Below are 57,671 nucleotides of genomic sequence, written 5' to 3' on the forward strand. Positions count from 1 at the left end.
GCAACCAATTTTACAGCAAATAAAACTGACGGTAAAGGCGGCGCTATTTACGCTTCATCTTCGGTAATAACATTTAGCAATACTTCAGTTTCGTCATTTATCGGAAATAGTTCAGATAAAAGTAATGGCGGCGCGCTGTATTTGAATTCAGCGGTAACTAATTTCAACGGCGATGCTTATTTTGCCAATAACAGCGTAGGCAACGTAAATATAAGCACAACGTATATAGACGGTGTTCTTGATTGGATATCGTATGGCTCTGATGAAACTTATTATTACAAGAGTCTTAGTGAGCACGGTGATGGCGGAGCTATATATTTAAACAGTAATTCTGCTTTGAATTTCAACAGTCAAAGCACGGAGTTTGTCGGCAACGGCGGAGAGTATAAATCAATTAATACTTATTTAGATACTTATCATTCTATCTCCGGCACAGGTGGAACTCAATATGGCGGAGCCATATATCAAGCAACAGGCTCTTCTATAAATTTTAACAACGGTTTAGTAAAGTTTGTAGGAAATACGGCGGGCACCGGCGGAGCGGTGTATTCAAATTCCGGAAGTTTGCTTAGTTTTAATAATTCAACGGTGATATTTGAAGGAAATACTGCAACATCGGAATATAGTCCGCCGGCATATTACTATAGAGGCGGAGCTATGGTGTTATACGGCTTAACCAAATTTGATAATGTAAAAGGCGTTTTTAGTAACAACTATTCTCCGGTCGGCGCGGGCGCAATAGCTGTTGGAGATCAAGGCTATACGGGCACATACGGAATTCCTAATAATATAGATTTTAATGCATATAGAAATAATTTAAAAATATCTAATTCAACAATATCATTTCATTCCAATTCTTCAGTTTATTCTGAAAAATCTTCTTACCCTTCAGGTTTTGGCGGAGCGTGGGGCATTGGCGACAATGCAATTGTCCGCGTAGATTTTAGCAATATTAATTTTACAAGTAATACGGCGCAGAGCGGCGGAGCCATACAAGCATATTCCTCAAAAATTATTTTTAACGACGGAGAAACAAATTTTGTCGGCAATGAAGCTAAAGGATCTACCGGCGGAGCTATTGAGGCGCTCGGATCAAGTATTGATTTTATAAACGGCATAGTAAATTTTAGCTTGAACAAATCTTCCGCAGCAGGCGGCGCCATAAATACTAGAACAAACGGCGGAGGCGGTTATCATTATCAAAGCATGACATCTTGGGTGCGTCTGGCAGCCTCTTCTATTTCATTTGTTAATGAACAAGCTGCATTTACAAATAATATTGCAGGCACATCCGGCGGTGCAATATATTTTGCTTCAGGCGATGATCTTGACGATGTTTTTGTGGATGGTCGTTTAGTAACGAGTTATAAAGGTAAATTGTTGTTTGACAGCAGCACAGCGACATTTAAAAACAACGTCGCAGGCGAATACGGCGGCGCGCTGTATTTGGCGCCTAACGGCATAACTGTTTTCAACAATACTTATGCTCAGTTTTTAGGAAACACCGCTCTTGGCGGCGGCGCAATAACCGTTTCAAGTGCGTCATTGAAGTTTGTAAATTCTAACGTTGAATTTTCTTCTAATGCGTCTATGTTTCAAGCTGCAGTTCCTTTTTATCGCGGAGGCGGCGCTTTGGAAATAAAAGACGGATCAAATGTAAGTTTTGAAAGCTCCACAATAAAATTTAACAACAATGTTTCTATTGCGTATGGAGGAGCAATAGGCGTAGGCTCTATGGGTGATTATCCTCCGCAAGAAACAAGAAGCTTTTTGAGTTTCAAAAATTCTACAGTTGAATTTACAAATAACGGAGCAATAGGCAGCTATTTGTCAACCACTCAAGGCGGAGCTTTATATAGCGGCAATTCCGATGTAACTTTTGAAAATAGTAAAACGTTGTTTGCAAATAATACCGCTGTGTTCTATTACCCCGGACCTATGTATGATTCCGAAGGCAATCTTATTACTATCGGCGGCAGCGGTAGGGGCGGCGCAGCAAATGTAATATGGAGTAAGTTGAATTTCACAAAAACAACAGGGTTTACGGAAAGCAATGCTGTTAAGTTTAGCAGTAATACGGCTACTTTGGCGGGAGCGCTTTACATAGCCGGTTCAACTGTAAATATTAAATCTGACAATGTAGAATTTTCCGGAAACGTTGCCCGTTCTACCGGCGGTGCGGTTTATATAGCCGGATATGGCTACTTATCCTATAGCATAGGTCTTTTAAATTACAGCAACGCATACTTAAATATAGTTGCGGATACAATTTCCTTTGTAGGCAATTCGGCTGCTAAAGACGGCGGCGCAATATATGCAAACGCCGGCAGCAGCATAACTTTATCCGGCGGCAATATTTTATTTACCGGAAATACCGCAAACGGTAAACCTAATGATATCTACGCTGAAAACTCATATTTCAACTTTAACCTTGCATCCGGACAATACGCAAGACTTGAAGGCGGAATTGTTGCAACCGGCGCAGATAATACCATTGTAAAAACCGGAGCAGGAGATTTAACTTTAAGCGGAATAAGCCGTTTAAACGGAACTTTTAATATTCTTGCGGGAACTTTTTCTTTAGATCGCGCATCTTTTACGTTTGAAACCGGAACGTTCAACCTTGCAACGCAAAACAGAACCATAGTTACAAATAATTCAGTTGTAACAATTGCCGACAGCGTAAATTCCGACGGTTCTAAATTGAATTTTTCAAATAAGAGCACAACTGATAACGGCGGCGCGTTGTATAACACTTACTCTAATATTTATATAGGCGCTCCTGTTGAATTTGCAAATAACAGCGCTAATTTTTACGGCGGCGCGTTGTTTGTTCTTGGCGGCATTACAACATTTAATAATGATGTTGCTTTTAAAAACAATACGGCAAGAGCGGCAGGCGGCGCGTTAATTTCAGATTTGAATTCAACTGTAAATTTTTACGGCGACAATGTATTATTTATAAACAATGGAACCACTGACGGAAACGGTCAATCTTACCAGGGCGGCGGAGCTATTTACGCAAATAGAGCCGGCGGAATTGTAAATTTCTACGGCGGAAATGTTTTGTTTTCAACAAACTCTACCGGACGTGACGGCGGCGCAATTTACGCCAACAATTACGGAAGCGTCAATTTCTCTTCAAGTAATGTAAGTTTTATAAATAACCAAGCTCAATACGGCGGCGCCATAAGCGTTAGAAGCGGCAACATTTCTCTTAACGGCGCGGCAGGCTTTATAAATAACAAAGCGTCAACATACGGCGGCGCAATATTTATGTCCGGCGGAGTTGTTACTCTTGCAGCTACAACAGGCGATATTCTATTTGCGTCAAACACCGCAAACGGAGCCGCAAACGATATATTCCTTGGCGGAAGCAACTTAACAATAAACTTTGGCGGAGCTAACAATATAGTATTAAACGGCGGCATAAAAACTGATGTCAACTCAAGTAATGTTACCATAAACAAAACAGGCGCGGGACAGCTTTACTTAACCGGCAGTAACTATATAAAAGGAAACTCTAACATAACCGGCGGCGCATTGGTAATAGCAAATTCCAATTTTGAATACGACGGCGGTAATCTCAATGTAAACGGAACTTCCGGATATAGACCATATGATAGCGATATTATTAATGCCGGTGTAAGAATATTCAATTCGCAAGCTTCGTTTAATAATGTTGATATGAATATATCCGGTAATTCTTCTTCTGTAGTAATGTCGTCTGTCCCTTTTTATATGAATCCAACGTATAGATTTGAGGCGGCTTACGGCGGAGCTATGTCGGTGCATAACAGTACTGTTGTTTTCGGCGGCGCAGCTCAATTCACAAATAACTCTATTGTAGGCGGAGGTTATAATAATTCGGTTTATAACAATTCGCACGGCGGCGCATTGGGAATTTTGCAAAGCAATGTTGATTTTAACGGCGATGTTTTGTTTGCGGAAAATACCGCGGGCGTGGGTTTAGATAGACATGGCAATGCAGGGGCGGTATATATAGGTTCAAGCACGGTCAACTTCAATGCTAAAACTGCGTTTGTAAACAATACTGCAGGCAGAGGAGCGTATGCGGCTCCGGGTAACGGAAGCGGAATATACGCAGAAAATTCTCGAATCTATTTTAATGGTATTTCTTCGTTTACGGGAAACGCAGGGCAAAATGCTACTGCAGGCGCCGGAATTTACCTTGCACAAAGCACTCTCGCGTTTACAGCTGACGCATATTTTGCCAACAGCGCAGGCAGCGGCGGTGGAATTTATGCGCGGGGCTCATATATAAATTTTGCAAATAGTAATATAAGTTTTATAAATAACGGCGGCGGCTATGGTTCACTGAACGGCTCTTATGCTTTGAGCATTGAAGGGTCTTCTCTTGTTGAATTTGATAATGCTCGCGCATATTTTATAGGCAACATGGGCGGGTTGGGCGTAGCTGCCTCAACGGTTGTGTTTAATGGCGGGTCTGCGTTATTTCAAAACAACAAAATAGATGTAGCGGGCGCAGCTATAAACCTTAGAAGCGGGGTTATAGATTTTAACTACGCAACTGTTGAATTTACGGGTAATAAATATCAAAGCGGAGACTCAATGGCGCCGGAAGAATACCGAGGCTTGGGCGGCGCAATATATGCAACTGCCGGATTAATTAATTTTACAGATTCGCAAGTATATTTCACAAGCAATACAGCGCGCAACGGAAGCGTAATTTATGCGATACGCGGCAGCACGGTAAATTTTGTAGGCGGCAACGTAACGTTTGCATATAACGTTTCTACCGACAGCGGAGCTGCAAATATTTATGTTGATGAAACTTCTACGGTAACGTTTGTAAATACCGGAAGAGCGTATTTCTCTAACGCGTCGGCGCGAAGCGGCGGGGCGGTGGCATTGCATGCGGCGGCTCTTTCTCACGACGCAGCGGCAAATTACGTGGCTAACCGCGCAGAAGAAAACGGCGGAGCGATAGCGGCATTTGAAGGCTCAACGGTATCGTTTAAAAATATATCCGCAAATTTCAGCGACAATTTGTCAAGCGTAGGCGGAGCAATTTACGCTTATAAAGCTAACGTAACGTTCGGCGAAGAAAGCGCGTCGCCAAGCCCGTTAAGAGCTCCGGCTTTTGCGCCTCAAAAAGTTGTTTTGAATAATCCTACAATAACATTTGCAAACAACGTCGCGCTTTCAAGCGGCGGGGCGTCGGCATATGTTGAAGCAATTCTTGAAGCGAAAAATGCAACGATGTTATTTATAAACAACAGAGCGCAGTATTCCGGCGGAGCAATATATTCCGAAAAATCAACAATAACAATTTCAGGAAAAGGCGAATACATTAACAACCAAGCCGGCACGCAGGGCGGAGCGATATACTTAACGGGCAGCACAATAATATTGTCGGCAGCGACAGGGGAAATATTGTTTAAAGGCAACACAGCCAACGGCGTAGCAAACGACATATACCTTGATAATGATTCGCTGTTAAATTTCAACGCTGCAGGCGCAAACAAAATAATACTTGAAGGCGGCATCAACAGCAGCGCCTCGGGCGCAAATATAAACGTAACTAAAACCGGCAGCGGCATATTGCAACTTGGCGGAGCAAACGAAGTTTACGGAACGTTTAGCATAACCGACGGCGAAACAGCGTTTATAAAATCGGCAAGCTATAAAGGAACAACGCTTTCGGCAACAGGAAGCGGCGTGCTGAACGCAGCCAACGCAAAAGCAAATATAATAGAAGTAACAAACTTTGAAAGTACAAACGAATTGAAGCTGGATATATTTGCAAACGGAGCAAGCGATAAAATATACGCAAACAACGCAACGCTCGGCGGTAACTTGTATGTAAGAGCAGGTGTAGGCGTGTATGAAAATGAAGTATTTAATTTCATATCAGCCAGCAATACGGTAACGGGAACGTTTGCAACAAACATCATAACAGGAAGCGGTTTAACAACAAACTACGACTACGCAACGCCGGGCTTGGTGAAAGTAACGGTAAGCGGCGTAAATCAAAGCAACTTCAGAAATTTCACAGGATTAAGCTATAACGCGCAGGAAACCGCAAAAGCGTTGGATAAAATATCAATAACAAGAAGCGGCGCAATAATAGATATAATAAATGAAGCGGTCTTTGCCGGCGAAGCCGAGCAAAAAGCGTTGCTGACAGCGACAAGCGGATATTTTATAGCCAACGTAATAAGAGGGGCAGGACAGTCGGACAAAGAAGAAGTGTATAACAGAATAAACAACGACCAGAAACAATCGGCGTGGGCGCAGGGCGGGTTAAGCAGCGCAAAATACGGCGAAGACGCGAATTCAGTAGGGGAAGTGAAAGTAAAAAATAACGCATTTGCCGCAGGTTACGACGCATTCGCCGGCGAGAAAACGCTGATAGGCGTTTACGGTAAATACAATGCGGGAAGCGTAGAACAAGCAGGCAACAAAGCGGACGTGTCAAACGTAGGCTTGGGCGTTTACGGCGGCTACGTAGCCGATAAGTATGAATTCAAAGCGTTGATAAGCGGAAGCTACGACAGTTATGATACAACAAGATACATAGCAGGCGACATAGCCAAAGGCGATTTTGGAGGGTTTAGCGTAGGAGCGGACGTAGAAGCGGCGTTCAAAGAAGAAGTGGTGGCAAACATAAACTTAAGACCATACGTAGGAATAGAAGCCAAGAATATAAACTACGGAAGTTTTAAAGAAGAAACGGCAAGCGCGTTAGGATTAGAAGTGGAAAGCGGCAACTATTTCAGAAGCGCGGCAAGAGCAGGTTTGGGAGTAAGTTACGACAACAAGATAGTAAACGTATTTATCAACGGCGAAGCGAAATACTTAATAGCGGGCAAAGACAGCGAAATAGAAGCAAGCGTAGCCGACACAAAATTTAACAGCAAAAGCTACGAAGAAAACGGTTTGTTGTACGGAGCGTCAATAGGAGCGGAAGTAAAAGTGTATAAAGAGTTGAAAGTATTCATAAACGGCAACTACCTAACGGCCGACAACTACGAAAACATAACAGGAAAAGCAGGAATAAGTTTTAACGTGAAATAAAAACAAAACTCAACAAAAAAGCCCGCTGATTTTTCGGCGGGCTTTTTCTATTTGAAGTCATTGAATAAATTGATATAATAAATAACTAAATTTATATTATATTTTAAAGGAAAAATTATGTTGAAGAAATTATTAAACGCTATTTTCGGCTCGCAAAACGAAAGAGACATTAAAGATATAATGCCTATCGTAGATAAAATCAACGCTTTAGAGCCTTCTGTAAAGCGGCTTTCCGACGATGAACTTAAAAATAAAACCGTAGAGTTTAGAGAAAGGCTGTCAAAAGGCGAAACGCTTGACGACATTCTTCCCGAAGCTTTTGCGTGCGTTCGCGAAGCGTCTATACGCACGATAGGGCTTAGACATTTTGACGTGCAGCTTATCGGCGGAGTTATACTTCATCAGGGAAAAATTGCCGAAATGCGCACCGGAGAAGGCAAAACTTTAGTGGCAACGCTTGCGGCTTACTTAAACGCGCTGCCGGCTAAAGGCGTGCATATTGTTACCGTAAACGATTATCTTGCAAAAAGAGATAAAGAGTGGATGGGCGTTGTATATGAAAAACTCGGTCTTACCGTAGGAAACGTTTTGCACGACATTGCTCACGAAGAAAAAGTCGCTGCTTATAACTGCGACATAACTTACGTTACAAATAACGAAATCGGTTTTGATTATTTGCGCGATAATATGGTTATTGATAAATCGGCAAGAGTGCTCCGCCCGTTAAATTACGCAATTATAGACGAAGTGGATTCAATTTTAATTGACGAAGCCAGAACGCCTCTTATTATTTCCGGCGCTACCGATGAAAAAACGGATAAATATTATATTTCAGACAGAATAGTGCCTATGCTTAAAGGTAAAAAAATTACCGAAAGCGAAGAAATTCAGGCTAAATACGACGGAGTTGATTTGTCAAAAGGTTACGACTATTTGGTTGACGAAAAACATCATTCCGTAGTGCTTACCGAGCAGGGCGTTTTAAAAGCCGAAAAAATTCTGGGAATAAAAAATATTTACGACGATCTTCAGTCCGAATGGGTTCACCATATAACGCAGGCTATAAAAGCGCACGAATTGTTTCGCCGCGACGTTGAATACGTTATTAAAGACGGCGAAGTTATGATTGTTGACGAGTTTACCGGAAGACTTATGCCCGGCAGAAGATGGTCTGACGGTTTGCATCAGGCGGTAGAAGCAAAAGAAAATGTAAAAATAGCAAACGAAAACCAAACGCTTGCCACAATAACTTTCCAGAATTTTTTCAGAATGTATAATAAAATTTCAGGCATGACGGGAACGGCATCCACGGAATCGGCGGAGTTTTGGGAAATTTATAAACTCGGCGTAGTTGAAATTCCTACAAACAACGCAATGATAAGAGCCGATAACGCCGACGTAATTTATAGAACCGAAAAAGAAAAAGACAACGCCATCGTCAACGAAATAGACCAGTCGTGGAGAAAAGGACAGCCGGTTTTGGTGGGCACAAGGTCTATAGAAAAATCGGAAAAACTTTCTTCAATGCTTCGCAAAAAAGGCATTCCTCATCAAGTACTTAACGCAAAATATCACGAGCTTGAGGCAAATATTATTGCAAACGCCGGCACAAAAAGCGCCGTAACTATTGCCACAAACATGGCTGGTCGCGGAACCGATATTGTGCTTGGCGCAAAAGACGAAGCGCAAAATAAAGAAGTAAAAGAGCTTGGCGGACTTCACATAATAGGAACGGAAAGGCACGAATCCCGCCGTATAGACAATCAGCTTCGCGGACGCGCCGGCAGGCAGGGCGATCCGGGTTCGTCAAAATTTTTCCTTTCTATGGAAGACGAGCTTATGAGACTTTTCGGCTCCGACAGAATGTCTTCAATTATGCAGCGTTTAGGCATTAAAGAGGGCGAAGATATACAACACCCGTGGATTTCCCGCGCGGTTGAAGGCGCGCAGAAAAAAGTTGAAGGAATGAACTTTGACATAAGAAAACAGCTTATAGATTACGACAACGTAATGAATAAGCAGAGAGAAGCTATTTACAGAATCCGAAATCAAGTTTTAGAAGGCGAAGACGTAACGGTTACAATTGAAGAAATGCTTGACGAATCCGTTGAAGAAAAAATAGAAATGTGGGCGTGCGAAAAATACGCCGAACAGTGGGACTGGACAAGCATAGAAGCGTGGCTTTTAAGAACGTTCGGCATTAAATACGAACTTGCAAATAAAGACGAAATAAATTATCTTACGCCGGAAGCTTTGAAAGAAGATGTAATGCAGAAAGTTTTAGAAGCTTACGAAAAAAGAAAGCAAGAGCTTGCAGGCGAACCTGAAATACAAAGAATGATTTTATTGCACATGATAGACTCGTCGTGGAGAGACCATCTTTACGAGTTAGACCACCTTAAACACGCAATAGGTTTTAGAGCTTACGCGCAAAAAGATCCGAAAATAGAATATCAGAAAGAGTCGTATGCCCTTTTTGAATCTATGATGAAAAGAATAAGAGAAAACACCGTAGAGTATATTTTTAAAGTGCAGGTTGTTGCGCGCCCTCAGCCTGTTTTTAACGTTGGCTCTGAAAACGCAGGCGACGTTACAAAAAATAATCCCGCGTCTGTTTCGCGCAAAGAAACTAAAAAAGTTACCGCCGCAGATTTAAATAAAATAGGACGCAACGACCCCTGCCCCTGCGGCAGCGGCAAAAAATACAAAAAATGCTGCGGACAATAAAAAAAGACAAAGTTTAAAGTGAAAAGTGACACGAAGTGTCATCCCAGAGTGTCTTAATCCGGGATCCATGGCTGCTAAATATTGGATGTGTTTCCATATATCTTTTAAAGTGTAAAGTTCAAATAAGGGCAATTGATAATTGAGAATTTAACGCCAAACAACACAATCCGCCTTCGGCGTTTCGCTTCTGCTGCGCGATATAAATTAAATATTGCGTTGTAATGTAGCGAAGACGAACAAGTTCAGCTTCACATAATCTGTTATTGCGCGTCTGCAACTATATGCATATGAAATATATTAACAAATATAAAAACATTCTTTTGTCCGTATTAACGGGTTTATTGGCGGTGGCTGCGTTTCCGAAAATAGACCTGTTTTTTTTGGCTTGGATAGCGTTTGTTCCGCTTATTAGCGTTGCGTTAAATTCCGGTGTGAAAAAAAGTTTTTTTTACGGTTTTCTTTCCGGATTTATTTTTAACGCCGCGGGGCTTTACTGGCTTGTGCCGATGCTTGAATTTAATACGGGTTCTTACGTTCAGGCGTTTGTCGCCGCCGGCGCATTGTGGATTTATCTTGCGCTGTATTGGGCTGTTTGGGCGCTTTTAGTTAATGTGGCGCAAAAACACTCGCCTAAAAAATATTTCCAGTGGATTGCCGTGCTTGCGCCGCCTTTAATTTGGGTTTTGCTTGAATACGCCAGAACTTATTTCTTAACGGGCTTTCCGTGGATGCTTTTAGGATATTCGCAATATAAATTTACGGAAGCTATCCAAATTGCGGAATACGCGGGCGTTTACGGAGTTTCTTTTATTATTGTTCTTTGCAACTTTTTATTTTATTTTTGGGTATTTAAAAAAGAAAAAAAATATCTTTACGCGGCAATAGCCGTTTTGGCCGCGGTTTGCATTTTCGGCGCTTTTAAAGTTGATAAATTTAAATACTACGGCGACAAAATTTTTAGAGCAGTTGTTATTCAGCCAAATATTGACCAGTATAAAAAATGGGACGAAAGTTACAAAAAAGAAATTCTTTCGGACTTGAAAAAATTTTCACAGGAAGCCGCAAGTTTTCACGCGGATTTAATTGTATGGCCGGAAACGGTTCTTCCGGCTTTTGACAAAGAATCTTTGGACGCCGTTGAAGCTTCCCAAAATTCAGGCGGGCTCAATATTTTAAGCGCGGTTTACTTGGAACCGCGCGGCATGTTAAGCTCATGGCTTGACGCTTATAACGTTGTTTTTGTAACCGATAAAAATAAAGCAATTCTTGAAATGCACAAAAAAAATCACCTTGTGCCGTTTGGAGAATTTATTCCGTTTAGAAAACAGCTGTCAAAGTTTTTCGGAGTGTTAAATTCCTTCGGCGATATTTCGCGCGGAACGGACGCAGCTGTATTTACCGACGGGGAACTTGCCGCGGGCGCTTTGATATGTTCGGAAAATTTCTTTCCCGATATTGCGGCAAAACTTGTGTTAAACGGCGCGCGCGTTTTAACAAACCACACAAACGACGCGTGGTTTTTTGATACCGCTGCCCCGCACCAGCATTTTATTATGAACGTTTTTAGAGCGGTTGAAACGCGTAAAACCGTCATTGTTTGCGCAAATTCCGGAGTGTCCGCAATTGTGGAAGCGTCGGGAAAAGTAACTAAAAAAACTCCTGTTTCAAAATCTTTAATATTTTCGGAAGAGTTTTTACAAAACGGATACAAATCTTTCTACACCCGCCGCGGCGATGCGTTTGTGTTTTTCTGCGGCTTGCTTTTTTTAGCGATAATTATTTTTGAAGGAGCGCATAAATGCTTGAAAAACAAAAAGAGAGAATAATTATTTTGAGGGGGTCTCTTTGATATAGACTCAATTTTAAAAAAAATCAAAGAACTTGAAACGGAAATTTCAAGTGCCGATTTTTGGAACAATCAAAACAACGCAAAAAAAATAATGTCGGAGCTTGACGGATTAAAAAGCTCTTACAATCTTTGGCAAAGTTTGCAGGCGCAGGTTGAAAGTTTGATAGAGCTTAAAGAGCTTGCCGAAGCCGCAAACGACGAAACTTTGCTTAAAGAAATTGAAGAAGGTTCAAAGAAACTTGAAAAAGAGCTTGCCGCTTTTGAAACTAAAACAAAACTCGGCGGCATTCACGATAAAAATAACGCAATAGTCGCAATACACGCCGGAGCCGGCGGAACCGAAAGCTGCGACTGGGCGCAGATGCTTGTGCGCATGTATTCCCGCTGGGCGGAAGATAAAGGTTTTGAAACGGAAGTTGTGGACAGTCTTGACGGCGACGAAGCCGGAATAAAAAGTTTAACAATGATAATAAAAGGCGAATACGCATACGGGTTTTTGCAGTCGGAAATAGGCGTTCACCGTTTGGTTAGAATTTCTCCTTTTGACTCAAATAAAAGAAGACACACGTCTTTTGCGTCGGTGGACGTTATTCCTGAAGTTGAAGATACTATAAATATAATTGTTGAAGAAAAAGATATTAGAATTGACACTTACCGCGCGTCGGGAGCGGGCGGTCAGCACATAAACAAAACGGATTCCGCCGTGCGCATTACGCATATTCCGACCGGCATAATAGTTCAGTCGCAAAACGACCGTTCGCAAATAAAAAACAGAGCTACGGCTATGAAACTTCTTAAAGCCAAACTCTACGAATTTGAACGCGAAAAACAGCGCGCTTCTTTTGAAAAACACTACAGCGAAAAAGGCGCCATAGAGTGGGGCAGCCAAATACGCTCTTACGTTTTCATGCCCTACCAGCTTGTAAAAGACGCCCGCACAGGTTACGAAACCTCGCAAGTAGCCTCAGTTATGGACGGCGACATAGACGGCTTCATAAGCGCATACTTAAACTACAAAGTGAAAAGTGACACGAAGTGTCATCCCGGAATGTCTTAATCCGGGATCCACGTTTGCTAAATATTATACGTGTTCATTATGTAACGGTGAAGTGAAAAGTGGAATTAACAACGCTGCTCCTTGGGGGATTTCACACTTCGTGTCACTTTTCGCTTTGTCTTTTCTTGACTTTGCCTGTAGTTTTTTATATCATTTACGCCAATAGGATTTACCAAATAGATATAATCTTATCAATAAAATCAAACACAGGAGGCAGTAATTATGGCAGTTAAAGTTGCTATTAATGGTTTCGGACGTATCGGAAGACTTGCATTTAGACAGATGTTCGGCGCGAAAGGTTATGATGTTGTAGCTATCAACGATTTGACCAACCCTAAAATGTTGGCTCACTTGTTGAAGTATGATACGGCTCAGGGCACTTACGCTTTGGCAGACAAAGTTCAGTCTACCGAAAACTCAATTATAGTTGACGGCAAAGAAATTAAAATTTACGCAGAAAAAGACGCAAAAAATCTTCCTTGGGGAAAAATCGGCGTTGACGTAGTTCTTGAATGCACCGGTTTTTACACATCAAAAGCAAAAGCTCAGGCTCACATAGACGCAGGCGCAAAGAAAGTTGTTATTTCAGCTCCCGCGGGCGACGATCTTCCTACAATTGTGTTTAACGTAAACCACAAAATTTTGACGGCAAAAGACAACATAATATCTGCGGCTTCTTGCACAACAAATTGCTTGGCTCCTATGGCAAAAGCGCTTAACGATTTTGCTCCTATACAGAGCGGTATTATGACAACTGTTCACGCTTACACAGGCGACCAGATGACTCTTGACGGTCCTCACCCGAAAGGCGATTTGAGAAGAGCAAGAGCGGCGGCGGCAAACATAGTTCCTAATTCAACCGGAGCTGCAAAAGCTATCGGTCTTGTTATTCCTGAACTTAACAAAAAACTTATCGGTTCAGCTCAGAGAGTTCCTGTTGTAACAGGTTCAAGCACCATTTTGGTTGCGGTTGTAAAAGGTAAAGATTTAACAAAAGAAGCAATCAACGCGGCAGTTAAAAAGACTGCTGACGAATCTTTCGGATATACCGAAGAAGAATTGGTTTCTTCCGACGTTATCGGAATTAAATTCGGTTCATTGTTTGACGCAACTCAGACAAGCGTAATAAAAATTAACGACGATACCTATCAGGTTCAGGTTGTTTCATGGTACGACAATGAAAACAGCTACACAAGCCAGATGGTAAGAACAATAAAATTCTTCGCAGAATTGGCATAATTGCCGCTTTGCGCAAATGCGGTCGTGTCGTAAGGGCAAATGCCCGAAGACGCATTGGCATCAATACTTCATATTGAGTAAAGCTGTTCAAGTAAAAACGGTTTGCCATTGCGAGGAGCGAAGCGACGTGGCAATCCGGAAATTCTAAAAATCAAATGTCGCTCCGAGTGTAATTTCGGAGCGACATTTTTTTATTTTATCGGGAGGTTTTAAATGAAAAAAACTTTAAAAGACATTGACGTAAAAGGTAAAAAAGTTATAGTTCGCGTAGATTACAATGTGCCTCTTGACGCGGGTTTAAATATTACCAACGACAAAAGAATAGTTGCAACTTTGCCTACAATAAATTATTTGTTGCAACAAAATGCGGCGGTAATTCTTATTGCCCATCTTGGACGTCCGAAAGGAAAAGCCGTTGATTCAATGAGCTTAAAACCGGTAGCTCCGAAACTTGCCGAGCTTCTCGGAAAACCCGTAAAATTTGTAGGTAAAGATGTAATAAGCGCAGAAGCTAAAAAAGCCGCCGCAGATTTAAAGTCCGGCGAAATTTTGCTGCTTGAAAATTTAAGATTTCACCCCGAAGAAGAAGGCAAAAACGCGGCGGGCGAAAAAGATAAAGCCGCTCTTGACGCTTTTGCAAAAGAACTCGCGTCTCTTGGCGAAGTTTTTGTTCAAGACGCTTTCGGTACCGTGCACAGAGCTCATGCTTCCACCGCGGGAATTGTTAAATACGTTAAAGACGCGGCCGCGGGTTTCCTTGTAGAAAAAGAATTAAAATTTTTGGGCGAAGCTTTGGACAAACCGGTTAAGCCTTTTGTGGCAATTTTGGGCGGAGCAAAAGTAAGCGATAAAATTAACGTTATTGAAAATTTATTAAATAAAGTGGACGCAATTATTATCGGCGGCGCAATGGCTTACACGTTTTTAAAATCGCAAGGCATCGGCACGGGCACTTCTCTTGTTGAAGACGATAAATTAGACCTTGCAAAAGAATTGCTTAAAAAAGCGGCGGATAAAAAAGTTAACTTTTTGCTTCCCGTTGACCACGTTGTTGCGGATAAAGTTGATTTCGTAAATAAAGCCGTTCCCGCCGGAGCAAAAGTTGAAATTACCTCCGATGCGTCTATACCCGCAGGTTTTATGGGGGTTGACGCCGGTCCTAAATCCATAGAAAAATTCGGCGAAGTCGTTAAGTCTGCAAAAACAATAGTTTGGAACGGACCTTTGGGAATTTTTGAAATTCCGGAATTTGCAAAAGGCACCGTAGAAATTGCAAAACTTGCGGCCGAAGCCACCGACAAAGGCGCAATTTCCGTCGTAGGCGGAGGCGATTCCGTATCTGCCGTAAAAAAAGCCGGCGTAGATAAAAGAATCACTCACATTTCAACCGGCGGCGGCGCAAGTTTAGAATTCTTAGAAGGAAAAGAACTTCCCGGAATAGCGGCGTTGCCTGAAAAATAATAATAATCCGGCGGAGTTTAATTTTAAACTCCGCCGGTTTGATTTTAAATCTAATTTTTAGTATAATTTTTCGCATATGAATATTCTATATACTTTTGTTGAAATCGTTCACTACATAGTTTGTATAAGCCTTATTTTAATTGTTCTTTTCCAAGCGGGAAAGAGCGGCGGAATGGCAGGCATTTTCGGCGGCGGCAGTTCGGATCAAATATTTAACGCTCCGTCCGGAATGGCGTTTATTAAAAAAGTTACCGTAGTTATGGCTTGCGTTTTTGTTGTTACCTCAATAACGTTAACAAAGCTTTCTACGGACAACAGCTTCAAATCGGTTATAGGCAGTTCCCCTGTAGCAGCGGCGCCTTCGCAGCCTCAGTAACTATTTGTTTAATGTTCTTTATAAATTTTTGCGGGTGTAGTTCAGCGGTAGAACGTCTCGTTGCCAACGAGAAGGTCGTGGGTTCAAGTCCCATCGCCCGCTTTTTTTGCTTCGTCTTTTGAGTTTATACTGCGTTGCGCTCATCCTCACGTGCCTTTGCACGCTTCGTCGGAGCGCGCTTTGTTTAAACTCAAAATACTTCGCAAAAATTTGATTATTGTAATTAAGTAGTTAAAAGCTGGGGTGGCGGAACTGGCATACGCGCACGTTTGAGGGGCGTGTCCTTAACCGGATGCGGGTTCAAATCCCGCCCTCAGCATAATAATTAACAAAAAAGTTGTTTATATAGAAAAAGGTTTGTTTGTAGCGCCATTGTCATTGTTTGTCAAAAAATATGATAACATCTTTTGTTAGATTACCATTTTTTACTACAAACACAACTGAGAAAATCAGGACGTCTTTCGCTTTCAAAAAGACAGACAGACAGACAGACAGACAGACAGACAGACAGACAGACAGACAGACAGACAGACAGACAGACAACCACTACCTGCAATAAACAGATACAGGTTACAAACAATATATTATTTTTCTTAATCACATCTCTTTTTAATTTAGAGATGTGATTTTTTTTATTTTTATAATTGAGGGATAAATGAAAAAAATCATTACGCGGTTAAACGGTTTTATTTTTGCGTTGGCGTTAATTTGCGCATTATTAACTGTTGTTTGCAAACTTTCGTTTGCGGGCATAGCAGAGAAAGCGCAGGAAAGTAAGCTTCAGTCTGTAAAGATTGCGCAGTTGTCGTCGGGCAAGCCTCATATTAAACCATTTAACGCCGGACTTATGCATTTTGATACCCGCAAATATAACATATCGCCGCAAACGCAGGCAGAGTTAAAAATTCTTGTTAAAGAAATAAATCAGTTTGAGTATGATGAAATTATAGTTGAAGGTCATACGGATTTTGAAGGAAGCGGTTCCGGTAATATTGAGCTTTCTAAAAACCGCGCAAAAGCCGTTTACGGTGAGCTTTTGAAACTTGGCGTTCCGCCGGCAAAAATAAAATATTACGGTTCGTCGTCATATAAACCTAAAGCGGAAAATTATACAACTCAAGGAAAAGCCGCAAACCGCAGAGTTGAGATATTTGTAAAATAAAAAATTCATATAATTTTTATCGGAGAGAAACCCAAATGCCAGAACAAGAAAAAAACACGTCGCAAAATATAAATCAGGAAAAAACGGCGCAAGACGCGCCCAAACATATGGGCGTAGCAGGGCAAAACGTATTTTTTGCGCCGCCGCAAATAGTTACGGCGTCAGCCGTACCGCAAGGGGCGGACGCGCCAAATGTTGCGCTGAAAGATCCGTTTTTTGCGCCGCCGCCGGCAGTTCCAACGCAAGAAGGACCGCTTGGAATAAAGTTTGACTTTAACGACGGCTGCCGAGTACTTTTACCCAAAGGGCAGTGGCACGTGCAAATAGAAGACGCCGAATCGGGCAATATAATTTTCATATGCGATGTTGACGAAGGGTGGGTTGTAAGCACAAAAAAATATTATATTCCGTTTGTAATAAAAGTATGGAAACGAGGCGAGCCCAACCCTGTGTTTATGCACGAATTAAATTTAACGGGCAAAGAAGTTGTATTAAAGTTTCCGGTGGGCACAGTGGGCGATACGGTCGGCTGGCTGCCATACGCGGAAAAGTTTTACTTAAAACACAAATGCGCAACAGAACTTACAATGGGCAAAGATATGGTAGATATATTTGCGGCGCAGTATCCCAACATACAGTTTAGCGCAATGCCCGGAAAAGTCCGTTACGAAAAACCGTATGCCACATATAAAATGGGATTGTTTTTCAGAGGGGATAAAAATAACCAGCCGATAGATTTCAGACAAGTGGGTTTGCACAGAACGGCAGGATATATATTGGGAGTAGATCCAACGGAAGAGCCGCCGAAAGTGAATTTGAGTTACGAAAGAAAAATAAAAGAGCCGTATGTTGTAATAGCCACAAAAGCGTCAAGCTTGCCGAAAATGTGGAACAACGGGCACGGGTGGGACATAGTCTGCAAGTATTTGAAGTTTTTAGGATACAGGGTTTTAGCAATAGACAGGGAGTATATTTTCGGACAGAACTTCACATATCAGCAAGTTCCAAGGGACGCGGAAGATTTTACGGGCAACAAGCCGCTTGCGGAAAGAATAGAGTTATTGCAGCACGCGGATTTTTTTGTTGGATTGTCGTCGGGTTTAAGCTGGCTGGCGTGGGCAAGCAAAATTCCGGTAGTAATGATAAGCGGTTTTACGCTGCCGATATGCGAGTGGAATAACCCGTACAGAGTATTTAACAGCCACGGCTGCAACGGTTGCTGGGACGACGTGAATGAGAATTTTGATCACAAAGATTTTTTCTGGTGCCCCAAACACAAAGGAACAGACAGACAATTTGAGTGCACGCGCTTAATAACAGGAAAACAAGTAGTAGGGCATATAGACAGATTGATGAAAGATAAAAACATAGCAGCGCCAAAAGACAGAAAGTAAAGGCAACCCCTAACCCCTTGCGGGAGAGGGACTTGCAAAGCAAGAGGGAAGTTAATTCCCCTTTTATAAAAAAGGGGTGTCAGGCAAAGCCTGACGGGGTATTTGCCGTTTAGGCTGTTGCCTCTGGTTGCGAAAAAGAAGGGAAGCACAGAAAGCGAATTGTTTCAAGATTTGTCGTTGCAGTAAAAATTTGAAAATAAAAAGCAGCCTCTGAAACAAGGGGCATTGCCCCAAGTTCAGGGTGGCAATAATTAATATAAAAATAAATGGCATGCGGTTATAGTTTGTTTGCAACAGTAACATAAAAAAATATAAGTTGAATTCATAGCGCCACGTGCGCAAGGAGCAACACAATGAGTATAAAAAAAGAGAAATTATTTGGGACTAAACAGCCTCAAGAATTTTCGCCTTTAGAAAACTATCCGGTATCATCGTCCGCCTATTTGGCGTCCGACGAATATGTATCTTCGTCGTTTAGCTCGGCGTGCAGAGGACCGGTTATTACCAGATTTTTTAACGGCGGCAAAAAGATTGTGCAAACCGTAGCTCTTACGGCAATGCTCGCCCAAAATTTTGCCCCTTACGCCCACGGCGCTTTCACTTCAAATGTAAATAGCGGCGATGTTGTATCAGGAGAAGCAGTATTAAGCGGTACCCAAAACGTTTATAACGGCGGAGTAACGGTTGATATTTTAATTAAAAATTACGGCAATCAGTATGTTTACTCCGGTGGAATCGCTTCTAACACATATGTGGGCAGCACCGGAACTCAATACGTTTCCGGCGGCACGACGCTTAACATAATAGCATTGAACTATGCTCTGTTATATTTACAGTCCGGCGGATACGCTTCGGGCGTAAGTTTTAAGAATGGCGGCGCTATGTATATCTCGTCGGCAAGCGCTGACAACACTTCTTTTGTAAGCGGCGTGCAGTATGTTTCTTCCGGAGGTGTAGCAAGCAACAACACGTTTGACGTTTACGGTTCTCAAGGCGTTGACGGCGGCAGCGCATATAATAATAGTTTTTATAACTCTTATATCAATCAAAGCGTATATTCCGGTATTGCTTCGGGAAATTATTTTTTCTATTCAAGAGAGAACGGCGGACAAGGGCAAACTGTGCAATACGCTTCTGTGCTCAATAATTCTTTTTACGGGCAATACGCTTCGCAGTCTATCTATTCCAGCGGTTATGCTTCAGGCAACTATTATACAAATTTTGGATATCAACAAGTTTCCAACTATGCAAGCGCGTTAGATACTTATTTCGGCGCTTCTGCAACCCAAACTCTTTACTCTTCCGCATACGCTTCTAAAACTGTTTTCAACGCGGGAGGGTATCAAAATGTGTCCGCATATGCTTCGGCGGTTGACAATGTTTTGCAAGGCGGTATGTATTCAAGCGCTTACTATCAAAGTTATGTAAGCGCGTATCAAAGCGTATATTCCGGCGGGCAAGTTTACAGCACGGTTCTTAATGCCGGCGCGTATAGTTATCTTGCAAGCTTTGCGTTTGCGCAGTCAACTACAATAAACGCAAGCGCAAGCCAGTATGTGGCAAGTTATGCGTCTTCTTTCGATACAATTATTAGCGGACAAAGCGCCGGCCAAACTTTGGCAAACTATGCTGTGGCGTCTAATACTTTAATTAATGATTTAGCCTTGCAAGTTGTCAGTTCCGCCGCAAGCGCCTATTCAACTACAATAAACAGCGGAGGAATGCTTGCTGTCTTGTCTGGCGCAAGAGCTTATAATGTAAACCAATCCTCAGGAGGTTTAATAAGCACAATAGTTGACAGATACGGATATGGCACTTATATTTCAGGAAGTAACGCTTCCGGAGTTTTTTGGCTTTCGGGAAGTTCGACGTATAATTTTGATCTTTACGGAGGCGTATATACTTCGGTATCCTCCGGTTCCGTATATTCATATATAAAACAAGGGCAGCTTACCGTATTATCCGGCGGTACGGCTAACAGCACTACAGTTAATAATTTTGGAGGGTTGTATGTTTACTCGTCAGGGTCGGCTATAAATACCGTGCAAAATTCCGGCGGGAATATTTATGTAAGCGTTCAGGCAGGACTGGCGGATTATGTTTCCGGAGTGAATGCTTCCGGACAAGCTTTCTGGCTTTCAGGCGGCACGGCAAGCAACTTTATACTTTATTCCGGCGGAAGTCAGTATGTGGGGCGTTACGGTTCTACCGTAAACGCAACGATAAACAGCGGCGGACTTTTATATGTGGCTCCTGACGGTTCGGCAATAGGCGTAACGCAATCTTCCGGCGGGGATTTAATTTTTACATTGAGCAACAATAATTCAAATTATATTTCAGGAACAAATCAAGACGGCGCAACAATGTATTTGTCGGGAAGTTCGGCGTCAGGTTTTATATTTAACTCCGGCGGCTTTGCAGCCGTGAACACGGGCGGAACGATTACCGATACAACAGTAAATTCCGGCGGCAGGCTTGATGTTTCCGGCGGCACTTCTCTTGTTACGGCATCTAATATAATTCAAAGTTCCGGCGGTAATATTAATGTAAACATTGTGTCTAACAACGGATATAATTCTCTGTTTGTTTCCGGCTCAAATGACAACGGAACGTTTTACGCTTCCGACGGTTATGCGTCCGGTTTTGTATTGTATAGCGGCGGCTTTTTAGGAGTTTCTTCCGGCGGTATTATGGAGAACACAATACTTAGCGGCGGCTCTATTGCTCTTTCCGGCGGTTCGCTTTTAAATGTAAGCCAGTTAGCCGGCAATATCAGCGTTTATTTCTCAAGCGGCGACAGTTCAACTTATATTTCCGGAGTAAATCAGTATGGCAATTTATTGTATTACTCCGGCGGCACGGGCAGCGGTTTTACGTTTAACTCGGGTATTTGGATGTACGCATCGGGTAGCGGAGTTTCTCTTTATGACGTTACCGTTAACTCTTCGGCATATTTCAGCGCCTATTCGGGCGCGTCGGTTGTAGGCATTAAAGTTAACTCCGGCGGAAATTTTATGGTTTCTGAAGTTGTCGGTTATGACAGCTCTACATATGTTTCCGGCGAAAATCAGTTTGGCAGCAAACTGTATTATGCAAGCGGAGTAGGCAGCGGGTTTGTGCTTAGCGCAGGTAACAGTTTATATGTTTCTTCCGGCGGGAAAATTTATGATACTTTAATTGAAGGCAAATATGACAGCGATTACGGATATATTTCATCAGCATATGTTTCAATGTATAGCGGCAGCGCAATAAATACGGTAATTAACGCCTATGCCTCAATGGGATTTTACAGCGCATATTTATCTAATACAATAGTTAATTCCGGCGGAGTAATTTCCGGCGGAACCGCTAATTTGTATAACACAAAAATTAACGGCGGATACGTTTCAGTGGGTTCCGCAAATATGAAAAACACCGAAGTTAACGGCGGATGGTTTTATGTTAGCAGCGGAAATTATTACGATACTGTTCTTAACGGAAGTTCTTTGTTAAGCTATTATTCCGCAAATGTAATAGACTTGCAGGTAAATTCCGGAGCGCTTGTCATAGGCGGGTCGGGAAATGTTGTAAACGCTCAGATAAATTCCGGCGGTTCTGTTGAGGCTAGCGCCGGAACCTACACCGGAACTAAAATTGCATACGGCGGATACCAATATTTAAACTATGCAATTGTTGATTTTTCGGGAACGGTTAACGGAATTCAGCTTTTAAATTCTGCCACAATAGGAATAAGTACAACGGTTAACTCCGGCGGTTCTCAAATTTTAAATTACTCCGCCAGCGCAATAGACGTTACTCTTAACGGCGGATATCAGTATGTAGGCGGTGGGGCTACAGCGGCAAATGCTACAGTCAATTCCGGCGGCGTGCAATATGTAGAAGTAGAAGGCACAGCAATGCGTACAACCGTAAATGCCGGAGGAGTTCAATCGGTTAATATATTTGCGACTGCGGAAGATACCACTGTTAACGCAGGCGGACGCATGCAAATTAAAAAAGGCAGTTTTATAACTGAAAAAACTAAAATTAACGCCGGCGGAACTCTTGACGGATATTCTTTTGACATAGAAGACGTAACTCTTAACGGCGGAAAATGGATTAACGCCGGACAAGCTACCGTTAGAGATTTAACCATAAACGGCGGCGTGTTGGATATGCGTAAACAATCTTTCGCGCCGGAATTTACAAATTTCAAAGTTGCCAATTTGTCTGCAAATAACGGCATAATAGACATGAGCGTTACTCTCAATTCCGACGGGTCTCCGGCGGATTTGCTTATTATTGACGATTCGTTTGCCGGCAAGGCTTTGATAAGAGTCCATAATACCGGCGGCGCAGGCGACGAAACTTTTGCCGACGGAATACAGCTTGTTGACGGCGGAGCAATATTAGCCGGCGACGGAACTTTCGGGCTTGTCGGCGGAAAATACGATGTCGGCGGATGGGAATATAAACTTTACAGAGGCGGGCTTGACGGAATTTCTAACCCTAACGCTTGGTTCCTTCGTTCCGGAGTTATGCCAAATTACACGGATATGTTTAGAACGATTGCCAACGTGCCTATTATAAACGTTGTGCTTGCAAAAACAGGAATGAACTCGCTTGAAAAACGTTTGGGAGATTTGCGCGCGGCAAATAACGGCGACAATACTCAAGGCGTATGGGTAAGAACGTACGGCAAACAAGCGCAGGTTAACGATTTAATAAAAACAGATTTAACGCTCTTTGGCGCGGAAGCGGGCTATGATTATCTTATATCTTCCGACGGGTTTAACAAATTATATTTAGGAGTTATGGCAGGCTACATGCTTGCCGACAGTATTAAAACAAAACAGGCAACCGGCTCTTACAGCAAGGGAAACGGAGAATCTCCAAGCGCCGGAGCTTATTTGTCTTACGTAGCCGGCAACGGCTGGTTTGTTGACGCAACGGCAAGAAATTTCTGGACAAAGCTGGATATGACAAATATCGCTTCAGACGGCACGGAGCTTATGTTTAAACCGGAAAGAAATATTTTTGCCGCAAGCGTTGAAGTAGGCAAAACGTTTACTTCCAAACTGTCCGACAATTCTTACTTAAGAATAGAGCCTAAAGCCGAACTTCAGTATTATAAAGCAAACGGCAATCAAACAGACGTTTCAAACGGCGTAGGCAGCATAGTTTACGACGATGCGGATTACTTCAACGGAAAACTTGCGCTACTTTTAGGGCTTACAAAAATTAAAACAAACGGACTTATTTTTGAACCGTATGTTGAAGTTGCTTATAACAACGAATTTGCCGGCAAGGGCGATATCAGTTACGGCGGCGCGGACTATAAGTCTGACTTGTCCGGCGGAAACTTTGAAGGTTCTTTGGGTTTAAACGTAAATCTTGCAAAAGGAACTTACATTTACGCGCAAGCAACTTATGAAAACGGACAAAAGGTAGATGCTATAGGCGCAAATTTGGGCATACGTTACGGCTTCGGCTCAACTGCTGCGGCAGAAAAACAACAGCCGGCAAAAAAAATTCAGACTGATGTTAATAATGTTAACGCGGCAGCCGTTGGCGTAGAAGAATCCGGAACCGAAAAAATAACGGCTGTTCAAAAAACCGTAAACTCTCAAGGCAAAACCTATTCAAGAGATTTCTATTTTGCCACTATAAACTTTGATCACGGCAAGTCCGACATCAATCATAAATCTGCGGACATTGTCAGATCTGCCGCTGAGAAAATAAGACAGTTGCAGTATAATTACGTTGTAATTGAAGGTCATACCGATTCAACCGGCGATTTTAAACATAAGCAGGAACTTTCAAGAACGCGCGCAAAAGCCGTTCGCGATATGTTAATAGGCGCGGGAATTCCGGTAGGTAAAATAGTAACTATCGGCTACGGCGACAGCCAGTTGAAAAACGTTGATTCTCAAGGCGAAGCGCAAAACAGAAAAGTTGATATTACAATAAGATAGCGGCAAGACGTTTCAAAGGTAGTAAAAAGCGGCGCGTGGCAATTGCTACGCGCCGCTTTTTTTGGTAAAATTAGCTCAATTATTAAATATTTTTAGGATTTTAAAAATGAATAAACCGTCTGCAAAAATTAGAGCTGAATTTTTAGATTTTTTTAAAGAACAAGGCTGCAAAACAGTTCCGTCGGATTCGTTAATTCCGTCTGGCGATAAAACTTTGTTGTTTACTTCCGCCGGAATGGTGCAATTTAAACAGCACTTTTTAGGACAAAGCAACGATACTTTTACCCGCGCGGCAAGCTGCCAGAAATGTTTTAGAACTTCGGATATAGAAAACGTAGGCATAACTTCAAGACATTTAACTTTTTTTGAAATGCTCGGCAATTTCAGTTTCGGAGATTATTTCAAAAAAGAAGCTATAGCGTGGGCTTATGAATTTTTAACAAAAAATATGTCGCTTCCGAAAGATAAACTTTATTTTACGGTGTATAAAGACGACGACGAAGCCGCGGAAATTTGGAAGAAACTTGTTCCTTTCGACAGAATTATAAAAATGGGCGAAGATACAAATTTTTGGAATATGGGCGACACCGGCCCTTGCGGACCGTGTTCTGAAATTTTAATTGATCTCGGCGAAGATATGAGCTGCGGAAAGCCGGACTGCGGGCCTGCATGCAGCTGCGACAGACATCTTGAAATTTGGAATTTGGTGTTTACTCAATTTGATAAACAACCGGACGGTTCTTTGAAACCGTTGCCCAGAAAAAATATTGATACCGGAATGGGTTTGGAAAGAATAGTTGCGGCGGCAAACGGCAAAAAAAGTATTTTTGAAACAGATTTGTTCATGCCTATAATAGAAAACGCGGCGGACATTTTAAAAATTAAAGCCGAAGGCAAAAATATTTCAAAATTAAGAATGATTGCAGACCACTCGCGCGCCGTAACGTTTTTAATTTCCGACGGAGTTTTGCCGTCTAATGAAGGGCGCGGTTATGTTTTGAGAAGAATTTTAAGAAGAGCTTTAAGAGCCGGAAAACTTTTCGGTTACAATAAACCTTTTATATCCGATTTGTCGGATTCCGTTTTTAAAATTATGGAACCGGCTTATCCGGAGCTCTCTTCCAAACTTGCAAACATAAAATCCATAATAAAAATAGAAGAAGAGAAATTTTTGGAAACGCTTGAATCCGGGTCTAACGTTTTAAATAATATTATAAATGCGTATCAAGCTAAAAAAGCTTCGCAGTTAAGCGGCGAGGATGTTTTTAAACTTTACGACACTTACGGTTTTCCTTACGATTTAACAAAAGAAATAGCGGCTGAAAGCGGTTTAACGGTGGACGAGAAAGGTTTTAAACGGCAGCAAAAAGCGGCTCAAGAAAAATCTCGCGCGGCGTGGGGCGGAAGCGGCGAGAAAGACGTAACTTTCTATTCCATACTTCATAAAAAAACCGGCGACACGGAATTTACGGGCTATAATCATTACACGTCGTTATCCAAAGTTTTGGCCGTCATAAAAGATTCAAAAGAAGTTTCTGAAATTGCATCCGGCGATACGGCCGAGGTTGTTTTTGATAAAACTCCTTTTTATGCGCTTTCCGGCGGACAAAGCTCGGATAAAGGCTTTATTTTAAACGATAATTTTAAAGCTGAAGTTATTGACGTAGTTAAGCCTATAGGAAATTTATTTGTTCATAAAATAAAAGTTTTAGACGGCGTTTTAAAAACCGGCGATAAGGTTAATGCCGATATAAACATAGAGCGCAGAAAACAAATTGCGCGTCATCATACCGCTACGCATTTGCTTCACAAAGCGCTTCGCGAAGCTTTCGGCGAGCACATAACGCAGGCCGGTTCTCTTGTGGCGCCGGATTATTTACGTTTTGACTTCACGCATTTTGCGCCGGTAAAAAAAGAAGATTTAATAAAAATTGAAAACAGAATAAACGCGGTAATTCGCGCAAATATGCCCGTAAATATAGAAAGTATGGATATAAACAAAGCCAGAAAACACGGAGCAATGGCGCTTTTCGGAGAAAAATACGGCGAAGTAGTTAGAACCGTTACAGTTGTTGATAACGACGCAAATTGTAATTTCTCCATGGAGCTTTGCGGCGGAACTCATATAGAGCGCACCGGCGACATAGGGTTTTTTAAAATAGTTTCGGAATCTTCCGTGGCGGCGGGCGTAAGAAGAATAGAAGCCGTTGCCGGTTTTGCGGCTGAAAATTACGTTTTAAACGAAGAAAATAATATTTTAAAAACCGCAGAACTTCTCTCTGTTTCCAAAGATGAAATTTTAAATAAGACGCAAAAAATTCTTGCGGATTATAAAAAGCTTGAGCAGGAATTAAATACTTTTAAAAGCAGTTTAATATCTGCGGATATTGACAATTACGTCAAAGAAGCAAAAGATGTTAACGGAATAAAATTTTTAACCGTCCGCGTTGCGGACGTTGACGTGAAATCTTTAAGAGACATGTCGGATAAACTAAAAGAAAAACTTAAAAGCGCGGTTATTTTAATAGTTTCAAAAAGCGCCGATAAAGCCTCTTTTATAGTTTCAGTAACGGCTGACAACGTTGACAAGGGGTTTAATGCCGGCAAAATTGCAAAATCTTTTGCCGCAGAAATAGGCGGCTCCGGCGGCGGAAAACCGGACTTTGCCCAAGGCGGAGCAAAAGATTTGTCAAAAATAGACGTCGCGATAAAAAACGTTGAAAAGTATTTGAAATAAAGTAGCAAGTAGGAAGGAGTAGGGAGCAAGTAAAAAATAATAGGTAAAAGGTAACAAATAGCAGGGGCGGTTATATCAATAAAATTATCTTTTAATATCCAAAAGAGGAATATTATGTCTAAATACGTTTCTTTAACTGCAATCGGTAAAGATAAACCGGGAATTGTCGGCGCAATAACAAAAGTTTTATACGAGCTTAATTGTAATATTGAAGATTCCACAATGACAATTCTTTACGGGCAGTTTGCAATGATTCTCATTATAAAACTTCCCGCAAAGTTTTCTCAAAAAACTTTGTCTTCAAAACTGGCAAAACTTAGCGGACTTTCTTTTTCCTATTCAAAACTTTCTTCCGTTACGGATAAAAAAACAAAAAAACAAAACGCGTTTGTAATTTCGGTTTACGGAGCCGATAAGCCCGGCATAGTTTATAAAGTAAGCGAATTTTTAGCGGGTAAAAAAATTAACATAACGGACGTCCAGACTATGGCGTCTAAAAAAACTTACATAATGCTTATAGAGGCTCAATTCCCAAACGCTCTTTCCGAATTGAAAGTTTCAAAAGAACTCTCCGCTTTGGCCGCAAGTCTTGGCGTAACGGTATCGTTAAATAAAGCAGAGCTTTCCCGGATATGAGCGTTTTGCCGATTATAACCATTCCCAACCCTTTGCTGAAACAAAAATCTCTTCCGGTTGAAAATATAACGGAAGAAGTTAAAGAGCTTGTTGAGAATATGCGCGAGACAATGCTTTTTCATAAATCTTGCGTAGGCATTGCAGCCGTGCAGGTTGCGGCATTATCAAGAATAATCATTGTAGATGTTTCTCTTGCGCAGACGCCTCACAGAAGCTCGGGGCTTCTTGTTATGATTAATCCCGTTATCGCTTATTCGTCGGGAAAATCAAGTTCTCGGGAGGGGTGTTTAAGCGTTCCTGATTTTATCGGTTCGGTAACAAGAAAAAAGAAAATTGAAGTTGAATATTTGGATATCAACGGGCAAAAACAGCGTTTAAAAACAGAAGGCTTTGAAGCGGTCTGCATTCAGCACGAAATAGATCATCTTGACGGATACGTTTTTTTAGACAGAGTTACTTCGGTAAAAACCGACGTATTTAGAAGATAAATAAAAAATGCGCTCATAGTCCAATGGATAGGACATCGGTTTCCGGAACCGACGATTCCGGTTCAAGTCCGGATGGGCGCTTGCGATAAATATGAATTTTGAAAAAAATATAGAAACTTTGTTTTCAATGCAGGACGCCTGCGTTATTTGTCCTAAAAAGTGTAAAGCTAAAAGAAACGCCGGACAAAAAGGTCTTTGCAAAACTGCCGATAAAATATTTATAGCAAGCGCAAACGTTCACACGGGTGAGGAGCCGCCTATTTCCGGCAGCCGCGGTTCGGGCACAATATTTTTTTCAAACTGCACGCTTTCTTGCGTTTTCTGCCAGAATTATCCGATAAGCAGTCTTGGCAACGGCAATGAATTTTCGCTTGAAGAGCTTGTAGATAAAATGTTGCTGCTGCAGGATAAAGGCGTTCATAATATTAATTTTGTAACGCCTACTCATTATAGCGCGCATGTTGCAAAAGCAGTTTATCTGGCAAAAAAGAAAGGTTTGACAATTCCGATTCTTTCAAACAACAGCGGTTATGAAAGCGTTGAAACTTTAAAGCTTCTGGAAGGACTTATAGATATTTATCTGCCCGATATAAAATATGCCGATAACGAAATTGCGTTAAAATATTCCGGCGTTAAAGATTATGTTGAAGTAAATCGCGCGGCATTAAAAGAAATGCAAAGACAAGTCGGAAATTTAGAATTTGACGAAAACGGCATAGCAAAAAGCGGACTTTTAATAAGACATATGGTAATGCCGGAAAATTTAGAAAATACGCGCGCTTCTTTAGAGTTTATATCGCTGCGGCTTTCGCCGCAAACTTATGTAAGCCTTATGGCGCAGTATCATCCGGCAAATAAATCTTACAATTTTAAAGAACTTTCAAGAGGACTTACAAAAGAAGAATACGATAAAGCTGCAGAATATTTAAAGCTTTACGGTTTGGAAAACGGCTGGATGCAGGAATTGGAGAATTAATAATGTGGCGATATTTTTTAGCTGTAATTCTTACTTTGTTTTTCGGGCCCGGCGTTCCCGGCGTTGGGCATTTGGTTATAAGACAATATAAAAAAGCAATTATTTTAATTTTGCTTTCCATAGCGGTTGTTTTTATAATGTCGGCGTATTTGGTTTCATTTGCAGATTTAACTCCTCTGGAAACGGGAGTTTTAAATTTTTCATCCATGATGGAATTTTCAAAAAAACTTCTTGCCGATAATTCCGACAAGATGTTTTATTCTAACATAGCTCTTGCCGCAATTTGGGCATACGCTTTAGCGGACATAATTTGGAATGCGGTTATCGCTTTTAGGAGTCAACGAAATGAAAAGTAAAATTTTATTTATCGCGGCTTGTTTTTTGTTTGCCAGCGGCTGCGCTTCAAAAGGAGCGGAAACAGTGAAATACGATAACGGGCTTACGGCTGTTTTTTTATACAATCAGGAAAGTTTAGCGGCTTCGGTAAACGTTTTTGTTCGCGCCGGAGCAATAGACGAAAAACCGTCTCAGGCGGGGCTTTCGCATTTTTTAGAGCATTTAATGTTTAAAGGAAGTAAAAATTATCCGGGCGACGCTTTAAGCAGAAATACTGAAAATCTCGGCGGATACATAAACGCCATGACTTCTAAAGATTTTACAAGGTATTACATTAACATACAAAAAGACGGCGTGCCCGAAACAATAAAAATGCTTGCCGACGCAATGCAAAACCCGTTATTTCCGCAGGAAGAAATAGACAAAGAAAGCAAGGTTGTTATTGAAGAAATAAAAATACATTTAGATAATCCCGTTTCCGTTCTTTACGATAAATTTTGCGATATGATTTACGAAAAAAGCGCTATGAAAAACAGCGTTATAGGAAGAGCCGAAGTTATAGCAAACGTAAGCCGCGATGAAATTTATGAGTATTATTCTTCGCATTATGTTCCCGAGAAAATGCTTGTTATAATAGCCGGAAATTTTGACGTTAAAAAGGCGCAAAAACTTGTGGCGCAAACTTTCGGTAAATTTGAAAAAAAGGCGCCGCCTGCGGAACCTAATCTTATAGAGCCGGTTCATCCGTCTAAAAATTACGTTAAAAAAAGCGATGTTGAAGTTTCGTATATGGTAAACGCATTTTTAGGTCCGGACGATTCTTCCGACGATATGTTTGCGGGCGATATAGCTTCCATAATTTTGGGCGGCTCAAAATCTTCGCGTCTTAACATGGTTTTAAAAGAAGAAAAACAGCTGGTTTATTCTATAGGTTCGGCGTCTGTTTCTTCAAAAGGGACGGGAGTGTTTTATATTTACAGCGTCTTTGACGCAAAAAATATGGACGCTATAAAAACGGAAGTCAGAAAACAAATTGAAAAAATTATTGCGGACGGCGTTACCGACGAAGAACTTAACAGAGCAAAAATTGCGGTAAAAACAGGCTGGAGTTTTTCTCAGGAAAAACCGTCGGATATTGCTCACGAAAGAGGATACTGGGCGGTTATAGGAAAGCCCGATTATCCGGATGTTTATCTTTCCAAAATAGAATCCGTTACTTCGGACGACGTTAAAAACTTTTTTACTAAATATTATTTGCCCGACGCAGTTACAAATACCGCGCTTATACCGGAGAAAACAAAATGAAAAAAATATTGACGGCTGTTATTTTTTTGCAAATTTTGTTTGTGTCCGCAGCGTTTGGAGGAGAAATGGAAACGTTTAAATTAACAAACGATATAAAAGTTATATTTGATAAAACAAACGGACCTAAAGTAGTTTCGGTTAGAGTTTTTACGCCTGTTTCAGCAGTTTGCGAGAATAGTAAAAATTCCGGAGTCTCTGCTTTAACGTCAAGGCTTATGACAAAATCAACGCTCAACCGTTCTAATGAAGTTTTGGCAAACGATACGGATAATATAGGCTCTGATATTTATTGCGACATAGATTATGACTACGCAAATATAGGGCTTAACGTATTGGCTGAATACTTTGATAAAGGCGCCGAACTTTTGGCTGATGTCGTTATAAATCCGGCGTTTAACGATAAAGAGCTTGAGTTTGAAATAAAAGACGCCGTTGCGGGGCTGAATTCAAGAAAAGACAGCATTAACGCCGTAGCGACGGATAATTTTACAAAATTGTTTTACGGCGGGCTTCCGTATTCTTTGCCTGTTGCCGGCAGCGTTTCTTCAATAAAAAAAATAACTTCTCAAGATTTAAAGCAATGGCATAAGTATTCTTATAACGCTTCAAATATTTTTATTGTTGTTGCGGGCAATATTGATAAAAAAACCGTTAAAGAAAATTTGGAAAAATATTTTTCTGATATAGAAAAAGGCGAGAAATTTCAGAAACCTGTTTTTGAAATAGAAAAACCTTCTAAATCCGTCCGCAGGATTAAAGGGAAATTTAATCAGGCTTATATTTATAAAGGTTTTCTTGCTCCGTCGGTGTCGGATAAAGAGTTTTTGTCTCTTAAGGCTGCGGGAGCCGTGCTTGGCGGTAAAATGTCCAGCAGGCTTTTTGTTGAGCTTAGAGAGAAACTCGGTCTTGCTTACAATGTAAGCGTGGCGTATCCTACAAGAGTTGAAGACAGCTATTTTGCAATATACATAGGTCTTGATAAAAAAAATATCAATTTAACCCTTCAAAAAATTGACGAGATATTAAAAGATTTTTGCGAAAACGAAGTAGGCGCGCAGGAATTGAAAGATACAAAAACTTATGTTGCCGGCATTTACGCCTTGGACAGGCAAACCGTTAACAATCTTACTTATTACTACGGCATTCGCGAAATTTGGGGGCAGGGGTATAAGTACGATGAAAAGTATATAAAAGATTTTAATAAAGTAAGTTCAAAAGATATAAACGCCGTCGCAAATTTAATTTTCAAAAGGCAGCCTCTTACGGTTGTAATTGATTAATTTTACAGGCGCCAGCCGTTAACATAATAATGTAATGAAAAAAATATCGGTTTTAATTTTATTTTTTCTTTTAGCTTGCTCGCCAAAGGATTTTGAAAACTCCGCTTCGGAAAATTCTTCCGAAACTCCTTCTTACGGCGACGTTTATGTTATGGCAAATTTAAGCGATGCGTCTTATTTAAATCCTGTTCTTGCAGCCGACACTTCATCCGGAGTTGTGTTGGAGAAAATTTTTAACGGACTTATAAAATACGATAAAGATTTAAAAATAACCGGAGATTTGGCGCAAAGTTTTGAAGTGTCCCAAGACGGGCTTGAGATAACTTTCCATTTAAGAAAAAATGTCAAATGGCACGACGGAAAACGCTTTAGCGCCCGCGATGTGTTTTTTACTTATAAGACTTTGACGGATCCGAATACAAAAACCCCATACTCTTCCAATTTCACTATGATTAAAGAATTTAAAATCATAGACGATTACACAATTAAAGTTGTCTATCACGAACCTTTCGCCCCCAACCTTGAAAGCTGGGGAATGTATATAATTGCGGAACATGTTTTTAAAGGACAAGATATAAACACCGCGCCGGCAAATAGAAAACCTATAGGAACCGGCCCCTATAAATTTAAATCGTGGGAAACGGATCAAAAAATAGTTTTGGAAGCAAATCCGGATTATTACGAGGGAAAACCTTACATAAACGGATTTGTAGTAAGAGTTGTTCCTGATCAGTCAGTGCAGTTTTTAGAGTTAAGAAGCCAATCTTTAGATTCCGTTTCTTTAACGCCTGACCAGTGGAACGCATACGATTCTTTTTTCAAACATTACAATAAATACAGAGAATCGGTTTTTGCGTTTACATACCTTGGTTTTAACATGAAACGCAAACCTTTTGACGATAAAAAATTCAGGCAAGCCGTTCAATACGCGATAAATAAAAAAGATATTATTCAAGGCGTTCTTCTTGGAACGGGAAAAGAAGCCACAGGCCCTTATCCGCCGCAAAGCTGGGCTTATAACAATAAAATAAAACCGTCCGAATACAACCCTCAAAAAGCCGTTGAAATTTTGAAATCGCTTGGTTTTGACGACGTAAACGGCGACGGATATCTTGATTATAAAGGCAAATCTTTTGAATTTACAATAACTACAAATCAGGGAAACAGGCAGAGAGAACTTTCCGCGCAAATTATTCAGGAAAATCTGAAAAAAATAGGCTTGAAAGTAAATATAAGAGTAATAGAATTTTCTGCATTTTTAAATCAGTACATAGCAAAAAGAGATTTTGACGCCGTAATTATGGGCTGGAGTCTTACTCTTGATCCGGACCAATACGCTTTATGGCATTCCGCGCAAACGGCGCCGAGAGAATATAATTTTATGTCTTATAATAATCCGGAAGCGGATAAACTTTTTGAAGAAGGCAGAACAACTTTTAGCCAAGACGAGCGAAAAAAGAAATATTTTAGAATACAGGAAATTATGGCTGAAGACATTCCGTGCGTTTTTTTGTATTACCCTGAAAATCTTACCGCTTTGCACAAAAGATTTCACGGAGTCAAAGAAGCGCCGATAGGCATAGGCTACAACTTCATAAAGTGGTGGGTGCCGAAAAATCAAATAAAATATTCGTTTCAGGAATAGAAATGTATAAATACATATTAAAAAGACTTCTTTATTCAATACCCATAATTGTCGGGATAACGGTTATAACTTTTGCCGTTATGTTTTTTACTCCCGGTAAACCTACCGATGCAATTACCGATTTTAATACAAAAATTACGTCGGAATCCAAAGAGCGTTTATATCAACTTTACGGTTTGGACAAACCTGTTTACGAGCAATACTGGAACTGGTTTAAAAGAGTAATAGTTTTTGATTTCGGACAATCGTTTAAAGACGGTCAGCCTGCGTCTGAAAAAATAATTCAAAGACTTCCCGCTACAATATTGTTAAACGTTTTATCAATGCTGCTTATGTTAATTGTGGCTGTTCCCGCAGGCGTGTATTCCGCGGTTAAAAAATATACCGCAGGCGACAGAGTTCTTACGTCGTTTATGTTTATATGTTTTTCCGTGCCTGCGTTTTGGGTAGCGTTAATGCTTATGATAGTTTTCGGGCTATGGCTTGGCTGGCTGCCTATATCGGGAATAGTTTCATTTAATTTTGATCGGCTTTCTCTTTTGGGGAAAGTTTGGGATTTAAGCAAACATTTAATTCTGCCTGTCTTTGTTTCGTCGCTTGCATCGTTTGCCGTTTTATCAAGATACGTGCGTTCCGGAATGCTTGACGTTTTAAAACAAGATTATATTAAAGCGGCGTATGCTAAAGGGTTTAGCCGTAAAGATATAATTTTCAAGCACGCTTTAAAAAACGCTTTGCTTCCTTTAATTACAATAATTGGCTTGTCCATACCCGCTCTTGTCGGCGGAAGTTTTATTATAGAAACGGTTTTTTCTTATCCGGGCATGGGGCGTTTAGGTTTTGAAGCCATTATGGCAAGAGACTATCCCGTTATAATGGGTATAGGCGTAATTTCAGCGTTTTTAACGCTGGCGGGAAATATCGTAGCCGACGTTTTATATTCCGTTGCCGATCCGAGGATTCGCTACAAATGAAAAAATTATTAAAAAATAGAGCGGCTTTCACAGGACTTGTTTTTTTGACGGTTGTAATTTTAGCCGCTGCGTTTGCGCCGTTAATTACGCCGTATGATCCCTCGTCGCAGGATTTAACTCAAAGGCTTGCTGCGCCGTCCGCAGCGCATATTCTTGGAACCGACGACTTGGGAAGAGACGTGCTGTCGCGAATAATTTACGGCGCGAGAATTTCAATTTCCGTCGGTTTTTTTGCGGTTCTTTTAACCGTTATAATAGGTTCTCTTGTCGGAATGTTTGCCGGATATTTCGGGGGAGTTGCCGACAGCGCGCTTATGCGTTTTACAGATATTATGCTTTGCTTTCCGACGTTTTTTTTAATACTTCTTGTAATAGCTTTTTTTGAGCCTAATATTTATAACGTTATGATTGTAATAGGAATAACTTCGTGGACGGGTCTTGCAAGAATTGTGCGCGCTGAAGTTTTGTCCGTGCGTGAAAGGGAATTTGTTTTGGCGTCAAAGATGCTGGCGGTTAGCAAGTTTCGTCTTTTTTTCAGACATATTTTGCCAAACGTTATTTCTCCTATAATAGTTTACAGCGCTATAGGCGTGGGAAGCGCAATACTTACGGAATCGGGGCTTTCGTTTTTAGGGCTTGGAGTTCAGCCGCCTACGGCGTCTTGGGGGCAAATTCTTATGCAGGGTAAAGATTATATTTATGTCGCGTGGTGGTTGTCTGTGTTTCCGGGCATTGCAATACTTTTGACGGTACTGTCTTTTAATTTGCTCGGGGAAACTTTAAGAGACGTTTTAGATCCTAAGGATAATACATGATAATTCTTGCGGTAAAAAATTTATCCGTTGAATATAATATTTCTTGCGGAACCGTTAAAGCCGTAAGAAAAATTTCCTTTAACGTTAAAAAAGGGGAAACGTTTGCCGTTGTGGGGCGTTCCGGAAGCGGAAAAAGCAGCGTTGCGTCAGCCGTTATAGGTTTGTCGGATATAGACGGAGCAATAATAAAATCCGGAAGTATAACGTATGATAAAAAAGATTTTCTGAAATTGTCTTTTGAAGATAAAAGAAAAATTCGCGGCAAAAAAATATCTATGATTTTTCAGGATCCGCAGTCTTACTTAAACCCTGTTGTAAAAATAAGAAAGCAGATGGAAGAATCTTGGACGGCGCATAATCCTAAAGCCTCAAAAAAAGAAATAAAAACAAAAGTAAGCGAAGTCCTGAAAAAAGTTCGGCTTGATGACGCTGAAAGGATTTTAAACTCTTATCCCCATATGCTTTCAGGGGGGCAAAAACAGAGAATTTTAATAGCTATGGCTATAATTAACGAACCTGAAATCTTAATTGCCGACGAGCCGACAACAGGGCTTGACGCGGCTATTCAAAAACAAATTTTAGATTTGTTAAAAGATTTGAAAAAAAGTTTAGGGCTTACTATGATTATAATAACGCACAATATGAAGGTAGCAAAAAAATATTCGGACACAATAGCGGTAATGCACGCCGGCAAAATAATAGAAACTGGCGCTACTGCGAGAATTTTTAAAAATCCTAAAAACAATTACACAAAGCTTTTAATTAATTCTTAAAAGGAACGCATGCTTTTAGAAGTAAAAAAATTATCTAAAATATATTCCGAAAAAAGCTTTTTTAAAGAAAGCCGCTTTCTTGCTTTAAACAAGGTAAGTTTTAATCTGCAGGAGGGAGAAAGTCTTTCAATTATAGGAAGCTCCGGCTGCGGAAAAACTACTTTAGGAAAAATTCTGGCAAATATTATCTCTTTTGATTTAGGAAGCGTTCGTTATCTCGGAGAAGATTTAAAAAAATATCCCGTTGCGCGTTTGTCTGAAACAGTGCAAATGGTATTTCAAAACCCTTACGCTTCTTTAGACCCTAAACTTAAAATTAAATCTTCTCTTCTGGAAGCTTTCGGCAATAAAAAACCGGCAGATGCCGATAAAATTATGGCCGATACTTTAAAAAGCGTTGGGCTTGACGCTAAAATTTTAAATAATTATCCTCATCAGTTTTCCGGAGGACAAAGACAGAGAGTAGCCATAGCCAGAGTTCTTATAAAAAAGCCTAAACTTATAATAGCCGACGAACCTTTTGCGTCTTTGGATATCTATTCGCAAAACCAGATAACCGATATTTTTAAAAATATAATTAAAACCACAAACACGTCTATAATTTTAATAACGCACGATATTTCCGCCGCCGCAAAATTTGCAAAAAGAATGATAATAATAAATGAAGGCAAAATTATAAAAGACGATACCGTAAAAAAAGTTTTTGCGGAGAAAAAAGATAAATATATAGTTAATCTTTTTTCTTCAACGGAGTTTTAATTTAAATACTATGGAAAAATTAATAAAAACAATTAACGGTTTATCCGGCGGCTGCGAAGTTTACGGCGTAGGCGGTTTTGCGCGCGATTTGCTTTTAAAGCGCAAACACGAAGATATTGATTTGGCAGTAAATAAAAACGCGCAAAAATTTTCTAAAAAACTTGCCGTGTCGCTGAAAGCAAAGTTTGTGATTCTTGACGATAAAAATAAAATTTACAGAATAATGCTTTCTAAAGATTATCCCGTAAAAAATATAGACGTCTCTCTTTTTGACGGCAAAACTATCAACGAAGATTTAAAAAACAGAGATTTTACGATAAATGCCGCGGCGTTTAAACTGAAAGATTTTGCAAGTTATAAAAAAAATCTTTTAACGGTAAACAATAAAGTATTAAAAGATTTAAAAACAAAAACCATAAGAGCGGTTTCGGACAATATTTTTAAAAGCGATCCTTTAAGAATGTTAAGAGCTTTCAGGTTTTCGGCGGAACTTAAATTTGCGCTTTCAAAAGATACTTTATCATTAATAAAAAAATATTCAAGCTCTGTTTTAAACTCCGCGCCCGAAAGAATAAAAAATGAGTTTTTCAGAATTTTATCCGCCGGCAATTCGCGCGAAATTTTAGAAGTTATGGATAAATGCTTGCTGTTGCCTGCGCTTTTTGACGCAATTTCGCACATGAAGAAAGCTTCAAAAAAACACTACTATCACCCCGGCGGACTTTTTGAGCATTCTTTTGAAACTATGTCTGCTGCAGAAAATATTTTAAATAATCTGCGCAAGTATTTTCCGGAAAATGCCGCAGAACTTAAAGAACATTTTTTTAAAACCGGAGAGTATTCTGAAAATATTACGCGAGCTAACCTTTTAAAGTTTGCCGCTTTATTTCATGACAGCGCAAAACCGGAAACTGCAAAAAAAGAAGGCGCAAAAATGAGGTTTTTCGGTCATGAAGATCTTGGCGCTAAAAAAATATCCGATGTAATGAAATCTTTGAAAATGGGGAAAAAAGAAATTTCCGCCGCGTCTTTTCTTGTGTCCAAACATATGAGGCCTTCAACTCTTACAAAAAATAATATAGTTACAAAAAAAGCCTCCTTAAAGTTTTTCAGAGATATTGAAGACAACACGCCCGATTTGCTTATTTTGTCTATGGCTGACTGGCACTCGTATAAGAAACTTAAAATTCATTCAAAAAAAGAACTTAAATTTCAGGAAGATTCCGTCAGAAAACTTCTTAAAGAGTTTTACGAACTTAAAAACAAAAAACCTCTTTCAAAAATTATAGACGGACACATCGTTATGAAAAAATTTGCATTAAAACCCGGTCCGTGGATTGGCGACCTTGTCAATCTTGTTCTTGAAAAGCAATATGAAGGAAAACTTGCGGATACTGCCGCCGCTCTTAAGTTTCTTGACTCAAAATTGACACAAATTAAGAAAAAATATAAACTTTGACATTATTGCGGGTGTAGTCCAATGGTAGAATGAAAGCTTCCCAAGCTTTAGACGTGGGTTCGATTCCCATCACCCGCTATTTGTTGTTGCAAGGAAACCTGCCTCGTAAGGTTGTAATACGAGGTGAATGCCCCAGAGTCTGCGAAGTGGACGAGGTATTTGTCTTTAATTCATAATAGTTGTTTCTTACCCTCCTACCATCTTAACTTCCTACCCTCTATTTTCTTCTTGTTTTTTTCAAACAGTTAGGTTATAATAAAGAACAAAATTTTATTACATTTAAAAAAAGAGAAAAAATATGATTTATAGACAGACAGACAGACAGACAGACAGACAGACAGACAGACGCACCCTTTAAATACTTCGTTGGTGTTGTTATCCGAAAAAAACATCCTTGCTGTCAATTCCAATAAAATAGAATGCGCTGAATGCCAAACGGCAGTCAGTGTTTTTTCATTTATAAAACAAAAAGTAAAAATACAATTTGAAAGAGGAAAAAAATGAAAACAATTTTACGAGCAGTCATTGCATTTTTTGTATGCGTCCGTCATACCGTGCTTGGCACGGTATCCATGTTAAATAAAAAACGGATTCCGATTTTCAACGGAAGCAGGAAAGCCGTTACTTTCTCCTTACTCCTTGCTACTTTTTCCTTGTTTTTGGCAGCGCCAAAAGCCTACGCCCAAACGTCTGTAAACAACTTTGACAATTTTATAGCCATAACAACCGTAACAAACAATTACAACATATCTTTAACCGGCAATATCTTATTTTCCACCGGCGGCTTTAGCGTATTAACCGGCACAATTACCGGAAACGGATATGCGTTAGACGGGCAAAATGCAAACGCCGGAATTACTCTTTCTTCCGGAAACAGTTTATTTTTTTATGGACCCATAACATTTCAAAATTTTAAAAAAGTAATAAGTAGTAGTGGAAGCGCAGCGCAGGGAGGAGCATTATTTGCAGCAGGGGCATATAATACCTATTCAAACAGCACAACCATGTTAGATTTTACAAATGCAACAGTAAACTTTACAGGCAATACGGTAACAACTGTAAGCGATTATATCTATGGAAGCGCAGCGCAAGGCGGAGGACTATTTGTAGGCGGAGCGGTCTCTGCAGGGGCATATGGTGGAATAGCCAATTCCAGTAGCGGCACAGCAGTAGTAAACTTTACATCATCAATAATAAATTTTACAAGCAATACGTTAATGAGTGGAGCTATCGGAAGCGTAGCGCAAGGCGGAGGGCTATTTGTAGGAGGAGCAGTCTCTGCCGGAGCATTTACCGGTGGAACCAATAACTCCAGCAGCGGCACAGCGGTAGTAAACTTTACATCGTCAACAATAAATTTTACAAGCAATATGTCAACTTACACGATTGGAACGGTGAGAACAGTAGGGCAAGGCGGAGGATTATTTGTGGGCGGAGCGGTCTCTGCCGGAACAAGGGATACCGGAGTAAACAATTCCGGTAGCGGCATAGCGGTAGTAAATTTTATATCATCAACAATAAATTTCACAAGCAATACAGTAACGGGTAAAAATGCAGCGCAAGGCGGAGGACTATTTGTAGGCGGAGCCTCTGCCAGTGGAGAAAATAACAATTCCAGCAGCGGCACAGCGATAGTAAATTTTATATTGTCAATAATAAACTTTACAAGCAATACAGTAAATGGGGCAAATGCAGTGCAAGGAGGAGGCTTATTTGTGGGAGGCGCGGTGTCTGCCGGCGCGGCATATCAGTATAATATTGGTGTAAACAATGCCAGCAGCGGCACAGCGGCAGTAAACTTTACATCATCAATAATAAACTTTACAGACAATATAATGAGTGGTCAATCCGCCTCGCAAGGAGGAGGGCTATTTGTAGGCGGAGCCTCTGACAGTGGAGGACATGACAATTCCGGCAGCAGCGGCGGCACAGCAGTAGTAAACTTTACATCTTCAACAATAAACTTTACAGGCAATACAGCATATGCTAGAAGTGCGCAAGGAGGAGGATTATTTGTAGGCGGAGCAGTCTCTGCCGGAGTATGGTACGATGATGCAAATTCCAACAGCGGCACAGCGGTAGTAAACTTTACATCATCAACAATAAACTTTACAGGCAATACGGTAAAGGGTGCAACTATGGGAAGCGCCGCGCAAGGCGGAGGGCTATTTGTAGGAGGAGCGGTCTCTGCCGGAGCATATGGTGGAATAGTCAATTCCAGCGGCGGCACAGCAGTAGTAAACTTTACATCGTCAACAATAAACTTTACAAACAATAAAGTAACTTTCAATATTGGAGAGGGGGGAACAGCAGGGCAAGGAGGAGGATTATTTGTAGGCGGAGCGGTCTCTGTCGCAGCATTTGCTAGCGGAATAAACAATTCCAGCAGCGGCACAGCGGTAGTAAACTTTACATCATCAACAATAAACTTTACAGGCAATACAGTAGCGAGTGGATACAGAGCAACCGTAGTACAAGGAGGCGGACTATTTGTAGGCGGAGCGGTCTCTGCCGGAATATGGGCGGCAAACTCAAACACCAGCAGCGGCACAGCGATAGTAAACTTTACATCGTCAATAATAAACTTTACAGGTAATGCGATAAATATGGGATACACTGGAAGCGCCGCGCAAGGCGGAGGGCTATTTGTAGGTGGAGCGGTATCTGCCGGAGTAGGTAGGACTGTAATAAACAATTCCAGTAGCGGCACAGCGGTAGTAAATTTTACATCATCAATAATAGACTTTACAGGTAATATGGTACAGGGTGGACGCACTGGAAGCGCCTCGCAAGGAGGAGGGCTATTTGTAGGGGGGGGCAGTTTCTGCCGCAATATCTGATGAGGGAGCAAACAATGCCGGCAACGGTATAGCGGTAGTAGATTTCACATCGTCAATAATAAACTTTGCAAGTAATACAGTAGAAAATAGAATGAATGGAACCGCAGCACAAGGCGGCGGGCTATTTGTAGGTGGAGCGGTATCTGCCGGAGCATATGAAGAATATACCGATGATACAGCAAACAATTCCAGCAGCGGCACAGCGGCAGTAAACATTACGTCATCAGCAATAAACTATATAGGCAATACGGTAACGAGCGGAGGCACTGGAAGCGCATCGCAAGGCGGAGGACTATTTGTAGGCGGAGCGGTCTCTGCCGGAGTAGCTGGTTCCGGAGCAATCAATTCCAGCAGCAGCGGCACAGCGGTAGTAAATTTTATATCATCAACAATAAATTTCACAAGCAATACGGTAACGAGCGGAGGCAATGGAAGCGCCTCGCAAGGAGGAGGGCTATTTGTAGGCGGAGCAATATCTGTCGGAGCATATGATTCCGGAGCAAACAATTCCAGCAGTGACACAGCGATAGCAAACTTTATATCATCAACAATAAATTTTACAAGCAATACGGTAACGAGCGAATATATAGGAAACGCCGCGCAAGGCGGAGGGTTATTTGTAGGCGGAGCGGTTTCCGCCGGATTATATAGTAACGGAGCAACCAATTCCAGCAGCAGCGGCACGACCGTAGTAAACTTTATGTTGTCAGCAATAAACTATATAGGCAATACGGTAACAAGTAGAAACGGGGGAACCGCCGCGCAAGGAGGAGGGCTATTTGTAGGCGGAGCGGTATCTGCCGGAATACGTAATGGTGGGGACAATATTTCCCGCAACGGAACAGCAGTGGTAAACTTTACATCATCAACAATAAATTTTACAAGCAATGTGTTAGCAAGAGGAATTAACGGAACAGCCGCGCAAGGCGGAGGATTGTTTGTAGGCGGAGCGGTATCTGCCGGAGCATATAATGTTGGAATTAATGATTCCGACAGCGGCACAGCAATAGTAACTTTCACAAATTCAAAAGTTAATATAAATAATAACACAGCGGAAGAAGGCGGAGGAATATTTGCAGGCGGTTCAGTGTCTGCAGGGTCATCAGGAATAGGGACCAATGCTATAAATCTCGCCTTTTTCGGCGTTGCGGAAATAAATTTTAAAGGTTCAACGGTAACAATAAACGGCAACACAGCAACAACCGGCGCAGGAATATATGTAGCCGGAAATTATATGGACTTCTTCAGCGGCAACATGGCTGCGGGAGGACAAGCAAAAATAATATTTGAAGATTCGCAAGTGGCGCTTAATTATAACACAGCAAGTTCAACCGGCGCAGCAGTATATGCCGACGACGCAATAGTAACCCTCAAGAACACAGTAATGACATTTATGAATAATAAATCGTTAATAGGCGCAAGCATATATGCAAGCAATAATTCAAGCATAACATTGTCCGGAAAAGGAAACTTCACAGGAAACCAAGCAACAACAGCGGGAGGGGCAATCTACGTAACCGGAGGCAGCACAGTAACAGTGGAAGCCGCAAGCGGCAATATATTATTTACAGGCAACAAAGCAGGCAGCGCGCCAAACGATATATATCTTGATAACAATAGCTTGTTGAATTTAATAACGGCAGGAACAAACACAATAAGTTTAGTCGGCGGAATACAAAGCGCAATCAGCGCAACAAATATAGCGGTTAACAAAACAGGAGCCGGCGATTTATACATAGGCGGCAACAACCAAATTAACGGCGACTTCACAGCAACAGCAGGAAAAGTAGCGCTGTTAGAAAACGCAACGCTTGAGGCAAACAACCTGATATTTAGAGGCGCAAAATTTGACATGACCGACAGCAACACGCATGTAAACGTAGCAACAGCAACAACGTTGTTTGAAAGCGATACAAACTTATTGATGGATATATTTGCAAACGGAGAAAACGACCAAATATATGCAAGCTCGGCGCAAGTAGGAGGGAATTTGCATATAAAAGCGCGTTTTGGCTTTTACAATAACAGAGAATATAAACTAATAATGTCCGGCAACAACGTAGTATTTGGAACGTTTACAACAACAACGTTTGATTACGTAGGAACAAGCAGCTTTTCGTATGAAATAAAATATAACGATATAACAGACTGGACAGGAATAGTAAGAATAATAGTAAGCGGAACAAGCGCCGCAAATTTCCAAGAGCTGCCGAATTTAACATATAACCAAAAAGAAACAGCAAGAACGTGGGACGCGTTGTCGCTGGCGCCGGAAATAGGAAATGATTTGATGAATGTAATGTCGGAAACAGCGGGCTTGGCAGAGAAAGAGCAGAAAGAAGTTCTGTCGGCAGTATCAGGATATTTTGTAAGCAACGTAATAAGAAGCGCAGCGTTAGACAGCGAGAATATTGAGCTGTATGAGAGAATAAAGAAAGAGAATGGAGTAGAAGAAACAACCACAGCAATGTGGGTGCAGGCAATAGGGGCAAGCGCAAAGTTTGGAAAAGATATAAACAGCATAGGTGAATATAAAGACAGCGGATACGGAGTAGCGGCAGGTTTTGACGTGTATTTTGGACCAACAAGCGGATTAAATAAAACAACGTTGGGAGCATATGTAAAGTATAAAGGCAACAGTATAAAAGAAGAAGCAAATAAAGCAACGCTAAATAAAATAGGCGGAGGAATATACGGCGGCTACGCGTCGGAGAAGTATGAAATAAAAGCGACGATAAACGCAAGCAAAGACAGCTATGAAACAACAAGAAATATAGAGCTAAGCAAATATTTCCCCGGGTATGAAGATAGAGAAGCAAAAGGAAGTTACGCAGGAATGACAATAGGCGGCGACGTGGAAGGAGCGCTAAAAATAAAAATAGCAAACAATACAATCTTCAAACCATATATAGGAGCAGAAGTAAAAAACGCAAGTTATGAAAGCTTTAAAGAAACAGGAGCAAACGGACTAAACTTAAATGTGGAAGCAGGAAATTATTTCAGAAGCGCAGGACGAGTAGGAGCGGGAGTAAACTACGAGAATGAGAAATGGGCAGGATATGTAAACTTGGAAGGAAAATATTTGCTTGCAGGAAACAAATACGAAATAGAAAGCGCATTTGAAGGAACAGAAATAAAATTCCAAAGCCGAGGATATGAAGAGAGCGGCGTGATATTGGGAGTAGCAATAGGAGGAAGCGTAAAAGTAGCGGAAGGGTTGAAAATAATAGCAGGAGCAAACGCATACACAGCGGATAATTACACAACCATTAACGGCAACGCCGGATTAAGATATAACTTTGGCGCAGCAACAAACAAGATAACAAGCAAAGAAGAAGCCCAGGCAACCCCTGAACCGACAGCCGCCGCCGAAACGCAATTATACGAGATGAACGATTTGCCTGACGAGTTACAAAATGCTTTAAGATGATGACAGGAAGCGATGATGGTAAGAAGTTAAGAAGATAAGAGGGTAAGTAACGACAAGAAACAACAATTACAAATTAGAAACAAAAAGAAACGGCAGATTTCCGGCTTAACCGAAAATCTGCCGTTTGCTGTTGTAGTTAATTACACTTTTCACTTTGCAGTTAAACGCTTTCTTGCCATTGCCGTGCTAAAATAGTAAAATTCTATTATGTCTATTTCAAATAAAGAAGAAATAAAATGCTCTTGCGGACATGTTTTTGAAGCGGAGCTTGTTTCTGCGATAAGCGTTTTCGATAATCCGGAGCTTAAAGAAGCTTTGATTGCCGGAGAAATAAATCTTGTAACATGTCCTGCCTGCAAGGAAATGTTTTACGCGGAAAATTTTATTTTGTATCACGACAGCGAAAACGAACTTATAGCCTTTGTATATCCGCTTTCTTTTCAGAATCAGGCGGCGCAATGCAGAAAAAAAATGCTTGCGGACTTTGCGCAGGCTGTTGAAAGTTTTAGCGAAAAACAAAAAATAAATTACGACCCGCTTCTTATTTTCGGCGTTGAAGATTTAACTCTGTTGTTAAAGAGCGAACATGAAGCCGAAGACGAGGAGATGGTTTTAACTTATACGGCTCCCGAGATTTCTCTTGATATATTTAAAATATCTCCGCATGCCGCAAGAAAGTTTTCAATGCCTAAAGTTTTGCCGGTGTTAAAAGGCGATAAAAATCCGAATTTAAAATCAGTCCTTGCCGCTTTGCAAGTACTTCTTAAACACAATTCCAATCTTCTCCACTATCACGCTCTTCTTGAAAAGCTGTCAAAAAATAAAACGCTTTTTGAAGAAATTAAGAAAAAGGCAAAATAAAAATGCCGGCTCAAACTGGAAGTTCGTATGCAAGTTTTATCCTTGGAGTTATACTTATAATAGCGAACTACCCGCTTGGTTGGGTAGGGCTTGTGTGGCTTTCTCATTTTGCAAGCAAGACCGGTAAAAAAATCTACTATTTTTATGCTGCATTTGTGTATGCCGTTTCATGGGCTTTGCTTTTTGCAGGCATATATCTTTGCGGAAAAGAGTATGCCGCGGCGCTTTTTAGAGAATATCACACATATATAATAGCAGGCACTGTTATTTTTATAACCGCAATAGTTGCCCTCAATCTGTTTTTCTACAAAAAAGGACTCAAAAATCAATCAAAACATTCAATTGACAAGAAAGCTTAAAAAGTTGTAAAATTGTTTGAAAAATATAACGTTTTTTGGAGAAAAAAATGGATTTTCTTGTAATATTTATATATGTTGTAGTTATACTTTTTTCTGTTATTATTCATGAAGTAGCGCACGGGCTTGCCGCATATTGGCGCGGAGACGATACGGCAAAACTTGCCGGCAGATTAACTCTTAACCCTATTGTGCATATAGATTTGTTCGGCAGTATTATATTGCCGGCAATGTTGATATTGCTTCATACGCCTATATTTTTTGCGTGGGCTAAACCTGTTCCGTTTAACCCCGTAAAACTGAAAAACCCGAAAACGGATATTCCGCTTGTATCTGCGGCGGGTCCGCTTTCAAATATATTTTTGGCTGTTTTATCGGGACTTATCATAAGAATTGTAAATGCGTTTCCGGAATTATTTGCGGGTTTTGCCTCGTCAATAACGGAATTTTTCGGCTTAATGCTTATGATAAATATAGTTTTGCCCGTTATAAATTTAATTCCGGTTCCGCCGCTTGACGGTTCAAAAGTGGTTACTTATTTTATGCCGCGCGAAATTGCCGTGCGTTACATGAATATTAATCCGTATTTAGGTCTTTTGGTTTTGTTTGTTTTGCTGTATTCTGGCGCGGTGTGGAAAATTATCGCTCCGTTAATAAATTTTTGCGTAACTATTCTTAGCGGGCAACCGCTTTATTATTAAAGGTGAAATATGCGTAAAACAGTTTTGTCGGGAATGCGTCCTACGGGAAGACTTCATCTTGGGCATTATTTCGGCGCTTTAAACAATTGGGTTCAAATGCAAAACGAATACAACTGTTACTATATGTCAGCCGATTGGCATGCGCTTACCACAGATTACGCCGACACTTCAAACGTTGCCGGAAATATTTTGGAAATGGTTGCGGACTGGCTTACCGCCGGGGTAGATCCGCAAAAAGCAGTTTTGTTTAAACAGTCTGCCGTCAGCGCGCACAGCGAACTTTTTTTGATTTTGTCTATGATAACGCCGCTTGGCTGGCTTGAAAGATGCCCTACGTATAAAGAGCAAAAAAATGAAATAAAAAATAAAGATTTAAATAATTTCGGATTTTTAGGATACCCCGTTTTAATGGCGTCAGATATTTTAATTTATAAAGCAGATTACGTTCCCGTAGGAGAAGACCAGCTTGCGCATCTTGAATTTTCGCGAGAAATAACAAGACGCTTCAACAATTTTTACGGAAATGTTTTGGTTGAACCGCAGGCAAAACTTACAAAGTCCGCAAGAGTTCCGGGTCTTGACGGAAGAAAAATGTCAAAATCTTACGGAAATTCCATTTTTCTCGGGGAAGACGACGATTCTATCAAGAAAAAAGTTCAGACAATGTTTACAGACCCTTTGAAAATAAAAAAGGACGATCCGGGTCATCCCGAAGGCTGCGTTGTTTTTGCGTTTCATAAAATATTCAATAAAGATTTTAAAGTAAGACAAGAAGAATGCAAGGCGGGTGCGGTAGGCTGCGTTGCGTGCAAAAAACAGATTATGGAAATGCTTAGCGAATTTATGAAACCGCTTGCGCAAAAAAGAAAAGATTTGATAAGCGATAAAAGTTATCTTCAAAAAATTATTGACGAGGGCTCGTCAAAAGCAAACGAGACCGCGCAAAAAACTCTTGCCCAAATACGCAAAGCGTTGAAGTTTTAAAAAGGGAAAATATGGTTTACGACATACATCTTGACGTTTTTGAAGGTCCTTTAGACCTTCTATTACATCTTATAAAAAAGAACGATCTTGAAATCGGCGAGATAAAAATTGCAGATATCACGGCGGAGTATCTTTCTTATCTTGAACTTATGAAAGATCTCAACATAGACATAGCCGGCGAATTTCTTGTTATGGCGTCAACGCTTATGCAGATAAAAGCTAAAACTCTTCTTCCTTCAAACGGAGAAAAAGAGGACGGCGAAGATCCGTTTGATCAGCTGAAAAACAGATTAATTGAATATCAGAAATACAAAGAAATAGGGAAACTTTTATCTTATAAAGCAATAGAAAATTCCCAAATTTATTACAGACCGGCGCCGGTTATAGACAAGCAGGATTTTGTTTTAGACGCGACGATGTTTGACCTTATAGGCAGCTTCCGCGAGGCGCTGACGGCTCTTCCTGAAAATATAAAAGAAATAATGTATAAAGAAATCCCCATTGAAACTAAAATCAGGGAAATTCTTGACGTGTTGGAAGGAAAACAATACGTTTCTTTTACTGAAATATTAAAAATGCAAAAAAGCAGAATGGCGCTAATTGTTTGCTTTATGGCTGTTTTGGAACTTGTTAAAAATAAACAAATCGCCGCCAAGCAGTCCGAGCTGTTTGACGAAATAAGAATATATAAAATATATAACGAAGAAACCGAAGTTAAAGAAAGCGAGGAAGTATTTGAATTTATAGAAAAAGACGAAGATAAAAAACAGGAACCCGTTGCCGAAAGTTTGGAACTGGTTTCCGAAAATAACGAGGATAGCGATGGAAACATCTGAAATTAAACGCGTTTTGGAAGCGTTGTTATTTGTCTCTGAAAGACCGTTGAGTCTTAAAGAGCTGAAAAATATCGTGAAGGAAGATTACGAAGATTCGGCTAATCTTGAAAATATTTTAAACGAGCTGAAAACGGAATACGAAGTTCTTAACAAACCGTATGAAATAAAGTTTGTCGCAAACGGCTGGACTTTTTCTACAAAAGCTTCTTATTCTCCGTGGATAAAAAAACTTTTGAAAGAAAAATCCGTTTTAAAACTTTCTCCGTCCGCGCTTGAAACTCTTGCCATGATTGCTTATAAGCAACCTATAACAAGAGCCGAAATAGACGAAATAAGGGGCGTAGAATCTTCAGGAGTTATAGACACGCTTCTTGAAAGAAAACTTATAAAAATAACGGGACGCAAAGAAGCTTTGGGAAAACCGCTTCTTTACGGAACCACGCAGGATTTTTTAAAACATTTCGGTCTTGCGCATTTAAGCGAACTTCCTCTTATAGAAGATATGCCCAAAGAAGTTCAGCAAACAGAAAACGCCGCCGAGCCGGAACTTCCTTTTTCCGCACAAGAGCGGCAGGAACAAAGCTTAGACGGACATAGCGACAAGCAACCATTGCAGGAAACTTTGTCGGCTCAAGCCGTGGAAACGGTAAACGATAATAACGCCTCGGAAGACGCAGAAGAAAATAAAGAGTAGTCCGGAGAAATACTCCATGAAAATTTTAATGGCAGCTTCAGAATGCGCGCCGTTTGTGAAAGTAGGCGGGCTTGCAGACGTTCTCGGCACTCTTCCGGCATATCTGAAAAAAGCCGGACACGACGTGCGCGTCATTATTCCGAAATATAAAGCAATAGACGAAAAAAAATACGACTTAAAGCCTGCCGCGCAGGGGCTTTCCGTTAAAGTTTCAGGCGATGAAGAGTTATTTGCCGTTAAGCAGTGCGTAACCAAAGACGGCGTTAAAGTTTATTTTGTTGAAAGCCGCCGCTTTTTTGACCGCAACGGCGTTTACGGCGAAGGCGGATACGAATACGGCGACAGCAGGGAAAGATATATTTTTTTCTGCCGCGCGGTTTTTGAATCTCTGAAAGCCGTAAATTTTATTCCCGATGTAATTCATTGCCACGATTGGCAAACCGGGCTTATTCCGGCTTACCTTAAAACAGTTTTAAAAAACGATGATTATTTTTCAAAAACCTCAAGCGTTTTTACCATTCACAATATAGCTTATCAAGGTTCGTTTCCTGCAGACACGGTGGTTGCAGCCGGGTTTTCCTGGGAAGATTTTACGGTGGATAAACTTGAGTTTTATGATACCGTAAATTTTATGAAATGCGGTATTCAATTGGCGGACGCTGTTTCTACCGTAAGTCCTACTTATGCTCTTGAAATACAAGATTTTAACGGCAAGGGAATGTCGGTAGTTTTAAATTCGCGCAAAGATAAAATTTACGGCATACTTAACGGAATAGATTACGATTATTGGAATCCCGAAACAGATAAAAATATAATTTCTAATTTTTCAAAATACGATACTTCCGGAAAAAGTTTTTGTAAGGCGGATCTTCAGGAATTGTGCGGTTTTGAAGTTAAAGAAGACGCATATCTTTTCGGGTGCGTTTCAAGACTTGATAATCAAAAAGGTTTTGACATAATTACGGACGCGCTTTACCATCTTAAAGATAAAAATATGCAGTTTGTGATACTCGGCTCCGGCGATCCGTCAATAAAACGGGCTTTGGAAGACGCCGTAAGAAATATGCCTAAAAAAGCCGCGGCGTTTTTTGAATATAACGAAGCGCTTGCGCATAAAATATATGCCGGCGCAGACGCTTATATGATGCCGTCCAGATTTGAGCCTTGCGGCTTAAGCCAGATGATAGCGTTGGCATACGGCGCAATACCCGTAGTAAACAGAACCGGGGGGCTGTCGGATACTATAGTTTATTACAACCATTACACACATGAGGGCAACGGTTTTGTGTTTAATATAACGTACGGCGAAAATTTTGTTGAAACCATTTTAAAGTCCGAAAAAATTTTCAGAGATAAAGCGTCTTGGAGTCCGCTTATGCAAAACGCTTTTAACAGCAATTTTTCATGGGATAATTCCGTTATTGAATATATAAAGATGTATAAAAACATTCTTAAGGCAAAGAGGTAATCTTATGAATGAAAATGCTGCGGTAAAAGCTTGGTCAAAGGTTGTTAAATTTTTTGCGCTTGCAGCGTTTTGCGCGTTTAGTGTTTTATTTGCGGATCATTATTACCGCGTTGATAAATACGCCAAAGATATGTCGGAAAATCTTGCAATAACGGTTTTTTTAAATAAGAATGTTAATAATTCAAACGATGTTGCGTCCGCAATTGAAAGTTTAGGATATGTAAACGTTAACGAATATGTAAGCGCGGAGCAGTCATATTACAGAGCCGTGAAAAAAAATCCTTTCCTTAAAGACGTTTCCGTTCCGGGAGATAAAGATTCCTTTGCCGCTTATTTTAAAGTTTCTCCCAACATTCTTCCCACGGATCAATTTTTAATAGTTGTGCGCAACGCCATGGCGCAAATTACGGGGGTAAACGATGTTGTTTACGACGCGGACGGATATAAAAAATACATTCAGGCTAAAAGAACTTTAGAGTTGTATGAAAAAATAAGTTTGATATTTGCTTTAACTATCTTTGCGCTTTTTATTATTAAAATTTTATTTTTATATTACGGTAATAATGTCGGCGCAAAAAAACTTTCCAAGGATTTTGTTATTTATTTATTGTCTGCCGCCGCCGGATTTTTGGCGGTGTGGAGCGCGGGTATTTTTGTATTTTATCCTCTTTTAATAAAAGAAGCGGCGGTGTTTGGCATAATTGCAGTTACCGCGGCTTTAGGAATAATTTTCAAAGATTAAAATGAAAATAAGAATTGTTGCATTTACGTTTGCATGTTTGTTTTTTTTCTGCTGCGAGGTTTTTGCCAAGCAGGCGGGCGTTCAGTCGCAGTCTGCACAGCTTTCCGACGTAAACAAAAAAATTCAGGCCAAAAAGCTTGAAAAAAACAAACTGATGCTTCAGGAAAAAAATGTTAAAAGAGAACTTAAAAATCTTAACGATTCAATAGCAAGAAACGAAAAACGCCTTCAAAAAATATCGGGCGATATAAAAATTGCGGAAGGCAATCTTGCGACCGCTTCAAAACAGTATAACAACGCTTTTGCAAAAAGTGCCGAAGTAAATAAAAAAATGCGCGCCGAGCTTGAACTTTTTCACAAGCAATCAATGTCTTTGTCTTATGAAACCGACCCCGTGGAATATAAGATACGAAAAAACGCGCTTGAGGCAAAAAAAGCTAATTTTGAAAAAGAAAGAATAGCGGCGTCTGTATCTGCCGCCGCCGTAAAAAAATGGAACGACGCAAAAAAAGAACTTTTGCGGCTGCAAGATCAGGAAGACTCTCTTGCGGCAGAGAAAAGAAATCTTATAAAAGAAAAAAACGAGCTTCTAAAAACTACGGCCGGAAAAAGAGCCGAAGCCGAAGAAGAAATTAAAACGTTAAATGAAAACGCTAAAGCTCTTCAGGCTCTTATAAAACAGCTGTCGTCTTCTAAAAGAAAAAAAAGCAATGGAACCGTTATCCGAGCGTCAACGCCGAAACATAAAAAAAATCTTCCGTGGCCTGTTGAGGGGAAAGTTGTTGCGCAGTTCGGCAAGAGTAAACATCCTGAAATGGATACATATATTATAAGCAACGGCATAAAAATTAAAGCTTCTGATTATGCCAAAGTTAAAAGCGTAGATTCGGGAACTGTTATATTTGCAGGCAATTTCCGTTCTTACGGAAAAGTTGTTATAATAGATCATAACGACTCAACTTTTAGCGTTTACGGGCAGTTAGATAAAATACTTGTTACGGACGAGCAGAAAGTTTCAAAAGGTTCAACGCTTGCGCAGCTTGGCGCCGGTCAGGAAAATGTTTTGTATTTTGAAATCAGAAATGAAAACATTGCTGACAATCCAATGCTTTGGCTTAAATAAAGCTAAATAGAATTATATCGGAGAATTAAATGAAAATTGTAAGAGTAAAAATTTTGTCCGCTGTCTTAATTATTTCTTTGTTTTGCGCAGGTTCTGTTTTTGCCGCGGACGAAACATATGAGAAACTTAAAACCATGATAGACGTTATGGAAATTATTAACGTCAACTATGTTTCCGAAACAAAAAGCGCGGATTTGGCGGTAGGGGCAATTAAGGGCGTTGTAAGAACGTTAGATCCGTTTTCTCAATACATGGAAGAAAAAGCTTACAAAGATATGAAAAACGAAACCGAAGGAAACTACAGCGGCGTAGGTTTGCGAATTATGGAAAAAAACGGATTTATTACTGTTGTTTCGCCGATAGTTGGAACGCCGGCTTTTAAAGCCGGAGTTTTACCGGACGACAGAATTATAAAAATAGATAAAAAGTCGGCGCAGGGCATGTCTACAAACGAAGCCGTAGATTTAATGCGCGGAAAAGCCGGCAAAAAAGTTAAAGTTATCATACGGCGCGATAACGTTGTTGAAGATTTGGTTTTTGACCTTGTCCGCGAGAAAATAAAAATAGAAACCGTGCGCTCAACTATGCTTGAAGAAAATATAGCTTACATACGCCTTAGCGAATTTAACGCTCAAAGCGCGGCGGATGTAAAAAAAGAGCTTTCGTCTCTAAAAAAAGAGGGCGCTCAAGCCGTAATTTTAGATTTAAGAAATAATCCCGGCGGACTTTTGGATTCCGCAATAGACATAATAAGCGCATTTGTAAAAGAAAAAACGCTTGCTCTTACCACAAGAGGAAGAGTGGAAGGTTCCGAGAAAAAATATTACACGCACGGCGTCGCGGAATTTGCAGACATTCCTTTTATAATTTTGGTTAATAGAGGCTCTGCCTCGGCTTCGGAAATAGTTTCCGGCGCTTTTCAAGATTTTAAAAGAGCTTTAATAATAGGGCAAAACACGTTCGGCAAAGGAAGCGTGCAGACAATATTTCCTCTTTCCGACGGTACCGCGTTAAGGCTTACAATTGCAAAATACTATCTGCCGTCAGGAAGACCTATTAACCGCTCCGACGATGTTAACGCTAAAAACGGAATAACGCCGGATATAGAAATAAAAGTTTCAATTGAAGACGAAATAAAACTTTATACGCAGGCGGATATGGTGTTTGCCAAAGATAGCGAAAAAAAGAGCGATGTAAAAACCGATGATAAAAATAAAGTTGAAGACGAGGCTTTAAAGAAAGCAATTGAAATTATCAAAGCAGGTAATGTTGCGGCCGAAATAGAAAAATCCGCAAAACAGAATAGTAAAAAATAAATAAGCGGAGATTGTTGTGTCCGAAAAAGAAAAAAGAAAAGAAAGTTTTGTAATTAAAATTTATATAGTAATTTTGTTTTTGCTGGGCGTGGGAGTTTGGCTTTCAGTTCATCCGGACAGCAAAGAAAAAATTTCTCTTGACGTAGAGCTTAACAAAAGAGTTGTTAACGCGCTTGTGGCAAACGGCATAAAACAGGAAGATATTGTAAGCGAGTATCAGCGCGAAAGAGATACTTCGCGCGCGTCGTGGATAGAATTTTACAAAACGATAAAACTCCAAAAAGGCAAAAGCGCGCAAAGTTTTGAAACAGGTTTAAGAAGCGTGGCGCGTTCGGTAAAAGTAGGGTTGCAAAAAACAGAAAATTCGCAGGAAGGTTCCGTTACATATAAATTTTTTGATAAAAACAGAAGTTATTCCAACGTAACTTTTATAAGTTTTCCAAACATAAAATAGGTAAAAACTTTGAATATATTAGCGATAGAAACTTCATGCGACGAAACGTCGGCTTCCGTAGTTTCAAACGGAACGGACGTTAAGTCTGCAATTATATCGTCGCAAATTGCCGTTCACGCTAAATTTTTCGGCGTTGTTCCGGAACTTGCAAGCCGAGAGCATATAAAAAATATAAATCCTGTAATTGCGGCTTCTCTTAAAAAGGCGGGGTTTTCTTTTGACAATATAGACGCTATAGCTTTTACCTCGGGGCCGGGTCTTGCGGGCGCGCTTCTTGTTGGCGCAACGGCGGCTAAAACCCTTGCGTCCGTTTATTCAAAGCCGTTAATTCCCGTTAACCATCTTGAAGGACATCTCTATTCTTCGTTTATAGAAAATAAATCACTCCGTCCGCCTTTTTTAAGCGTGATAATTTCCGGCGGGCATACCGAACTTATCGTTGTGCAAGATTTCGGAAAATATAAAATTTTAGGCGCTACAAGAGACGATGCCGCCGGCGAAGCTTTTGATAAGGCGGCTAAAATGTTAGGCTTGTCTTATCCCGGAGGGCCGGTTATAGATAAAAGAGCCGCCGACGGAAATCCTGAAGCCGTGCATTTTACAAGACCTTACTTAAAAGGAAGCTGGGATTTTTCTTTCTCCGGAATTAAAACGGCTTTGTTAAACTACCTCAAACAAAACCCCGTTAAAAACGAGCGGTATATAAACGACATTTGCGCTTCTTTCAGAGCGGCAATAGCCGAAACTTTATGTTTTAAATCTTTTGAAGCCGCAAAAACTTTTGGGCTTAAAAGAATTGCTCTCGGCGGCGGCGTGTCTTCCAACGCTCTTATAAGAAAATTATTTTTAGACGTAGGCAAAAAAAATAAAATAGAAGTTTTTATTCCTTCGTCGCTATATTGCACTGACAATGCCGCCATGATAGGCTGTGCGGCGTATTTTAAGCAGCGCGTTTTGGGGTTTAAATATAACGCGCAGCAATTGAAATCTTCTTCGTCTTTACAGCTTACGAATTGGAAATAAACTTTATTTATGAAAATTAAAATAGGGAATGTAACGCTTGATAATAATATAGTTCTTGCGCCTATGGCGGGAATAAGCGATTTTCCCGTAAGACTCTTGGCGAAAGCCGGAGGAGCGGGCCTTGTATATACCGAGATGGTTTCCGCTAAAGCTTTACTTCACGCCGACGCAAAAACAAGAAAACTTCTTTACAGCGAGAAAAAAGAAAAGCCGGTTGCCGCGCAAATTTTTGGGGCAGACGCTTACAGCATGGGCGAAGCCGCAAAAATAATAAGCGGTTTAGGCGCTGATATAATTGACATAAATTTAGGATGCCCTGTTAAAAAAATTGCAAAAGCCGGAGCGGGGGCAAAGCTTTTATCAAACGCGTCGCTTGTGGCGAAAATTCTTGAAAGCGTAGTTGCAAATTCAAGCGTTCCGGTGACGGTTAAAATAAGAATAGGTCTTGTTCCCGGGCAAAATGTGGCTCCTGAAATTATAAAAATAGCGTATGAAGCAGGTATAAAAATGGTTGCCGTCCATGCGCGTCCCGCCTCGCAGGGACATTCGGGAGATCCTGATTTAGACGCTTTTGCGAAATCCTGCGACGGGGCAAAAATTCCCGTTTTTGGAAACGGCGGTATTACGGACGAAGAAACGGCGGAAAAATTTTTAAATATTTCAAACTGTTGTGGAATTATGATAGGACGCGGGGCGATAGGTAATTACGATATTTTTAAAAGGCTTGAAAAGTATTTTGCTTCCGGTAAAATACAAAAAATCCCTTCTGCAAAAAAGAAAATATCATGGTTTAAACGCCACGCAAAACTTTCCGTTAAACATTACGGCGAGAAAAGAGGTTTTGTGCTTATGAGAAAAACCGCTCAATATTATATAAAAGGGCTTCCCGAAGCCTCAAAAATAAGAGATATGTTTAATAAAATTGAAACGTTTAAAGAGTTTGATAAAGTTTTAGAGATTTTAGAAAATTCTGCAAAATGATATAATTTACAAAATGCATTTAAGGAGTATTTATGAATAAAGATTTATTTAACGAAAATCAGGAAACTTTTGTTTCTCCAAACGCTAAAGCTTTTGTAGTTGTGCCTAATCTTCCGGAAATTCTTTCTCCGCTTCTTGCCATAGCAAATAACGTTTGGTGGTGCTGGAACTCCGACGCCGTAGAACTTTTCAGAAGACTTGACAGAGATTTGTGGGAAGAAACTTATCATAATCCTAAAGCTATGCTTGGCATGATAAAACAGGAAACTCTCGCCGCGCTTTCCGAAGACGACAGTTTTGTGTCTCACATGGAAAGAGTAAAAGGCGAACTTGATAAATATATGTCCATGAATACTTGGTATCACGATTCGTGTTCGGATTACGCCGATATGAAATTTGCGTATTTCTCCACGGAGTTTGCAATACATGAAAGCCTTCCGATTTATTCCGGCGGGCTTGGAATTTTATCGGGCGACCACTTAAAATCCGCAAGCGATATGGGTTTGCCGCTTGTGGGCGTAGGACTTCTTTACAGATACGGATATTTTAAACAGTATTTAAATTCCGACGGAATACAGCAGGAAGAGTATAACGAAAATCATTTTGAGCTTATGCCTCTTGAGCTTGTTAAAGATAAAAAGAACGAACCGCTTATAATAACCATAGATATTCCTAAAGAAAAAATTTCCGCGCGGGTTTGGAAGCTTCAAGTCGGAAGAGTTCCTCTGTATCTTTTGGATACCGATTTCAGTAAAAATTCAAAAGAGGTAAGAGAGATAACCGGCGAGCTTTACGGCGGCGATAGAAATATGCGCATTCGTCAAGAAATTTTGCTTGGCGTGGGCGGAGTAAAACTTCTTAAAGCTTTAAATATAGACCCGGGCGTAATACATATTAACGAAGGTCATTCGGCTTTTTTGCTTCTTGAAAAAATGAGGGAGTACATAGAAGACGAAGGGCTTTCTCAGGCAGAAGCGTTCCAGCTTGTGCAAAGCGGATGCGTGTTTACAACGCACACGCCTGTTCCGGCGGGAAATGAAATTTTCGGCGCGGATCTTGTTACAAGATATTTTGAACCGATGTATAAAAAACTGGGTTTTTCCGCAGAACAATTTTTAGCGCTCGGATCGTTTCCGGCAAAAAATTTGAAGATGGGAAATCCTTCGGATTTTTCTATGACCATTCTTGCTTTGAAAATGACAAACAAAGCAAACGGCGTCAGCAGACTTCACGCTACCGTTGCAAGAGAAATGTGGTCGGGCATATGGCCGGGTTTGCCCAGAAAAGAAATTCCGATAACGCACATAACAAACGGCATACATACAAATACGTGGATATCTTACGAGTTTGCCGGACTTTTTGACAGATATCTCGGCGCGGCGTGGAAAGACGAGCCGG

At 40.6% G+C, this 57,671-nt stretch carries 40 protein-coding genes and 4 tRNA genes (2 of these 44 cut by a window edge); all 44 read left to right on the forward strand.

Annotated features, from left to right (window positions below):
* On the forward strand, positions 1-7,062 hold the 3' portion of the coding sequence (locus tag Epro_RS00495) for an autotransporter outer membrane beta-barrel domain-containing protein (protein WP_052569601.1). 3,216 nt of this gene lie to the left of the window's left edge; only the last 7,062 of its 10,278 coding nucleotides appear in the window; its start codon lies beyond the left edge, outside the window; it ends in the stop codon at positions 7,060-7,062.
* A gap of 117 nt (positions 7,063-7,179) precedes the next feature.
* Positions 7,180-9,789 (forward strand): preprotein translocase subunit SecA, encoded by a 2,610-nt coding sequence (secA, locus tag Epro_RS00500; protein WP_052569603.1) that lies wholly within the window; start codon positions 7,180-7,182, stop codon positions 9,787-9,789.
* A 287-nt stretch (positions 9,790-10,076) separates the two neighbouring features.
* Positions 10,077-11,615: an apolipoprotein N-acyltransferase gene (lnt, locus tag Epro_RS00505; RefSeq protein ID WP_052569605.1), complete on the forward strand. Its 1,539-nt coding sequence runs from the start codon at positions 10,077-10,079 to the stop codon at positions 11,613-11,615.
* Positions 11,588-12,695, forward strand: a protein-coding gene (prfB, locus tag Epro_RS00510) for a peptide chain release factor 2 (protein ID WP_420314972.1) whose coding sequence is annotated in 2 segments (ribosomal slippage) — positions 11,588-11,626 and positions 11,628-12,695 — 1,107 coding nt in all. Because the reading frame shifts where the segments join, the coding sequence is not laid out codon by codon here. The genes lnt and prfB overlap by 28 nt, the downstream gene beginning before the upstream one ends.
* Positions 12,696-12,917: 222 nt before the next feature.
* Positions 12,918-13,934, forward strand: a complete 1,017-nt coding sequence (gene gap, locus Epro_RS00515; protein ID WP_052569608.1) for a type I glyceraldehyde-3-phosphate dehydrogenase — start codon at positions 12,918-12,920, stop codon at positions 13,932-13,934.
* A 213-nt stretch (positions 13,935-14,147) separates the two neighbouring features.
* Positions 14,148-15,395, forward strand: coding sequence for a phosphoglycerate kinase (locus Epro_RS00520; protein WP_052569610.1), 1,248 nt, complete (start codon positions 14,148-14,150; stop codon positions 15,393-15,395).
* 76 nt (positions 15,396-15,471) lie between these two features.
* On the forward strand, positions 15,472-15,771 hold the full coding sequence (gene secG, locus Epro_RS00525) for a preprotein translocase subunit SecG (protein ID WP_052569612.1): 300 nt from the start codon (positions 15,472-15,474) through the stop codon (positions 15,769-15,771).
* A gap of 30 nt (positions 15,772-15,801) precedes the next feature.
* Positions 15,802-15,873, forward strand: a tRNA-Gly gene (locus Epro_RS00530).
* Between the two features lie 135 nt (positions 15,874-16,008).
* Positions 16,009-16,090, forward strand: a tRNA-Leu gene (locus Epro_RS00535).
* A gap of 75 nt (positions 16,091-16,165) precedes the next feature.
* Complete coding sequence (locus Epro_RS07030) at positions 16,166-16,330, forward strand: hypothetical protein (protein WP_162488592.1); 165 nt, start codon at positions 16,166-16,168, stop codon at positions 16,328-16,330.
* Between the two features lie 96 nt (positions 16,331-16,426).
* Positions 16,427-16,933: an OmpA family protein gene (locus Epro_RS00540; RefSeq protein ID WP_052569614.1), complete on the forward strand. Its 507-nt coding sequence runs from the start codon at positions 16,427-16,429 to the stop codon at positions 16,931-16,933.
* A 35-nt stretch (positions 16,934-16,968) separates the two neighbouring features.
* On the forward strand, positions 16,969-18,327 hold the full coding sequence (locus tag Epro_RS00545; protein WP_202812878.1) for an autotransporter strand-loop-strand O-heptosyltransferase: 1,359 nt from the start codon (positions 16,969-16,971) through the stop codon (positions 18,325-18,327).
* A gap of 353 nt (positions 18,328-18,680) precedes the next feature.
* Positions 18,681-24,281 (forward strand): autotransporter outer membrane beta-barrel domain-containing protein, encoded by a 5,601-nt coding sequence (locus Epro_RS00550; RefSeq protein WP_052569615.1) that lies wholly within the window; start codon positions 18,681-18,683, stop codon positions 24,279-24,281.
* A 106-nt stretch (positions 24,282-24,387) separates the two neighbouring features.
* Complete coding sequence (gene alaS / locus Epro_RS00555) at positions 24,388-27,018, forward strand: alanine--tRNA ligase (protein WP_052569617.1); 2,631 nt, start codon at positions 24,388-24,390, stop codon at positions 27,016-27,018.
* A gap of 114 nt (positions 27,019-27,132) precedes the next feature.
* Positions 27,133-27,654, forward strand: a complete 522-nt coding sequence (locus Epro_RS00560; protein WP_052569619.1) for a glycine cleavage system transcriptional repressor — start codon at positions 27,133-27,135, stop codon at positions 27,652-27,654.
* A complete protein-coding gene (gene def / locus Epro_RS00565) occupies positions 27,651-28,142 on the forward strand; it encodes a peptide deformylase (protein WP_052569621.1) in 492 nt (163 codons plus the stop codon). The genes Epro_RS00560 and def overlap by 4 nt, the downstream gene beginning before the upstream one ends.
* Before the next feature lie 9 nt (positions 28,143-28,151).
* Positions 28,152-28,223, forward strand: a tRNA-Arg gene (locus tag Epro_RS00570).
* Between the two features lie 10 nt (positions 28,224-28,233).
* Complete coding sequence (locus tag Epro_RS00575; RefSeq protein ID WP_052571533.1) at positions 28,234-29,118, forward strand: radical SAM protein; 885 nt, start codon at positions 28,234-28,236, stop codon at positions 29,116-29,118.
* Between the two features lie 2 nt (positions 29,119-29,120).
* The gene (locus tag Epro_RS00580) at positions 29,121-29,474 is read left to right on the forward strand and encodes a hypothetical protein (RefSeq protein WP_052569622.1); all 354 of its coding nucleotides are present in this window, start codon (positions 29,121-29,123) and stop codon (positions 29,472-29,474) included.
* Positions 29,464-30,759: a M16 family metallopeptidase gene (locus Epro_RS00585; protein ID WP_052569624.1), complete on the forward strand. Its 1,296-nt coding sequence runs from the start codon at positions 29,464-29,466 to the stop codon at positions 30,757-30,759. Before Epro_RS00580 ends, Epro_RS00585 begins: the two co-directional genes overlap by 11 nt.
* Entirely contained in the window at positions 30,756-32,039 is a 1,284-nt protein-coding gene (locus Epro_RS00590) for a M16 family metallopeptidase (RefSeq protein ID WP_052569627.1), read from the forward strand. Before Epro_RS00585 ends, Epro_RS00590 begins: the two co-directional genes overlap by 4 nt.
* A 34-nt stretch (positions 32,040-32,073) precedes the next feature.
* On the forward strand, positions 32,074-33,684 hold the full coding sequence (locus Epro_RS00595; protein ID WP_052569628.1) for a peptide-binding protein: 1,611 nt from the start codon (positions 32,074-32,076) through the stop codon (positions 33,682-33,684).
* A 2-nt stretch (positions 33,685-33,686) separates the two neighbouring features.
* A complete protein-coding gene (locus Epro_RS00600; RefSeq protein WP_052569631.1) occupies positions 33,687-34,658 on the forward strand; it encodes an ABC transporter permease in 972 nt (323 codons plus the stop codon).
* On the forward strand, positions 34,655-35,473 hold the full coding sequence (locus Epro_RS00605) for an ABC transporter permease (protein ID WP_052569633.1): 819 nt from the start codon (positions 34,655-34,657) through the stop codon (positions 35,471-35,473). The genes Epro_RS00600 and Epro_RS00605 overlap by 4 nt, the downstream gene beginning before the upstream one ends.
* Positions 35,470-36,246, forward strand: a complete 777-nt coding sequence (locus tag Epro_RS00610; protein ID WP_052569635.1) for an ABC transporter ATP-binding protein — start codon at positions 35,470-35,472, stop codon at positions 36,244-36,246. Before Epro_RS00605 ends, Epro_RS00610 begins: the two co-directional genes overlap by 4 nt.
* Positions 36,247-36,255: 9 nt before the next feature.
* Positions 36,256-37,005 (forward strand): ABC transporter ATP-binding protein, encoded by a 750-nt coding sequence (locus Epro_RS00615; protein WP_052569636.1) that lies wholly within the window; start codon positions 36,256-36,258, stop codon positions 37,003-37,005.
* Between the two features lie 10 nt (positions 37,006-37,015).
* The gene (locus tag Epro_RS00620; RefSeq protein ID WP_052569638.1) at positions 37,016-38,464 is read left to right on the forward strand and encodes a tRNA nucleotidyltransferase/poly(A) polymerase-related protein; all 1,449 of its coding nucleotides are present in this window, start codon (positions 37,016-37,018) and stop codon (positions 38,462-38,464) included.
* A 7-nt stretch (positions 38,465-38,471) separates the two neighbouring features.
* A tRNA-Gly gene (locus Epro_RS00625) sits at positions 38,472-38,542 on the forward strand.
* A gap of 422 nt (positions 38,543-38,964) precedes the next feature.
* Positions 38,965-41,304, forward strand: coding sequence for a beta strand repeat-containing protein (locus tag Epro_RS00630; protein ID WP_052569641.1), 2,340 nt, complete (start codon positions 38,965-38,967; stop codon positions 41,302-41,304).
* Between the two features lie 91 nt (positions 41,305-41,395).
* Positions 41,396-44,734: an autotransporter domain-containing protein gene (locus Epro_RS00635; protein WP_052569643.1), complete on the forward strand. Its 3,339-nt coding sequence runs from the start codon at positions 41,396-41,398 to the stop codon at positions 44,732-44,734.
* Between the two features lie 207 nt (positions 44,735-44,941).
* A complete protein-coding gene (locus Epro_RS00640) occupies positions 44,942-45,595 on the forward strand; it encodes a CpXC domain-containing protein (protein ID WP_052569645.1) in 654 nt (217 codons plus the stop codon).
* Between the two features lie 2 nt (positions 45,596-45,597).
* Positions 45,598-45,954, forward strand: coding sequence for a hypothetical protein (locus Epro_RS00645; RefSeq protein WP_052569648.1), 357 nt, complete (start codon positions 45,598-45,600; stop codon positions 45,952-45,954).
* Between the two features lie 47 nt (positions 45,955-46,001).
* Positions 46,002-46,652, forward strand: coding sequence for a site-2 protease family protein (locus Epro_RS00650; RefSeq protein ID WP_052569651.1), 651 nt, complete (start codon positions 46,002-46,004; stop codon positions 46,650-46,652).
* A 9-nt stretch (positions 46,653-46,661) separates the two neighbouring features.
* Positions 46,662-47,636, forward strand: a complete 975-nt coding sequence (trpS, locus tag Epro_RS00655) for a tryptophan--tRNA ligase (protein WP_052569653.1) — start codon at positions 46,662-46,664, stop codon at positions 47,634-47,636.
* Positions 47,637-47,647: 11 nt separating this feature from the next.
* Positions 47,648-48,472 (forward strand): segregation and condensation protein A, encoded by an 825-nt coding sequence (locus Epro_RS00660; protein ID WP_052569655.1) that lies wholly within the window; start codon positions 47,648-47,650, stop codon positions 48,470-48,472.
* A complete protein-coding gene (scpB, locus tag Epro_RS00665; RefSeq protein ID WP_052569656.1) occupies positions 48,459-49,166 on the forward strand; it encodes an SMC-Scp complex subunit ScpB in 708 nt (235 codons plus the stop codon). Before Epro_RS00660 ends, scpB begins: the two co-directional genes overlap by 14 nt.
* 16 nt (positions 49,167-49,182) lie before the next feature.
* The gene (locus Epro_RS00670) at positions 49,183-50,634 is read left to right on the forward strand and encodes a glycogen synthase (RefSeq protein ID WP_052569658.1); all 1,452 of its coding nucleotides are present in this window, start codon (positions 49,183-49,185) and stop codon (positions 50,632-50,634) included.
* Between the two features lie 4 nt (positions 50,635-50,638).
* Positions 50,639-51,376, forward strand: coding sequence for a cell division FtsX domain-containing protein (locus tag Epro_RS00675; protein WP_052569660.1), 738 nt, complete (start codon positions 50,639-50,641; stop codon positions 51,374-51,376).
* Position 51,377: 1 nt separating this feature from the next.
* Positions 51,378-52,499, forward strand: coding sequence for a murein hydrolase activator EnvC family protein (locus tag Epro_RS00680; RefSeq protein WP_052569662.1), 1,122 nt, complete (start codon positions 51,378-51,380; stop codon positions 52,497-52,499).
* A gap of 29 nt (positions 52,500-52,528) precedes the next feature.
* A complete protein-coding gene (locus Epro_RS00685) occupies positions 52,529-53,815 on the forward strand; it encodes a S41 family peptidase (RefSeq protein ID WP_052569664.1) in 1,287 nt (428 codons plus the stop codon).
* 16 nt (positions 53,816-53,831) lie between these two features.
* Positions 53,832-54,269: a hypothetical protein gene (locus tag Epro_RS00690; RefSeq protein ID WP_052569667.1), complete on the forward strand. Its 438-nt coding sequence runs from the start codon at positions 53,832-53,834 to the stop codon at positions 54,267-54,269.
* Between the two features lie 9 nt (positions 54,270-54,278).
* Positions 54,279-55,292 (forward strand): tRNA (adenosine(37)-N6)-threonylcarbamoyltransferase complex transferase subunit TsaD, encoded by a 1,014-nt coding sequence (gene tsaD, locus Epro_RS00695; RefSeq protein WP_052569669.1) that lies wholly within the window; start codon positions 54,279-54,281, stop codon positions 55,290-55,292.
* 9 nt (positions 55,293-55,301) lie between these two features.
* On the forward strand, positions 55,302-56,273 hold the full coding sequence (gene dusB, locus Epro_RS00700) for a tRNA dihydrouridine synthase DusB (protein WP_052569671.1): 972 nt from the start codon (positions 55,302-55,304) through the stop codon (positions 56,271-56,273).
* 32 nt (positions 56,274-56,305) lie between these two features.
* On the forward strand, positions 56,306-57,671 hold the 5' portion of the coding sequence (glgP, locus tag Epro_RS00705) for an alpha-glucan family phosphorylase (protein ID WP_052569672.1). 1,238 nt of this gene lie beyond the right edge of the window; the window shows 1,366 of its 2,604 coding nt (coding positions 1-1,366); its start codon is at positions 56,306-56,308; the stop codon falls past the right edge of the window.

The sequence above is a fragment of the Endomicrobium proavitum genome (assembly GCF_001027545.1).
Classification (GTDB): domain Bacteria; phylum Elusimicrobiota; class Endomicrobiia; order Endomicrobiales; family Endomicrobiaceae; genus Endomicrobium; species Endomicrobium proavitum.

What these genes read in the sequence shown, in the direction of transcription:
- secA (WP_052569603.1), top strand. Translation starts at nt 7,180, where the DNA reads ATGTTGAAGAAATTATTAAACGCTATTTTCGGCTCGCAAAACGAAAGA.
- lnt (WP_052569605.1), top strand. Translation starts at nt 10,077, where the DNA reads ATGAAATATATTAACAAATATAAAAACATTCTTTTGTCCGTATTAACG.
- gap (WP_052569608.1), top strand. Translation starts at nt 12,918, where the DNA reads ATGGCAGTTAAAGTTGCTATTAATGGTTTCGGACGTATCGGAAGACTT.
- Epro_RS00520 (WP_052569610.1), top strand. Translation starts at nt 14,148, where the DNA reads ATGAAAAAAACTTTAAAAGACATTGACGTAAAAGGTAAAAAAGTTATA.
- secG (WP_052569612.1), top strand. Translation starts at nt 15,472, where the DNA reads ATGAATATTCTATATACTTTTGTTGAAATCGTTCACTACATAGTTTGT.
- Epro_RS07030 (WP_162488592.1), top strand. Translation starts at nt 16,166, where the DNA reads ATGATAACATCTTTTGTTAGATTACCATTTTTTACTACAAACACAACT.
- Epro_RS00540 (WP_052569614.1), top strand. Translation starts at nt 16,427, where the DNA reads ATGAAAAAAATCATTACGCGGTTAAACGGTTTTATTTTTGCGTTGGCG.
- Epro_RS00545 (WP_202812878.1), top strand. Translation starts at nt 16,969, where the DNA reads ATGCCAGAACAAGAAAAAAACACGTCGCAAAATATAAATCAGGAAAAA.
- Epro_RS00550 (WP_052569615.1), top strand. Translation starts at nt 18,681, where the DNA reads ATGAGTATAAAAAAAGAGAAATTATTTGGGACTAAACAGCCTCAAGAA.
- alaS (WP_052569617.1), top strand. Translation starts at nt 24,388, where the DNA reads ATGAATAAACCGTCTGCAAAAATTAGAGCTGAATTTTTAGATTTTTTT.
- Epro_RS00560 (WP_052569619.1), top strand. Translation starts at nt 27,133, where the DNA reads ATGTCTAAATACGTTTCTTTAACTGCAATCGGTAAAGATAAACCGGGA.
- def (WP_052569621.1), top strand. Translation starts at nt 27,651, where the DNA reads ATGAGCGTTTTGCCGATTATAACCATTCCCAACCCTTTGCTGAAACAA.
- Epro_RS00575 (WP_052571533.1), top strand. Translation starts at nt 28,234, where the DNA reads ATGAATTTTGAAAAAAATATAGAAACTTTGTTTTCAATGCAGGACGCC.
- Epro_RS00580 (WP_052569622.1), top strand. Translation starts at nt 29,121, where the DNA reads ATGTGGCGATATTTTTTAGCTGTAATTCTTACTTTGTTTTTCGGGCCC.
- Epro_RS00585 (WP_052569624.1), top strand. Translation starts at nt 29,464, where the DNA reads ATGAAAAGTAAAATTTTATTTATCGCGGCTTGTTTTTTGTTTGCCAGC.
- Epro_RS00590 (WP_052569627.1), top strand. Translation starts at nt 30,756, where the DNA reads ATGAAAAAAATATTGACGGCTGTTATTTTTTTGCAAATTTTGTTTGTG.
- Epro_RS00595 (WP_052569628.1), top strand. Translation starts at nt 32,074, where the DNA reads ATGAAAAAAATATCGGTTTTAATTTTATTTTTTCTTTTAGCTTGCTCG.
- Epro_RS00600 (WP_052569631.1), top strand. Translation starts at nt 33,687, where the DNA reads ATGTATAAATACATATTAAAAAGACTTCTTTATTCAATACCCATAATT.
- Epro_RS00605 (WP_052569633.1), top strand. Translation starts at nt 34,655, where the DNA reads ATGAAAAAATTATTAAAAAATAGAGCGGCTTTCACAGGACTTGTTTTT.
- Epro_RS00610 (WP_052569635.1), top strand. Translation starts at nt 35,470, where the DNA reads ATGATAATTCTTGCGGTAAAAAATTTATCCGTTGAATATAATATTTCT.
- Epro_RS00615 (WP_052569636.1), top strand. Translation starts at nt 36,256, where the DNA reads ATGCTTTTAGAAGTAAAAAAATTATCTAAAATATATTCCGAAAAAAGC.
- Epro_RS00620 (WP_052569638.1), top strand. Translation starts at nt 37,016, where the DNA reads ATGGAAAAATTAATAAAAACAATTAACGGTTTATCCGGCGGCTGCGAA.
- Epro_RS00630 (WP_052569641.1), top strand. Translation starts at nt 38,965, where the DNA reads ATGAAAACAATTTTACGAGCAGTCATTGCATTTTTTGTATGCGTCCGT.
- Epro_RS00635 (WP_052569643.1), top strand. Translation starts at nt 41,396, where the DNA reads ATGAATGGAACCGCAGCACAAGGCGGCGGGCTATTTGTAGGTGGAGCG.
- Epro_RS00640 (WP_052569645.1), top strand. Translation starts at nt 44,942, where the DNA reads ATGTCTATTTCAAATAAAGAAGAAATAAAATGCTCTTGCGGACATGTT.
- Epro_RS00645 (WP_052569648.1), top strand. Translation starts at nt 45,598, where the DNA reads ATGCCGGCTCAAACTGGAAGTTCGTATGCAAGTTTTATCCTTGGAGTT.
- Epro_RS00650 (WP_052569651.1), top strand. Translation starts at nt 46,002, where the DNA reads ATGGATTTTCTTGTAATATTTATATATGTTGTAGTTATACTTTTTTCT.
- trpS (WP_052569653.1), top strand. Translation starts at nt 46,662, where the DNA reads ATGCGTAAAACAGTTTTGTCGGGAATGCGTCCTACGGGAAGACTTCAT.
- Epro_RS00660 (WP_052569655.1), top strand. Translation starts at nt 47,648, where the DNA reads ATGGTTTACGACATACATCTTGACGTTTTTGAAGGTCCTTTAGACCTT.
- scpB (WP_052569656.1), top strand. Translation starts at nt 48,459, where the DNA reads ATGGAAACATCTGAAATTAAACGCGTTTTGGAAGCGTTGTTATTTGTC.
- Epro_RS00670 (WP_052569658.1), top strand. Translation starts at nt 49,183, where the DNA reads ATGAAAATTTTAATGGCAGCTTCAGAATGCGCGCCGTTTGTGAAAGTA.
- Epro_RS00675 (WP_052569660.1), top strand. Translation starts at nt 50,639, where the DNA reads ATGAATGAAAATGCTGCGGTAAAAGCTTGGTCAAAGGTTGTTAAATTT.
- Epro_RS00680 (WP_052569662.1), top strand. Translation starts at nt 51,378, where the DNA reads ATGAAAATAAGAATTGTTGCATTTACGTTTGCATGTTTGTTTTTTTTC.
- Epro_RS00685 (WP_052569664.1), top strand. Translation starts at nt 52,529, where the DNA reads ATGAAAATTGTAAGAGTAAAAATTTTGTCCGCTGTCTTAATTATTTCT.
- dusB (WP_052569671.1), top strand. Translation starts at nt 55,302, where the DNA reads ATGAAAATTAAAATAGGGAATGTAACGCTTGATAATAATATAGTTCTT.